At 71.2% G+C, this 57231-nt stretch carries 50 protein-coding genes and 2 tRNA genes (1 of these 52 only partly in view); 39 read left to right on the forward strand and 13 right to left on the reverse strand.

Annotation, left to right across the window (positions count from 1 at the left end; genetic code table 11):
• Nucleotides 1-39: 39 nt before the first annotated feature.
• On the forward strand, nt 40-675 hold the full coding sequence (locus ACIP5O_RS05345) for a DsbA family protein (protein ID WP_401288831.1): 636 nt from the start codon (nt 40-42) through the stop codon (nt 673-675).
• Between the two features lie 143 nt (nt 676-818).
• Here the strand turns inward: ACIP5O_RS05345 and ACIP5O_RS05350 are convergent, their stop codons facing one another.
• From ACIP5O_RS05350 to ACIP5O_RS05360, 3 genes are all read right to left on the reverse strand, one after another.
• On the reverse strand, nt 819-1463 hold the full coding sequence (locus ACIP5O_RS05350) for a superoxide dismutase (protein WP_401288833.1): 645 nt from the start codon (nt 1461-1463) through the stop codon (nt 819-821).
• A 189-nt stretch (nt 1464-1652) separates the two neighbouring features.
• Nucleotides 1653-3065: an amino acid permease gene (locus tag ACIP5O_RS05355; RefSeq protein WP_401288836.1), complete on the reverse strand. Its 1413-nt coding sequence runs from the start codon at nt 3063-3065 to the stop codon at nt 1653-1655.
• Between the two features lie 171 nt (nt 3066-3236).
• Nucleotides 3237-4622 carry an amino acid permease gene (locus ACIP5O_RS05360; protein WP_401288838.1) on the reverse strand — a complete coding sequence of 462 codons (1386 nt, stop codon included), beginning with the start codon at nt 4620-4622 and terminating at the stop codon, nt 3237-3239.
• 262 nt (nt 4623-4884) lie between these two features.
• On the opposite strand from ACIP5O_RS05360, the gene ACIP5O_RS05365 reads away from it, so the two are divergent.
• On the forward strand, nt 4885-5478 hold the full coding sequence (locus ACIP5O_RS05365) for a biotin transporter BioY (protein ID WP_401288841.1): 594 nt from the start codon (nt 4885-4887) through the stop codon (nt 5476-5478).
• 72 nt (nt 5479-5550) lie between these two features.
• On the opposite strand, the gene ACIP5O_RS05370 is transcribed toward ACIP5O_RS05365, so the two are convergent.
• Nucleotides 5551-6108, reverse strand: a complete 558-nt coding sequence (locus ACIP5O_RS05370) for a hypothetical protein (protein ID WP_401288843.1) — start codon at nt 6106-6108, stop codon at nt 5551-5553.
• Between the two features lie 26 nt (nt 6109-6134).
• Nucleotides 6135-7568 carry an amino acid permease gene (locus ACIP5O_RS05375; protein WP_401288844.1) on the reverse strand — a complete coding sequence of 478 codons (1434 nt, stop codon included), beginning with the start codon at nt 7566-7568 and terminating at the stop codon, nt 6135-6137.
• 196 nt (nt 7569-7764) lie between these two features.
• Between ACIP5O_RS05375 and ACIP5O_RS05380 the strand changes: the two genes are divergently transcribed.
• Both ACIP5O_RS05380 and ACIP5O_RS05385 read left to right on the forward strand, forming a co-directional pair.
• Entirely contained in the window at nt 7765-8259 is a 495-nt protein-coding gene (locus ACIP5O_RS05380; protein ID WP_401288846.1) for a ribose-5-phosphate isomerase, read from the forward strand.
• Nucleotides 8259-9068, forward strand: a complete 810-nt coding sequence (locus ACIP5O_RS05385; protein WP_401288849.1) for an Fpg/Nei family DNA glycosylase — start codon at nt 8259-8261, stop codon at nt 9066-9068. The genes ACIP5O_RS05380 and ACIP5O_RS05385 overlap by 1 nt, the downstream gene beginning before the upstream one ends.
• 202 nt (nt 9069-9270) lie before the next feature.
• Here the strand turns inward: ACIP5O_RS05385 and ACIP5O_RS05390 are convergent, their stop codons facing one another.
• Nucleotides 9271-10503 carry a GNAT family N-acetyltransferase gene (locus ACIP5O_RS05390; RefSeq protein WP_401288851.1) on the reverse strand — a complete coding sequence of 411 codons (1233 nt, stop codon included), beginning with the start codon at nt 10501-10503 and terminating at the stop codon, nt 9271-9273.
• A gap of 118 nt (nt 10504-10621) precedes the next feature.
• On the opposite strand from ACIP5O_RS05390, the gene ACIP5O_RS05395 reads away from it, so the two are divergent.
• The gene (locus tag ACIP5O_RS05395; protein WP_401288852.1) at nt 10622-11767 is read left to right on the forward strand and encodes a PP2C family protein-serine/threonine phosphatase; all 1146 of its coding nucleotides are present in this window, start codon (nt 10622-10624) and stop codon (nt 11765-11767) included.
• A 153-nt stretch (nt 11768-11920) separates the two neighbouring features.
• The gene (locus tag ACIP5O_RS05400; RefSeq protein WP_062755669.1) at nt 11921-12115 is read left to right on the forward strand and encodes a hypothetical protein; all 195 of its coding nucleotides are present in this window, start codon (nt 11921-11923) and stop codon (nt 12113-12115) included.
• A gap of 1072 nt (nt 12116-13187) precedes the next feature.
• Here the strand turns inward: ACIP5O_RS05400 and ACIP5O_RS05405 are convergent.
• On the reverse strand, nt 13188-13745 hold the full coding sequence (locus ACIP5O_RS05405) for an AAA family ATPase (protein WP_401288854.1): 558 nt from the start codon (nt 13743-13745) through the stop codon (nt 13188-13190).
• Nucleotides 13742-14500, reverse strand: a complete 759-nt coding sequence (locus tag ACIP5O_RS05410; RefSeq protein ID WP_401288856.1) for a GntR family transcriptional regulator — start codon at nt 14498-14500, stop codon at nt 13742-13744. The genes ACIP5O_RS05405 and ACIP5O_RS05410 overlap by 4 nt, the downstream gene beginning before the upstream one ends.
• Before the next feature lie 315 nt (nt 14501-14815).
• On the opposite strand from ACIP5O_RS05410, the gene ACIP5O_RS05415 reads away from it, so the two are divergent.
• The 4 genes from ACIP5O_RS05415 to ACIP5O_RS05430 are packed head-to-tail and all read left to right on the forward strand — an operon-like array spanning nt 14816 to nt 17962.
• The gene (locus tag ACIP5O_RS05415; RefSeq protein ID WP_401288858.1) at nt 14816-15199 is read left to right on the forward strand and encodes a hypothetical protein; all 384 of its coding nucleotides are present in this window, start codon (nt 14816-14818) and stop codon (nt 15197-15199) included.
• The gene (gene repSA / locus ACIP5O_RS05420; protein ID WP_401288860.1) at nt 15196-16614 is read left to right on the forward strand and encodes a replication initiator protein RepSA; all 1419 of its coding nucleotides are present in this window, start codon (nt 15196-15198) and stop codon (nt 16612-16614) included. Before ACIP5O_RS05415 ends, repSA begins: the two co-directional genes overlap by 4 nt.
• 2 nt (nt 16615-16616) lie before the next feature.
• Nucleotides 16617-16817: an excisionase family DNA-binding protein gene (locus tag ACIP5O_RS05425; protein WP_401288862.1), complete on the forward strand. Its 201-nt coding sequence runs from the start codon at nt 16617-16619 to the stop codon at nt 16815-16817.
• Nucleotides 16817-17962, forward strand: a complete 1146-nt coding sequence (locus tag ACIP5O_RS05430; RefSeq protein ID WP_401288864.1) for a tyrosine-type recombinase/integrase — start codon at nt 16817-16819, stop codon at nt 17960-17962. Before ACIP5O_RS05425 ends, ACIP5O_RS05430 begins: the two co-directional genes overlap by 1 nt.
• Before the next feature lie 65 nt (nt 17963-18027).
• On the opposite strand, the gene ACIP5O_RS05435 is transcribed toward ACIP5O_RS05430, so the two are convergent.
• Nucleotides 18028-18101 (reverse strand) — tRNA-Gly (locus ACIP5O_RS05435).
• Between the two features lie 132 nt (nt 18102-18233).
• On the opposite strand from ACIP5O_RS05435, the gene ACIP5O_RS05440 reads away from it, so the two are divergent.
• From ACIP5O_RS05440 to clpX, 5 genes are all read left to right on the forward strand, one after another.
• Nucleotides 18234-18310, forward strand: a tRNA-Pro gene (locus ACIP5O_RS05440).
• A gap of 170 nt (nt 18311-18480) precedes the next feature.
• Entirely contained in the window at nt 18481-19872 is a 1392-nt protein-coding gene (gene tig, locus ACIP5O_RS05445; RefSeq protein WP_401288867.1) for a trigger factor, read from the forward strand.
• Between the two features lie 270 nt (nt 19873-20142).
• Entirely contained in the window at nt 20143-20760 is a 618-nt protein-coding gene (locus ACIP5O_RS05450; RefSeq protein ID WP_356541127.1) for an ATP-dependent Clp protease proteolytic subunit, read from the forward strand.
• 61 nt (nt 20761-20821) lie between these two features.
• Nucleotides 20822-21481, forward strand: coding sequence for an ATP-dependent Clp protease proteolytic subunit (locus ACIP5O_RS05455; RefSeq protein ID WP_356541198.1), 660 nt, complete (start codon nt 20822-20824; stop codon nt 21479-21481).
• Between the two features lie 173 nt (nt 21482-21654).
• Nucleotides 21655-22938 (forward strand): ATP-dependent Clp protease ATP-binding subunit ClpX, encoded by a 1284-nt coding sequence (clpX, locus tag ACIP5O_RS05460; RefSeq protein WP_030210686.1) that lies wholly within the window; start codon nt 21655-21657, stop codon nt 22936-22938.
• A gap of 77 nt (nt 22939-23015) precedes the next feature.
• Here clpX and ACIP5O_RS05465 read toward each other — a convergent pair whose 3' ends face one another.
• Nucleotides 23016-23969: a hypothetical protein gene (locus tag ACIP5O_RS05465; RefSeq protein WP_401288871.1), complete on the reverse strand. Its 954-nt coding sequence runs from the start codon at nt 23967-23969 to the stop codon at nt 23016-23018.
• A gap of 138 nt (nt 23970-24107) precedes the next feature.
• Between ACIP5O_RS05465 and ACIP5O_RS05470 the strand changes: the two genes are divergently transcribed.
• The 18 genes from ACIP5O_RS05470 to ACIP5O_RS05555 all read left to right on the forward strand — a co-directional run bounded on the left by ACIP5O_RS05470 (nt 24108) and on the right by ACIP5O_RS05555 (nt 42940).
• Nucleotides 24108-26729, forward strand: coding sequence for a valine--tRNA ligase (locus ACIP5O_RS05470; protein ID WP_401288874.1), 2622 nt, complete (start codon nt 24108-24110; stop codon nt 26727-26729).
• A 120-nt stretch (nt 26730-26849) separates the two neighbouring features.
• The gene (locus ACIP5O_RS05475; RefSeq protein WP_401288876.1) at nt 26850-27995 is read left to right on the forward strand and encodes a sensor histidine kinase; all 1146 of its coding nucleotides are present in this window, start codon (nt 26850-26852) and stop codon (nt 27993-27995) included.
• A 52-nt stretch (nt 27996-28047) separates the two neighbouring features.
• A complete protein-coding gene (locus ACIP5O_RS05480) occupies nt 28048-29565 on the forward strand; it encodes a bifunctional folylpolyglutamate synthase/dihydrofolate synthase (protein ID WP_401288878.1) in 1518 nt (505 codons plus the stop codon).
• A 5-nt stretch (nt 29566-29570) separates the two neighbouring features.
• Nucleotides 29571-29936, forward strand: a complete 366-nt coding sequence (locus ACIP5O_RS05485) for a DUF4233 domain-containing protein (protein ID WP_401288880.1) — start codon at nt 29571-29573, stop codon at nt 29934-29936.
• A gap of 66 nt (nt 29937-30002) precedes the next feature.
• The gene (ndk, locus tag ACIP5O_RS05490; protein WP_121830245.1) at nt 30003-30416 is read left to right on the forward strand and encodes a nucleoside-diphosphate kinase; all 414 of its coding nucleotides are present in this window, start codon (nt 30003-30005) and stop codon (nt 30414-30416) included.
• Nucleotides 30417-30681: 265 nt separating this feature from the next.
• Nucleotides 30682-31701, forward strand: a complete 1020-nt coding sequence (locus ACIP5O_RS05495) for a rod shape-determining protein (protein WP_125656626.1) — start codon at nt 30682-30684, stop codon at nt 31699-31701.
• 136 nt (nt 31702-31837) lie between these two features.
• Entirely contained in the window at nt 31838-32848 is a 1011-nt protein-coding gene (gene mreC, locus ACIP5O_RS05500) for a rod shape-determining protein MreC (protein ID WP_401288883.1), read from the forward strand.
• A complete protein-coding gene (mreD, locus tag ACIP5O_RS05505; protein WP_401288886.1) occupies nt 32845-33513 on the forward strand; it encodes a rod shape-determining protein MreD in 669 nt (222 codons plus the stop codon). The genes mreC and mreD overlap by 4 nt, the downstream gene beginning before the upstream one ends.
• Nucleotides 33514-33532: 19 nt before the next feature.
• Nucleotides 33533-35794 carry a penicillin-binding protein 2 gene (gene mrdA, locus ACIP5O_RS05510; RefSeq protein WP_401288890.1) on the forward strand — a complete coding sequence of 754 codons (2262 nt, stop codon included), beginning with the start codon at nt 33533-33535 and terminating at the stop codon, nt 35792-35794.
• A gap of 4 nt (nt 35795-35798) precedes the next feature.
• A complete protein-coding gene (gene rodA, locus ACIP5O_RS05515; protein ID WP_401288893.1) occupies nt 35799-36998 on the forward strand; it encodes a rod shape-determining protein RodA in 1200 nt (399 codons plus the stop codon).
• A 60-nt stretch (nt 36999-37058) separates the two neighbouring features.
• Entirely contained in the window at nt 37059-38564 is a 1506-nt protein-coding gene (locus ACIP5O_RS05520) for a CHAD domain-containing protein (protein WP_401288896.1), read from the forward strand.
• Nucleotides 38565-38650: 86 nt separating this feature from the next.
• Complete coding sequence (locus ACIP5O_RS05525) at nt 38651-40579, forward strand: TIGR03960 family B12-binding radical SAM protein (protein ID WP_401288899.1); 1929 nt, start codon at nt 38651-38653, stop codon at nt 40577-40579.
• Between the two features lie 2 nt (nt 40580-40581).
• Nucleotides 40582-40770 (forward strand): hypothetical protein, encoded by a 189-nt coding sequence (locus tag ACIP5O_RS05530; protein WP_401288902.1) that lies wholly within the window; start codon nt 40582-40584, stop codon nt 40768-40770.
• 167 nt (nt 40771-40937) lie between these two features.
• Complete coding sequence (locus tag ACIP5O_RS05535) at nt 40938-41147, forward strand: hypothetical protein (protein WP_062705460.1); 210 nt, start codon at nt 40938-40940, stop codon at nt 41145-41147.
• On the forward strand, nt 41131-41628 hold the full coding sequence (locus ACIP5O_RS05540; RefSeq protein ID WP_401288906.1) for a DUF6879 family protein: 498 nt from the start codon (nt 41131-41133) through the stop codon (nt 41626-41628). The genes ACIP5O_RS05535 and ACIP5O_RS05540 overlap by 17 nt, the downstream gene beginning before the upstream one ends.
• Entirely contained in the window at nt 41625-42455 is an 831-nt protein-coding gene (locus tag ACIP5O_RS05545; RefSeq protein WP_401288909.1) for a helix-turn-helix domain-containing protein, read from the forward strand. The genes ACIP5O_RS05540 and ACIP5O_RS05545 overlap by 4 nt, the downstream gene beginning before the upstream one ends.
• Nucleotides 42456-42548: 93 nt before the next feature.
• Nucleotides 42549-42737 carry a hypothetical protein gene (locus tag ACIP5O_RS05550; protein ID WP_401288912.1) on the forward strand — a complete coding sequence of 63 codons (189 nt, stop codon included), beginning with the start codon at nt 42549-42551 and terminating at the stop codon, nt 42735-42737.
• Nucleotides 42737-42940, forward strand: coding sequence for a hypothetical protein (locus tag ACIP5O_RS05555; protein WP_401288915.1), 204 nt, complete (start codon nt 42737-42739; stop codon nt 42938-42940). Before ACIP5O_RS05550 ends, ACIP5O_RS05555 begins: the two co-directional genes overlap by 1 nt.
• A gap of 180 nt (nt 42941-43120) precedes the next feature.
• Here the strand turns inward: ACIP5O_RS05555 and ACIP5O_RS05560 are convergent, their stop codons facing one another.
• Complete coding sequence (locus tag ACIP5O_RS05560) at nt 43121-43705, reverse strand: recombinase family protein (RefSeq protein WP_401288918.1); 585 nt, start codon at nt 43703-43705, stop codon at nt 43121-43123.
• A gap of 1320 nt (nt 43706-45025) precedes the next feature.
• Nucleotides 45026-46600, reverse strand: a complete 1575-nt coding sequence (locus ACIP5O_RS05565) for a recombinase family protein (RefSeq protein WP_401288921.1) — start codon at nt 46598-46600, stop codon at nt 45026-45028.
• Nucleotides 46601-46788: 188 nt separating this feature from the next.
• Here ACIP5O_RS05565 and ACIP5O_RS05570 point away from each other — a divergent pair, with 188 nt between their 5' ends.
• The 6 genes from ACIP5O_RS05570 to obgE all read left to right on the forward strand — a co-directional run bounded on the left by ACIP5O_RS05570 (nt 46789) and on the right by obgE (nt 55651).
• Complete coding sequence (locus ACIP5O_RS05570; RefSeq protein ID WP_401288924.1) at nt 46789-48135, forward strand: hypothetical protein; 1347 nt, start codon at nt 46789-46791, stop codon at nt 48133-48135.
• A 123-nt stretch (nt 48136-48258) separates the two neighbouring features.
• Complete coding sequence (locus tag ACIP5O_RS05575) at nt 48259-49050, forward strand: TIGR03936 family radical SAM-associated protein (RefSeq protein ID WP_401288927.1); 792 nt, start codon at nt 48259-48261, stop codon at nt 49048-49050.
• Nucleotides 49051-49283: 233 nt separating this feature from the next.
• A complete protein-coding gene (locus ACIP5O_RS05580; RefSeq protein ID WP_401288930.1) occupies nt 49284-53255 on the forward strand; it encodes a ribonuclease E/G in 3972 nt (1323 codons plus the stop codon).
• 260 nt (nt 53256-53515) lie between these two features.
• Entirely contained in the window at nt 53516-53836 is a 321-nt protein-coding gene (gene rplU / locus ACIP5O_RS05585; protein WP_015033583.1) for a 50S ribosomal protein L21, read from the forward strand.
• A 13-nt stretch (nt 53837-53849) separates the two neighbouring features.
• A complete protein-coding gene (gene rpmA / locus ACIP5O_RS05590) occupies nt 53850-54104 on the forward strand; it encodes a 50S ribosomal protein L27 (protein ID WP_010041940.1) in 255 nt (84 codons plus the stop codon).
• A gap of 107 nt (nt 54105-54211) precedes the next feature.
• Nucleotides 54212-55651 (forward strand): GTPase ObgE, encoded by a 1440-nt coding sequence (gene obgE, locus ACIP5O_RS05595; RefSeq protein WP_401288933.1) that lies wholly within the window; start codon nt 54212-54214, stop codon nt 55649-55651.
• Nucleotides 55652-55765: 114 nt separating this feature from the next.
• Here the strand turns inward: obgE and ACIP5O_RS05600 are convergent, their stop codons facing one another.
• On the reverse strand, nt 55766-57231 hold the 3' portion of the coding sequence (locus tag ACIP5O_RS05600; RefSeq protein WP_401288936.1) for a PIG-L family deacetylase. The gene runs 676 nt beyond the window's last position; 1466 of the gene's 2142 nt are visible here — the last part of the coding sequence; its start codon lies beyond the right edge, outside the window; the stop codon is at nt 55766-55768.

Genomic DNA, 57231 nt, shown 5'->3' on the forward strand with positions numbered 1-57231 from the left:
CGCACCGCCTTCCTTCCCGCGGCCGTACCGAGGAGTGACATGTCCGAGAGCAGGACCACCGCAGACTTCTACTTCGACCCGCTGTGCCCCTGGGCCTGGATGACCTCCCGCTGGATCCTGGAGGTGGAGAAGGTGCGCCCGGTCGACGTGCGCTGGAAGGTCATGAGCCTGGCCGTGCTCAACGAGAACCGGCTCGACGAGCTCCCGGAGGAGTACCGGGAGATGCTGGAGACCAAGGCCTGGGGCCCGGTCCGCGTGGTGATCGCCGCCCGTGAGCTGCACGGCGACGAGGTCGTCGGCAAGCTCTACACCGCGCTCGGCACCCGTTTCCACAACAACGGCGAGGGCCCGACCCGCGAGGCGATCGCCGGCGCCCTGAAGGACGTCGGCCTGCCCGAGGACCTGGTGGAGTACGCCGACAAGGACACGTACGACACCGAGCTGCGCGCCTCCCACAAGGAGGGCATCGACAAGGTCGGCCAGGACGTCGGCACCCCGGTCGTCGCGGTGCCGGGCCCGGACGGCGAGGAGGTCGCCTTCTTCGGCCCCGTGGTCACCCCGACCCCGCGCGGCGAGGCGGCGGCCCGGCTGTGGGACGGCACGCTGCTCGTGGCGTCGACGCCGGGCTTCTACGAGATCAAGCGCACCCGGACGGCGGCGCCGAGCTTCGAGTAGTCACCGCCGCGGACACGTCTCCGCAGGCACAGAAGAACCCCCGCGATTCACGTCATCGCGGGGGTTCTTCCTCATTCCGCCCGCAAGTGAAGGTTGAGAAGACGATCACGAGCAGGACGACGGGGGACCGGCGGCGGCCCGGCTCAGAAGGAGATCAGCGGCACCGAGGCCTTGGCGGCGTGGTAGCGCTTGTTCACGTCCTGCCAGTTGACGACCTGCCACATGGCCTCGATGAAGTCGACCTTCTGGTTCTTGTACTGCAGGTAGAAGGCGTGCTCCCAGGCGTCGAAGACCAGGATCGGGACCGAGCCCTGGCCGACGTTGCCCTGGTGGTCGTAGACCTGCTCGACGATCAGGTGGCCGCTGATCGGCTCGTACGCGAGGACGCCCCAGCCGGAGCCCTGGGTGGTCGCGGAGGCCTTGGTGAGCTGGGCCTTGAACTTCGCGAAGGAGCCGAAGGACTCGGTGATCGCGTCCGCGAGGTCACCGACGCCGTCGGCGGCCAGCGGCTCGCCGCCGCCCCCGTCCTTCGGGCTGTTCATGTTGTTCCAGTAGATGGAGTGGAGGATGTGGCCGGAGAGGTGGAACGCGAGGTTCTTCTCCAGCCCGTTGACCGAACCCCACTGGTCCTTGTCGCGGGCTTCCTCCAGCTGCTCCAGGGTGTCGTTCGCGCCCTTGACGTAGGCCGCGTGGTGCTTGTCGTGGTGCAGCTCGATGATCTGCGGATTGATCACCGGCTCCAGCGCCGCGTAGTCGTACGGCAGCTCGGGAAGTGTGTAGATCGGCATGTGCCCGGCCCTTCGACTGCTCCTGCTTATTGCAACCTGTATGCAGGTGCAGGCTAACAGTAGGTGCGCACCGGAGTTGATCAGCCCTTCGTCCTAGGTCCCGTGTCCCGGCCCGTTCTTTCCTCCGGGCACGGGGAGACCCCCGGACCGGGTGCGGTCCGGGGGTCTCCCCGTCGGTGCGGGGCGGGGTCAGGAGGCGCGGTTGCGTGCCGCCTTCTGGCGTACGAGGCCGACGGCGGCGAGCAGCAGGGTCAGGCCGCCCGTCGAGTACAGCTGCACCCGGGTGCCCTCCTCGCGGGCCATCAGGACGAAGACCGCCGCCATGCCGGCCAGCGCCACCCACGTCAGGTACGGGAAGGCCCACATCCGCACGACGAGCTTCTCGGGCGCCTCGCGCTCGGTGCGGCGGCGCAGCACCAGCTGGGAGGCGGCGATGAAGAACCAGACGACCAGGATGACCGCGCCGATGGTGTTGAGCAGCCAGACGAAGACGTCGTCCGGGCGCCAGTAGCTCAGCAGCACGCAGCCGAAGCCGAAGACGGAGGAGACGAGCACGGCCGGACGGGGGACGCCGCCGAAGGTGCGGCCGAGCGCCTTCGGGCCCTGGCCGCGCGCGACGAGCGAGCCGGCCATGCGGGAGGCGCCGTAGATGTTGGCGTTCATCGCTGAGAGCAGGGCGACAAGCACGACCACGTTCATGATCTGGCCGGCGGCCGGGATGCCCAGGTGGTCGAGGGCGGCGACGTACGGGCCCTTCTCGACGACCGTCGCGTCGTCCCACGGCACCAGGGTGACGATGACCGCCATGGAGCCGATGTAGAAGAGCGCGATCCGCCACATCGCCGTGCGGACCGCCTTGGCGACGCCCCGCACCGGGTGCTCCGACTCGGCCGCCGCGATGGTGACCGTCTCCAGGCCGCCGTACGCGAAGACCGAGGCGAGCAGGCCCACGATCAGGCCCTCTGAGCCGTGCGGGAAGAACCCGCCGTCGCCGGTGAGGTTGGCGGTGCCGGGGGCGTCCGTGCCGGGCAGCAGACCGGTGATCGCCAGGACGCCGATGCCCAGGAAGAGGACGATCGCGCCGACCTTGAGGGCGGCGAACCAGAACTCGAACTCGCCGAAGTTCTTCACGGCCGCCAGGTTGGTGACGCAGAAGACCACCATGAAGAGCGCGACCCAGGCCCACTCGGGGCTGCCGGGGAACCAGCCGGTCATGATCTTCGCCGCGCCGATGCCCTCCAGGCCGACGGCGACGCAGAGCAGGAACCAGAAGGCCCAGCCCGAGGTGAAGCCCGCCCAGGAGCCGAAGGCGCGCTCGGCGTGGACGGAGAAGGAGCCCGAGGCCGGGTTCGCGGCCGACATCTCGCCGAGCATCCGCATCACCAGCATCACGAGGATGCCGGAGAGGGCGTAGGCGATGACGATGGAGGGGCCGGCGGCGGCGATGCCGGCGCCGGAGCCGACGAAGAGGCCGGCGCCGATGACGCCGCCGAGGGCGATCATCGAGAGGTGGCGCTGCTTGAGGCCGTGGGAGAGCCCCTCGGCGGGGGTCGCGCCGTCGTCCTCGCGGTCGACGGGCGCGGGCGCGGTGGTCCGGGACATGGGCCGCCCTGTTCACTGGCTGAGACGGGGGAACGGGCCTCAGTCTGGGCGGCCACACCGTTCAGAGGGAACAGATGTCCGCTATACGGTCACGGTCTTCACACAAGGTGAAGGTCTGATTCCACTTCGTGCGCCGCCCTCCGGCCCCTCCCCACCCGGTCCGTACGCGCCTCAGCCCCGTCCCGCCCGCAGCTCCCGCACCCACGCCACGAGCAGCACCGCCCCGGTCGCCCCCGCCGACCACAGCACCTGCGGCCGCGCCCCCTCGTCGCACAGCATCAGGACGAGCACCGCGCCCATCGCCGCGAGCGCCACCCACGTCAGCCAGGGGAAGCCCCACATGCGCAGGGTCAGCGTCTCGGGCGCCTCCCGCTCGATCCGGCGCCGCAGCCGCAGCTCCGAGACCGCGATCAGGCCCCACACGAAGAGCAGGACCGCGCCGACCGCGTTGAGCATGTAGAGGAAGACGGAATCCGGCCACTTCAGATTGAGCAGCACGGAGACGAAGCCGAAGGCCACCGAGGCGAGCACCGCCCGGCGCGGCACCCCTCCGCCCGAGACCTTCAGGAGCCCCTTCGGCGCCTCCCCGCGCTCAGCGAGCGAGAACACCATCCGGGAGGAGCCGTACAGGTTGGCGTTGAGCGCCGAGAGCAGCGCCACGAAGACCACCACGTTCATGATCTGACCCGCCGCCGGCACCCCGATCGCGTCCAGGACCGCCACGTACGGCGACTCGCCCGGCTCCATCGACGTCCACGGCAGCAGGGTCACGATCACCAGCATCGAGCCCACGTAGAAGAGCAGGATCCGCCACACGGCGCTGCGCACCGCCCGCGCCACGTTCCGCGCCGGGTCGTCCGACTCGGCCGCCGCGATCGTGACGACCTCCAGGCCGCCGAAGGCGAAGACGACGGCGAGGACCCCCGACACCACCCCCGACCAGCCGTTGGGCAGGAAGCCGCCCTGCCCGGTGAGGTTCGCGAGCCCCACCGGGTCGGTGTCCGGGAGCCACCCGGCGATCGCGAGGACGCCCAGGACCAGGAAGAGGACGATCGCGCCGACCTTGAGGGCGGCGAACCAGAACTCGAACTCGCCGAAGTTCTTCACCGCCGCGAGGTTGGCGGCGGTGAAGACGACCATGAAGACCAGGACCCAGCCCCACTGCGGGACCCCCGGCACCCAGCCGTGCGCGATCCGGGCCGCGCCCGTCGCCTCCACGGCGAGGACCACGACGAGCAGGAACCAGTACAGCCAGCCCACCGAGAAGCCCGCCCACCGGCCGAGCGCCCGCTCCGCGTGCACCGAGAAGGCGCCCGACGCGGGCATCGCCGCCGACATCTCGCCCAGCATCCGCATCACCAGCATCGCGAGCGCGCCCGCGATCAGGTACGAGAGCACGATGGCCGGCCCGGCGACGGCGATGCCCGCCCCCGAGCCCACGAAGAGGCCCGCGCCGATCACCCCGCCGAGCCCCAGCATCGTCAGGTGACGCTGCTTCAGGCCGTGGGAGAGGGGCTCCGGTTCGGTGAGCGGAGGGGGCGGCGGGGTGTCGCGCATGGTGGGGGGCTCGTGCTCTCGGGAGGCGGTGCTTTATGGAGACCCCACAGTCTCTCCGGTGCCCTCCCCTTGACGCAAAAGGGGCGTCTCCCGGCGAGTTGCCAGTGACAAGGGTCACGTGGCGCGCGGCGGGAAAACCGTCCTTTGTCGAAACCCCATGAAGGGGTCGCCCCCCGCTTTGTCGGCCGCTGACGGTGATCGCACGTTCACTCCTGGCATAGCGTCAACGTGTCCGTCCACCCTCACCCCCGCGGAGTACCCGATGAGCATCGCCGCCGCCCCCGTCCGCTCCCTCCGGCCGGGCACCGTCCTCGCCGACCTGATCCCGGCGAGCCGCGTCCGTGACGTCGCCCTCGTCGTCGGCGGCGCCGCCCTTACCGGCCTCGCCGCGCAGATCTCCGTCCCGGTCCCCGGCTCCCCGGTCCCGGTCTCCGGCCAGACCTTCGCCGCCCTGCTCGTCGGCACCGCCCTCGGCGCCCGCCGCGGCTTCCTCGCCCTCGCGCTGTACGCGGTGGCCGGCGCGGCGGGCGTGCCCTGGTTCGCCCAGGCCACCTCCGGCTACGGCATGCCGTCCTTCGGGTACGTCCTCGGCATGCTCCTGGCCGCCACCGTCGTCGGCGCCCTCGCCCGCCGCGGCGCCGACCGCTCGGTGCTCCGCACGGCCGGCGCGATGGCCCTCGGCTCCGCGGTCGTCTACGCCGTCGGCGTGCCCTACCTGGCCCTCGCCACCGGCATGACCTTCGGCCAGGCCGTCGCCGCCGGCCTCACCCCGTTCCTCATCGGCGACGCCCTCAAGGCCGCCCTCGCCATGGGCGCCCTCCCGGCCGCCTGGAAGCTCGCCGGCCGCAAGGGCTGAGCCCCGCACGGCACGCGAGAGGGCCCCGGCGCGCTCCGCCGGGGCCCTTTCACGTACGCGCGCGTGCACGCCTCACACGTAGTCGAAGTACCGGTCCGTCCACCGCAGGGGCACGGCCTCCTCGTCCTCTTCCTCGTCCTCCTCGGAGGAGGCGAAGAACGGCGAGTCCTCGCCGAGGGTCTCCGCGAACGCGGCCCACGCCCTGTCCCCGTAGAGGTCCACGACCCCGTCGTACTCCTCCTGGAGCAGTTCGACGGGCACGTGGACGCAGTCCAGCGCGGCGCAGACCCCGTCGAGCCGGTCGAGGGCCTCCGCGCCCGGCGTCTCCCGGCGGGCCGGCGCGGGGCCGGCGAGGGTCCAGGCGGCGACGAAGGGCCCGTAGTTGCTCATCAGCACCTCGAGCGGCCCTTCCGTCCCCGCGTCCTCCGCCGGGACCACGACCGCGCCGTAGGAGGAGACGTCCTGTCCGTACCCGGGCCGGGCGGCGGGGCCGAAGCGCTCGCGCGCGGCGTCGAGGAGCCGCCCGAAGCGCTCCTCGGCGGCCGCCCGGTCGTGGTCGGCGGGGGCGTCCCCGTGGAAGGAGGCGTCGTGCCGGCGCAGAAGCGCTCTGATCCGGTCGTACGGCAGCATGCCGCCACCCTTCCGGGCGCCGTGCGTCAGCGGCGAGCGGATTTTCCGACCCGCTCGCGGACCAGCGCCACCGCGACCACGAGCGCGGCCACGAGCAGCGAGAGCACGACCTGCTCCCGGGCGCTGCCGCCGTCGTAGAGCATGTAGCCGAGGACGAAGACGATCATGCCGATCGTCGCCCAGGTCAGGTACGGGAAGAGCCACATCCGCACGACCAGCTTCTCCGGCGACTCGCGCAGGATGATGCCGCGCATCCGGAGCTGGGTCACGCAGATGACCAGCCAGACGAAGAGCGCCACCGCGCCGGAGGAGTTCAGCAGGAAGGCGAAGACGGTGTCCGGCCACTTGTAGTTGAAGAAGACCGCGACGAAGCCGAAGACGACCGAGCCGAGGATCGCCGTCCGCGGCACGCCCCGCGCGCTGGTGCGGGCGAAGGCCTTCGGGGCGTCACCGCGCTGCCCGAGCGAGAAGGCCATCCGGGAGGCCGTGTAGAGGCCCGAGTTCAGGCAGGACAGGACGGCCGTCAGGACGATCACGTTCATGACCTGGCCGGCGTGCGGGATGCCGATGGAGTCGAGGGCGGCGACGTACGAGCCCTTCTCGACGATCGACTTGTCGTTCCACGGCAGCAGGGTCAGGACCACGAAGATCGAGCCCAGGTAGAAGACGCCGATCCGCCAGATCACGCTGTTGGTGGCCTTGGTGACCGCGCGCTGCGGGTCCTCCGACTCGCCGGCGGCCAGGGTGACGATCTCGCTGCCCATGAAGGAGAAGACGACCATCAGCACACCGGTGAGGATCGCGCCCGCGCCCATCGGGAAGAAGCCCCCGGCGTCGGTGAGGTGCGCGAACCCGGCGCCCGGGTTGTCCGAGCCGGGCAGCACGCCGAAGACCGCGAGCAGGCCGACGACGACGAAGGCGCCGATGGCGACGACCTTGATGCCGGCGAACCAGAACTCGAACTCGCCGTAGGAGGCGACCGAGGCGAGGTTGGTGGCGGTGAGCACCACCATCACGATGAGCGCCCAGCCCCACTGCGGTACGGCCGGGATCCAGCCCTCCAGGATCTTGGCGCCCGCGGTCGCCTCGACGGCCAGCACGACCACCCAGAAGAACCAGTACAGCCAGCCGATGCTGAAGCCGGCCCAGCGGCCGAGGGCCTGGTCCGCGTAGGCCGAGAAGGAGCCGGACGAGGGCCGCGCGGCGGCCATCTCGCCCAGCATCCGCATCACGAAGACGACCATGGCGCCGACGAGGGCGTAGGAGAGCAGGATCGCGGGGCCGGCCGCGGCGATGCCGGAGCCGGAGCCGACGAAGAGGCCGGCGCCGATGACGCCGCCGATGGCGATCATCGAGAGGTGGCGGTTCTTGAGACCGGCCTTGAGACCGTCGGAGGTGTCGGGCGTGCCGGTGGTGCCGGCCGTGCCGTCGTCCTTCGTCAGGGTCGGTTGCGTGTTCATGGACGCTTCCTCGTGTGTGGGGGTCGCTCGGGTCGCGAGCCCGGGCATTCAACCCCGGGGAGGGGGCTGATCGGAAGCCCCTGTTCCGGATCGTTGTACGGACGGCCGCGCGAGAGGCGAAGGTCCGTACCAGGCCGGACGAAGGTCCCGACCCCGCTGCCCACTACCCCGCTCGGGACGTGCCACACTCGGCACCATGCGCGTCTACATCGGTTCCGACCACGCCGGCTACGAACTCAAGAACCACCTCGTCGAGTGGCTGAAGGCCCACGGCCACGAGCCCGTCGACTGCGGTCCCCACGTCTACGACGCCCTCGACGACTACCCGCCGTTCTGCCTGCGCGCCGCCGAGAAGACGGCCGCGGACCCGGATGGCCTCGGCATCGTCATCGGCGGCTCCGGCAACGGCGAGCAGATCGCCGCGAACAAGGTGAAGGGGGTGCGCGCCGCCCTCGCCTGGAGCGAGCAGACCGCCGCCCTCGGCCGCGAGCACAACAACGCCAACGTGATCTCCGTCGGCGGCCGGATGCACACGCGGGAAGAGGCGACCAAGTTCGTCGAGATCTTCCTCGACACCCCGTACTCCGGTGACGAGCGTCACACCCGCCGGATCGACATGCTCACCGCCTACGAGAACACCGGCGAGCTCCCCCCGATCCCGGCCCACCACCCGCAGGAGCCGACCGCCTGATGCCCGAGGGGCACACCATCCACCGGCTGGCCGCCGACCACCGCGAGCGGTTCGGCGGCCGGCCCGTGCGCGTCTCCAGCCCGCAGGGCAGGTTCGCCGACTCGGCCGCCCTGCTCGACGGCACCGTCCTGGAGACCACCGAGGCCCACGGCAAGCACCTCTTCCTGGGCTTCGCCGGCCGGGGCTGGGTCCACGTCCACCTCGGCCTCTTCGGCAGGGTGACCTTCGGCGACGCCCCCGCCCCGCCGCCCACCGACACGGTCCGGCTGCGGCTCGCGAACCCCGAGGCGTACGTCGACCTGCGCGGCCCCACCGCCTGCGCCCTGATCACGGACGCCGAGAAGCGGGCGATACACGACCGGCTCGGCCCCGACCCGCTGCGCGACGGCGACGACCCGGACCGGGCCTGGAGCCGCATCTCGAAGTCCCGCACCACCGTCGCCGCCCTCCTCATGGACCAGAAGGTCGTCGCCGGCGTCGGCAACGTCTACCGCGCCGAGGTCCTCTTCCGGCACGGCATCGACCCGTACCGCGCCGGCAAGGACCTCACCAAGGGGGAGTGGGACGCGATCTGGGCCGACCTGGTGCTGCTCATGCGCGAGGGCGTACGGCTCAACCGCATCGACACCGTACGGCCCGAGCACACCCCCGAGGCCATGGGCCGCCCGCCGCGCGTCGACGACCACGGCGGCGAGGTGTACGTCTACCGGCGCGCCCGGATGGCCTGCCACGTCTGCGGCACCGACGTCCGCACGGCGGACCTGGCCGCCCGCAACCTCTTCTGGTGCCCGGGCTGCCAGACCCGCTAGGGGGACTCCCCCAGGGGGTGTCTTGTCGATCAGGCCGGGCTCGCGGCGTCCGGCACCGCTCCCCCGTAGCCCTTCGGGCACGGGGGCACCCCCAGCCGCGTTGTCGTCACTCGCCAGGGCTCCGCCCTGCCTCCCTCCTCCGCCTTGCGATGCACGGCACCGGACACCGCTCCCTGATCCGGCCCGACCGACAAGACACCCCCTAGAACCCGTGCGGCAGCCACGGTGCGACCGGGGAGCCGAACGCCACCGACGCCTCCACCAGCGCGCCCTCCCGCAGCTCCCGCACCCGCCCGGCCGCCGCCAGGGACGTCAGCGGGACGCCGCCCAGGTACGCCGCCCCCAACTCCCGCACCGAGAGCGACAGGTCAGCCGGGTCCGAGGTCCGGACGCAGGTCGCGCCCTTCGCGTCCCCGGTCAGCCGCCAACGCCCCTCGTTCCACGGGCAGAACGCGTCCTCGACCTCCAACACCACGTCCACCGGCGCCTGGTACGTCCGCGCCTCCAGGGCCGGACCCACCTCCACCAGACGCACGTGCAGCGCGTCCCGCAGCGTCGGCGCGCACCGCCGCACGTCGTCCACCAGGTGCTGCCAGCCGTCGTCCACCGGCCGGCCGTCGACCATCCGCACCGACGCCGTCAGGTCCACCGAGCACAGGAACCGCCACAGCGCCGCCTCCGCCGCCGGGTCGAGCCCCATCAGCCCGTGCACGTGCACCGAGCCGTCGGCCCCCGTGGCCGACCAGTCCGGCTTGACCGCGTAGTGCGCGAACCCCACGACCTCCCCGTCCCGCTCCGCGAGCACGCACAGCAGCGGCGACGCCCCGCCCCGCTCGGCCGGGGGATCGATCAGCGGCAGCCGCTCCCAGCCCGGCCGCCGGGCGAGCATCCCCGGACGCGAGGGCACCAGGCGCGCGTACACCGCCTCGCACGCCGCCGAGGACTCCACCGGGTCCGCCTGGCGCAGCGCCACCCCGTCCGTGCCCTCCGGCACCGCGAGCCGCACCCGGTTCGTGTCGATCACCGCCCGCGTCGAGTACGTCGCGATCCCGTAGCCGAACCGCCCGTAGATCCCCGGCTCCGACGCCGTGAGCACCGCGAGGAACTCGCCCGCCGCCCGCAGGTCGTCCAGCTGCCGCCGCATCATCGAGGTCAGGATCCCGCGCCGCCGGTGCGTCCCCGCCACGCTCACCATCGTCACCCCGGCCGCCGGCACCGAAGCCCCGCCCGGCACCGTGAGCCGGAAGGAGAACGACCCCGCCGTCCCCACGCACAGCTCGCCGTCCCAGGCACCCAGGGAACGGTCGAACTCGGTCAGGTCCCGCCACAACCGTCGCTCCTCGGGGGACTCGGCCACCCCTCCGAAGGCCAGTTCGAGCACCCCGTACCAGCGATCCCATTCGAGCGGGTCGAGAACCCGCAGCTCAGTAGTCATATGCCAAGTCATATGCCATCGATATCAGCGGCCCGCGCCCGGGGCGACCCGATTTCGCGCACCTTGTCACCGGGGTACCCCTGCACGACGCCGGGCGGGATGGATAGGGTCCAGGCCAATGGGACACCGAGGCGGAGCGCACGCGTACGTGGCCCGGACACGCAGGCGCGTGCGCCGGGCCCGCGTCGCGCTGCGCAGATCCGGCGTCGACTACTTCCGCGGCGACGGCGCCGACTGGATCGCGCTCGCCGGGCTCCTCCTGATGGTCCCGGCCATCGCCCTCGGCACCCTGGTCGACCCCGTCTGGTGCGCGCCCACCGCGCTCGCCCTGCCCATCGTGGCCGGCGGCCTGCTGCTGCGCCCCGCCAGCCTGCTCGGTCTGTACGCGGCGGCCGCCGGCGCCCTCATCGTCGAGTCCGTCGTCCTCGGCCCGTACACCCAGGGCCCCGCCCGGGTCACCCCCGGCACCGTCCTCGTCGTCGCCGCCTGCGGCCTCTTCGGCCTCCTCATCGCCCAGTTCCGGGCCCGCGTCGGCGTGCCCTGGCGGCGCGGCGGCACCATGCTCTTCGACCTGCGCGAACGCATCCGGGTCCAGAGCGCCCTGCCCCGGCTCCCGCAGGGCTGGCACCGCGAGATGGCCCTGCGCCCGGCCGGCGGCCAGTCCTTCTCCGGGGACTTCGTCGTCGCCGCCCGCACCCACGGCGGACGCACCCTGGAGGTCGTCCTCACCGACGTCTCCGGCAAGGGCATGGACGCGGCCTCCCGCTCCCTGCTGCTCTCCGGCGCCTTCGGCGGCCTCCTCGGCTCGCTCCCGCCGCACGGCTTCCTGCCCGCGGCCAACGGCTACCTGCTGCGCCAGAACTGGGACGAGGGCTTCGCCACCTCGATCCACCTCGTCCTGGACCTGGAGTCCGGCGACTACGAGCTCTACTCGGCCGGCCACCTGCCCGCCCTCCAACTCCACGCGGGCAGCGGCCGCTGGGAGGAGAAGGACGCCGAAGGACCCCTCCTCGGCGTCTACGACGGCGCCGAGTTCCACCCGGTCAAGGGCTCCCTGCGCCCCGGCGACGTCCTGATGCTCTTCACCGACGGCCTCGTCGAGGCCGCCGACCGGGACATCGCCGAGGGCATCGACCGGCTCACCGGCGAGGCCGACCGCTGCGTCACCGACGGCTTCGACGGCGTCGCCTGGGACCTCATCGAGGCCGTCGCCAAGGACGTCAACGACGACCGGGCCCTGCTCCTGATCTCCCGCCGCGCCTGACGGACCGTCGGTCCGGGCGTGATCTTCTCCACGGCGATTCGCCACCGGGCAGCGAGGGCATGGGGGTTGGTGGCACGATGGTGACAGCGGGGGGCGGCCGGGAAACGGGCTCCCTGGTGGGCAAGGCGGGACCGACCGAGGGTGTGATCAGTTGTGGCCATTTCGCTGTCTGTGGTGTTGCTCCTGGCAATCATCATGGTGGTGCTGATCCGCGGGGGAAACCTCAAGGCGGGCCCGGCCATCGTGGCGGTCCTCTTCGGCTTCTTCCTCGCCTCCACCGGCATGGCCGACGACATCCAGCGCTTCCTGGACTCGATAACGCAGACCGTGGCGTCCATCAAGTTCTGAGGACGCCCCCGGGAAACGACACGGGGCCCGGACCGCGAGAAGCGGCCCGGGCCCCGAGGGCGTGGAGCGGGTGACGGGAATCGAACCCGCGTAGCTAGTTTGGAAGACCTCGTACGTGGAGTGCGCGTAGCCAGCAAGGATGCTGACCTGGCGCTTCCTCAGGATCGAGCTGTGGCTCCCCGCTACTCCCCGCTCGTTCCCTCTGGTTCGGGCACGCTTCGGGCACGTCCGCCAGAGATCCGCAGAACGCTACACCAAGCTGAATCAGACCTGCTGTAGCAGTAAGGCGGCAAGGCTTGTCAGCGCCGCAACGAGGCTGGCCAGAGCGGCAATGAGGGTCGCCGGGCTGTCCTTCCGCGCCACCTGTGCTGGCTCCTCGATTCCGTTTGGTGTAGTGTTCCGGGTAACCCATAAGGTATTGCGTACGCAATGCTTTATAGGTTCAGGTCGCTCTTGCTTCGGCATGATCTCTCCACTGATCGAGTGACCGAATGACCCGCCGGTATAGGTTCCTAGGCCAAGAACCGGGGGGTTATTCGTGTTTGCTGACAGGTTTTACTTGCGGGCACCCTACCAGGCGGCTGGACGAATCACGTTCCGATCGGACCACTGCCCCAGCTCCCATCCCGTCTGCCGTCGACCCACACACCGTGGAGCAGGCGCGGTGCCGGGCGTCCAGGTGGAGCGCCCAACTGGACGAACGACCTGGACGCCCGGTGCCGTGTCTGCTCGGCTCTGCCTGGGTCGACGGCAGACGGGATGGGAGCCCCCCACCGCAACACCTCACGGCCGGCACCCGCTCACGGAGCCCCCGCCCATCCTGGTGCTTGTTGCGCCCCCGCCGGAGGCATGTCGGTGACGGGAAGAGAACCGCGGGCGTCGGGGACTCGGACTCATGCCCTTGGGCCTGTCCCGCTTGCAGGGGCGGGCGTCGGCGCAGTGGGGGCGGAGCGGGCCGAAGGCAGGAGCGGCGCCCCGAGCGGAGCCGGAAAGCCCGCCCGGCGGAGCGGAGCGCAGCCGGGTGCTTGATGAGGTAGAGAAACCTGTAACACCTACCCCGGCATCCTCCGGGCTACAGGCGATCCTGCTCCGTCCGAAGAGTCTTCAATACTGACTCAGGGTCGCCATCGTAGACAAGGTGGGGCTCGCTGGGCCCTGGGGGCACGAACCGCTTCCGGTAACGGAGCAGGTCGCTCTCTGCGAAGTAGATCGAGTTGGGATCGTCTTCGTGCTGGGCGTTGCGCTTGCTCACCCGAGCCCAGAGTTCTTCATGGCTGACCTCAAGGTAGACCACCGTCGAGACCGCACCGGCTTCGGCAGCGAAAGCCCTCCAGCGGGCGCGTTCTTCCGGGGTCCAGAATCCATGGTCGACCACCACGTCGTGTCCGGCCCGCAGTTGCTTCCGGAGTTCGACTGAGGTCTCTTCGAGGATCGGCCGCTCAAGGGTCGGGAACGTGCCCCGGGGGAAGTCGACTCCGTACACGCCGTGTCGGCGGAACATCTCCTCGTCTGGGCAGAGCCTGAGGAACCCGCGTGCAGTCAGTGCGCGAGCCAGAGTCGTCTTACCTGAACCAGGTAGTCCCACCATGAGGACGCAGAAGGCCGGACGGGTGGGCTCGGTGCTCGTCACTGGGCGAGTTCCGATTCTGTCTGCCAGGTGCGACCCGGGCCGCCAAGGTCTACGCCGTACTCGACTACGGCGCCTTCGCTGTCTACGAACTTGGCTGTCATCACGACCACTGGCTTCTTGGGGGCCTTCGCGGGATCCAGCTCCAGGAGCTCGGCGTCCTCTCGCGTGAGCAGACGTGCCGAGGCGGTGTCGAACCGGTGCCTGATCGGTCGGCCGGTGGCCTGCGCGATAAGTTGCAGTGACGTTCCCCCTGTCAGCCTTTCGCTGCTCGTGAGCTGGGGGATCAGTTCGCCGTACTGGGCGGGGATCCACGACGTGGAGTGCGCGACGATGCCGTGCCGGTCGCGGTACACCCGGCTTCGCCGGATCACGTTGGACCCGGGCTTGATGTCGAGGGCTTCGGCTACATCTGCGGGCGCCGGCACCACCGAAGCTTGGTGGGAGTCGGACCGTTCGCCGGTTCCCCAACTGGACCCGGTGACAAGCCCTCGGTCCTGGCGCTGGGCTCCCGACGACATGGGGGCAGGGCGGTCAAGCACCTCGGTTCCGATTCCGTGGATGCCCCTGACGAGACCCTCGTTGCGCAGCTTGCGCAGAGCCTTCTCAGCGGTGGCGGTGCTGACGCTCCACTCCTGGGAGAGCGTTTTGATGCTCGGCAGAAGTGAGCCCGGCTGAAGGTCTCCGGACGTGATCAGTGCCGCGTAGTGGGCGGCAATCTGCGCGTAGGGCGCTCGATTGTCGGCCTGGTCCGCCATTGGCTAGCTCCTTCTCGTCTCTACTTCCCTAGCGTACCCCTTGACACCCTAGGGTGCCCTAGGGAACCTTAGGGATGTGTTCGCTGTCACGGACAGCGAGGCACGGCACCAACCACTTCTTGCCCAGGGGCGGCGCTCAACCGCCAAGAAGAACCACCGCCCCTGGCTCCCACGAAGGGAAGTTCCATGATGCCTGCTCTGTCCTCCTCCGCGTTACTGTCCTGGTCCGAGATGGACGCGCCGCGTCGTGATCAGTGCCCGGGGTGCCGGGTCACGGTGCCTGCCTGGCAGCGGTCCTGCGTGGACGGTCTGAGCGTGCTGACGCACGACGGGAACGTGATCTGCCCGAAGGACCCGACGCTCGGCTACCAGCCGGTCAGCTCCGGTAGCGCCTCGGTGATCTCGGCCGTGCCGGACGTGTGCAAGGACTGCGACGGGACGCTTCTGGGCTCCGACGACGGCTCGATGACCGGCACCGCCGGGGAACTGGTGCCCTGCGGCTGCGTCGTCTTCGACGGGCTGCGCTGCTCGTGCGAGGTGACCGGCTGGCCCCTGAACGACTCCTTCACCGGCTGGATCGAGCTGACCCGCGCCGAACTGCGCGACGCCCCGCACGACGCCCCGGTCTACCGGCCCTGCCCGCACCACCACACCACCGCCCGCGCCGCCTCGCAGTCCTTGCGGACGGTGGCGGCGTGACGGTCTTCCCCGTCGCCCCGGAGGCCGTGGCCCACGTCGCGGCCTCCCTGGGCACCGACCCCCTCGCCCTGGCCGACCTCCTGCGGGTCGCGAACACCCCCGGCTTCGAGCGGTGGCGTGAGCAGGTGCGGCGTACCGGTGGCTGCTCGGACCCGATCCACCTGTCCGGCACCACCGTCACCCGCGACCGCGCCACCGGCGATGTCCTGTACTCCTACTCGACGGCCGATGAGCCGGGGGGCCGGTTACGGGTCGCCTGCGGCAACCGCCGGGCCTCCCGCTGCCCCTCCTGCGCCTGGACGTACGCGGGGGACACCTACCACCTGATCCGGGCCGGGATCACCGGGGATGAGCGCAAGAGCGTCCCCGCCACCGTCCGGGACCACCCGAGGGTCTTCGCCACCCTCACCGCCCCGTCCTTCGGGCCGGTCCATAACCGCCCTGCCTCCGGCCGCTGCCGCTGCGGCACCGCCCACCCGGAGAACTCGCCCCTCCTGGGCACCGCCCTCGACCCGGCCACCTACGACTACGCGGGCGCGGTGCTGTGGAACAACCACGCCGGGCACCTGTGGCAGCGCTTCACGATCTACCTGCGCCGCGAGATCGCCGCCCGCGCCGGGATCACCCAGGCCGCGTTGAAGGAGTCGTGCCGGGTGTCCTTCGGCAAGGTCGCCGAGTTCCAGAAACGCGGCGCGATCCACTTCCACGCGGTCGTTCGCCTCGACGGCCCCGACGGACCCGAGACCAGCCCGCCCGCGTGGGCCTCGGTTGGCCTGCTGGACGACGCGATCCGCGCCGCTGCCGCCCGGGTCGCCGTCACGCTCCCGCCCGCCGGCACCCACCCCGAACGGACCCTGCGCTGGGGCACGCAGATGGACGTGCAGCCGATCGGCGCGTTCGGCCAGGAGGAGCTGACCGAACAGGCCGTCGCCTCCTACGTCGCCAAGTACGCCACCAAGGCCGCCGAGACCACCGGCACCGTCGACCGCCGCATCGGTGAACCGGCGGAGCTGGCCCACCTCGACGTGCCCGACCACACCCGGCGCCTGATCGAAGCCTGCTGGACCCTCGACGGCGACTATCCCGGCCGGATGCTGGCGCGCTGGTCGCACATGCTCGGCTTCCGCGGCCACTTCTCCACCAAATCCCGCGCCTACTCCACCACCCTCGGCGCCCTGCGCCAGACCCGCGCCGACTACCGCGCCGCCCAGGAACGCAGGGAACGCGGCCTGCCGGACCCGGACGATGCGGAGGGCTCCACCCTCGTGATCGCCCACTGGACCTACGCCGGACACGGCCACACACCCGGCGAGTCCTGGCTCGCCGCCAGCATCGCCCGCGACATCCGCACCAACCGCGAACTCGTCCGCGAGATCCGGACCGAACTCGAAGCCACCGAACTGGGGGAGTGGTGAGCATGGACCGACTGCTGAGCGTGAACGAGGTAGCTGAACTCCTCGGCACCACCATCCGCTTCCCCCGGCGCCTCATCGAAGAGCGCCGCATCGTCTTCGTGAAGGTCGGCCGCCACGTCCGCATCCCCGAGAGCGCGGTCACCGCCTTCGTCGCCGCGAACACCGTCCAGCCGGTCACCCGCCGCCTGAGGAGCGTGGCCTGATGCCGGGCAGGAAGCGATCCTTCGGGCGAGTCCGCAAGCTGCCCTCGGGGCGTTACCAGGCTCGCTACCCGTCTCCTGATGGCATCGACCGTCCCGCGCCGCACACCTTCCGTACGAAGCGGGAGGCTGACGACTGGCTGGCGGAGCGTCAGGCCGAGCTGCGTGCCGGAGACTGGACGGACCCGGACGCAGCCAAGGTGCCTTTCGGGGTGTACGCGGCTACCTGGATCACTGAGCGGGGTATCAGCTCCTCGACCGCCGACCTGTACCGGTCGCTCCTGCGGAATCACCTCGCGCCGACCTTCGATGGCGTCGCCCTGGCCGACATCACCCCGGCCATGGTCCGTGCCTGGCGGGTGGCTCGACTGGAAGTGGGCGCCGGAGCGTCGTCGGTAGCCAAGGCGTACGCCCTGCTGCGCGCGGTGCTCATGACGGCAGTCGAGGACCGGCTCATCCGCCGGAATCCCTGCCGCATCAAGGGTGCTTCCGTGGCCTCGACGCCCGAGCGGCCCACGGCAACCATTCGGGAGGTCTACGACCTCGCCGGAGCCGTTCAGCCCCGGTACCGGGCTCTCGTCCTCCTGGCGGCCTTCACGGGTCTTCGGTGGGGAGAGCTGATCGGGCTCCACCGCCGGGATCTCGACCTCGACGCCGGGACACTTCGAGTGCGCCGGAACGTCGCGGAGCTCCACAGCGGCGAACGGCTAGTGAAGCAGCCCAAGAGTTCGGCCGGCATGCGCACCGTCGCCATTCCGGCTGTGATCGTGCCGGATCTCGTCTCCCACCTGACGGTGTTCGCGGAGGCCGGTCCGGACGGCCGGGTCTTCATCGGTGCCAAGAGGGCGACTCCTCGCCGGAACCACTTCAACAAGCTCTGGCACAAGGCGTGCGATCAGGTCGGCATCAAGGGGCTGCACTTCCACGATCTCCGGCACACGGGGAACACCCTCGCGGCCGCGACCGGTGCCAGCACCCGTGAACTGATGACGAGGATGGGCCACAGCACCGCGCGGGCCGCGCTGATCTATCAGCACGCGACGGCCGAGCGAGAGCGGCTGATCGGCCAGGCCGTGAGCGCGGTCGTCGAACGGGCCCGGAAGCAAGATCCCGAACCGAACGGGCACGCAGCGGGCACGGAGGGCTGAACCAAGATCGGAAAAGCGTCAGGGCCAGGACGGAGGATGATCCTCTGACCTGGCCCTGAATCGCATGGAGCGGGTGACGGGAATCGAACCCGCGTAGCTAGTTTGGAAGACTAGTGCTCTACCATTGAGCTACACCCGCACAGCATCGCGCCGCAGGTCACGAGGACCGCGGCACGAAGAGCATGGTACCGGGTCCGCGGCCTCCTTCGCACACCCCGTGAAACGGGGGCGCCGCACAGTCCTCGTGCATGTACCCTACGTGTCGCACCGACGGGGTGTGGCGCAGCTTGGTAGCGCGTCCGCTTTGGGAGCGGAAGGCCGTGGGTTCAAATCCCGCCACCCCGACCACGACGACCACGCACCCGTCCCGGGCGTTCTTGATCATGTTGTGGGCGTCCTCCCGCTTGCGGTTACTATGCAAGCTGCGTGCCCGTGTGTCTCTCTGACCGGGCCGATCGGCCGGACCCGCCCCGCGCGGACCGGCTGAATCCAGGAATCAGCCACAAGGAGACCGAACCGTGAAGAGCGCCGTGGAGACCCTGAACCCGACCCGGGTTCGGCTCACTGTCGAGGTGCCCTTCGAGGAGCTCAAGGACAGCCTCGACGCGGCGTACAAGAAGATCAACCAGCAGGTCACGGTCAAGGGCTTCCGCAAGGGCAAGATCCCGGCTCGCGTGATCGACCAGCGGTTCGGCCGCGGCGCCGTGCTGGAAGAGGCCGTCAACGACGCGCTCCCGAAGTTCTACACCGAGGCCGTCAACGAGGCCGAGGTCAACCCGCTCGGCCAGCCCGAGGTCGACATCACCGAGCTGAAGGACGGCGAGCTGCTGGCCTTCACCGCCGAGGTCGACATCCGCCCGACGATCGAGATCCCGGACTACTCCGGCATCGAGGTCACCGTCGACGCGGTCGAGGTCACCGACGAGGACGTCGAGAAGTCCGTGGAGCAGCTCCGCGAGCGCTTCGCCTCGACCTCCCCGGTCGAGCGCGCCGCCCAGGACGGCGACGTCGTCACCATCGACCTGGAGGCCAAGGTCGACGGCGAGGTCCTGCCCGACGGCGTCGCGAGCGACGTCTCGTACACCATCGGCTCCGGCGAGCTGCTCGACGGCATCGACGAGGCCGTCAAGGGCCTGGAGGCCGGCGGCGAGGCCACCTTCACCTCGCAGCTGAAGGGCGGCTCCGCCGAGGGCAAGGACGCGGAGGTCACCGTCAAGGTCACCGCCGTCGCCGCCCGCGAGCTCCCCGAGCTGGACGACGAGTTCGCCCAGCTGGCGTCGGAGTTCGACACCCTCGACGAGCTCAAGGCCGACAGCCGCAAGCGCCTCGAGAACATGAAGCAGTTCGACCAGGCCACCCAGGCCCAGGAGCGCGTCCTCGACGAGCTCCTCAAGCTGGTCGAGGTCCCGATGCCCGAGAAGCTCCTCGAGGACGAGATCAACACCCGCAAGCACAACCTGGAGCACCACCAGCTCGGCCAGATGGGCCTCGACCTCGGCAAGTACCTGGAGATCCAGGGCAAGACCGAGGAGGAGTTCCTGGCCGAGACCAAGGAGCAGGCCGAGAAGGGCATCAAGACCCAGTTCATCCTCGACGAGCTGGTCAACCGGGAGAAGCTCGACGTCTCCCGCGAGGAGCTCACCGAGCACCTGTTCCGCCGCGCCGCCTCCTCCGGCATGAGCCCCGACCAGTTCGCCCAGGCCGTGGCCCAGGGCGGCCAGGTGCCGATGCTCGTCGGCGAGGTCGCCCGCGGCAAGGCCCTCGCGGTCGTCGTCGAGGCCGCCAAGGTCGTCGACACCAACGGTGAGGTCGTCGACCTCTCCGACGACGAGGACGAGGCCGCCGAGGGCGCCGAGACCGCCGTCGGGGCGGCCGAGGGCGCCGAGGCCGAGGCCTCCGAGGACAAGTAGGTCCGGAAGCGGCGCGGAGGCTCCGGCCCCCGCCCCGCACCCCTCCACGGGCCCGTGCGCACGGCTGTGCGCACGGGCCCGTGGGCGTACCGGGACCCCGCCGCGCGCGCCCCGCCACCTTGCGCTCCCAGCGAACAGTTCGGGAACCGGGATGGCGTTGTCCCACCTGCGCGTTAGGGTCCATGAATACGGGGGCAGTGCCTTCTGGCAGAGCCTTCCGAACGAAACGCTGAGACGGCCCGGGGCCGTCGGAGACGAGCAGGTGGATACGTGACGAATCTGAAGCCTTACGCCGCGGGTGAGCCGTCCATCGGTGGCGGCCTCGGCGACCATGTCTACAACCGGCTGCTCGGCGAGCGCATCATCTTCCTCGGCCAGCAGGTCGACGACGAGATCGCCAACAAGATCACCGCACAGATGCTCCTCCTGGCCGCCGAGCCGGACAAGGACATCTACCTCTACATCAACAGCCCCGGTGGCTCGGTGACGGCCGGCATGGCCGTCTACGACACCATGCAGTACATCCCGAACGACATCGTCACCATCGGCATGGGCATGGCGGCCTCCATGGGCCAGTTCCTGCTCACCGGCGGCACCCACGGCAAGCGCTTCGCGCTGCCGAACACCGACATCCTGATGCACCAGGGCTCCGCCGGCATCGGCGGCACCGCATCGGACATCAAGATCCAGGCCGAGTACCTCCTGCGCACCAAGAAGCGCATGGCCGAGATCACCGCGCACCACTCCGGCCAGACCGTCGAGGCGATCATCCGCGACGGCGACCGCGACCGCTGGTTCACCGCGGAGGAGGCCAAGGACTACGGCCTCATCGACGAGATCATCTCTGCCGCCTCGGGCGTTCCGGGCGGCGGCGGCACGGGCGCCTGAGCCCGTCGGCCCGCTCCAGAGCCCCAGCCCACCGAACGTCACCAGGACGGTGAACACCCAGATGCAGAACAACCTCTCCCCGAGCGGCCTCTACACCGGCGCGCCGATGGACAACCGCTACGTCGTGCCGCGCTTCGTGGAGCGCACCTCGCAGGGCGTGCGCGAGTACGACCCGTACGCGAAGCTGTTCGAGGAGCGCGTGATCTTCCTCGGCGTCCAGATCGACGACGCCTCCGCCAACGACGTCATGGCGCAGCTCCTGTGCCTGGAGTCGATGGACCCGGACCGCGACATCTCGATCTACATCAACAGCCCCGGCGGCTCCTTCACCGCGCTGACGGCGATCTACGACACGATGCAGTTCGTGAAGCCCGACATCCAGACGGTCTGCATGGGCCAGGCGGCCTCCGCCGCGGCCGTGCTGCTCGCCGCCGGCACCCCCGGCAAGCGGATGGCCCTGCCGAACGCCCGCGTGCTGATCCACCAGCCCTCCGGCGGCACCGGCCGCGAGCAGCTCTCCGACCTGGAGATCGCGGCCAACGAGATCCTGCGGATGCGCAGCCAGCTCGAGCAGATGCTGGCCACCCACTCCTCGACCCCGATCGAGAAGATCCGCGACGACATCGAGCGCGACAAGATCCTGACCGCCGAGGACGCCCTCGCGTACGGACTGGTCGACCAGATCGTCTCGACCCGCAAGAGCACGGCCGCCACGGTCTGACGCTCGACCTTCCCCTGGCACGGTGGACACGGCCCGGCGGGCTCGTGGCCGAATCGCGACCGTGTGAACCGTGCCAAGGGGGGCCCGAACGGGGGGCCCGGCAAGGTACCGTCGAATATGAGGCACCAGGAGTCGCTGAACCACGCGGCTCCCAGGCGAAGGGGAAGCACCTCGTGGCACGCATCGGTGATGGCGGCGACCTGCTCAAGTGCTCGTTCTGCGGAAAGAGCCAGAAGCAGGTGAAGAAGCTCATCGCAGGACCCGGTGTGTACATCTGCGACGAGTGCATCGACCTCTGCAACGAGATCATCGAGGAAGAACTCGCGGAGACGAGCGAGGTGCGCTGGGAGGAACTCCCCAAGCCCCGCGAGATCTACGAGTTCCTCGAGGGGTACGTCGTCGGGCAGGAGCCCGCGAAGAAGGCCCTCTCGGTCGCGGTCTACAACCACTACAAGCGCGTCCAGGCCGGCGAGAACGGCGGCGCGCAGGGCCGTGACGACGCCATCGAACTGGCGAAGTCCAACATTCTGCTGCTCGGCCCCACGGGCTCCGGGAAGACGCTGCTCGCGCAGACCCTGGCCCGCATGCTCAACGTCCCGTTCGCCATCGCCGACGCGACGGCGCTCACGGAGGCCGGCTACGTCGGCGAGGACGTCGAGAACATCCTCCTCAAGCTGATCCAGGCGGCCGACTACGACGTCAAGAAGGCCGAGACCGGGATCATCTACATCGACGAGATCGACAAGGTCGCCCGCAAGAGCGAGAACCCGTCGATCACGCGCGACGTCTCCGGCGAGGGCGTGCAGCAGGCCCTCCTGAAGATCCTGGAGGGCACCACCGCCTCCGTCCCGCCGCAGGGCGGCCGGAAGCACCCCCACCAGGAGTTCATCCAGATCGACACGACGAACGTGCTCTTCATCGTGGGCGGCGCCTTCGCCGGCCTGGAGAAGATCATCGAGTCGCGGGCGGGCGCCAAGGGCATCGGCTTCGGGGCGACCATCCGCTCCAAGCGCGAGATCGAGGCGAGCGACCAGTTCCAGGAGGTCATGCCGGAGGACCTGGTGAAGTTCGGGATGATCCCCGAGTTCATCGGCCGTCTCCCCGTCCTCACCTCCGTCCACAACCTGGACCGCGAGGCGCTCCTCCAGATCCTGGTCGAGCCGCGCAACGCGCTGGTGAAGCAGTACCAGCGCCTCTTCGAACTCGACGGCGTGGAGCTGGACTTCGACCGCCCGGCCCTGGAGGCCATCGCCGACCAGGCGATCCTGCGCGGCACCGGCGCGCGCGGCCTGCGCGCCATCATGGAGGAGGTCCTCCAGTCGGTGATGTACGAGGTCCCGTCCCGCAAGGACGTGGCCCGGGTCGTCATCACGGCCGACGTGGTCCGCGACAACGTCAACCCGACGCTGGTGCCGAGGATCGTGAAGAACGACGGCAGGCACGAGAAGTCGGCCTGACGGCCGTACGCACACGGAGAGGGGCGCCCCACCGGTTCGGTGGGGCGCCCCTCTCCGCGTGTGCTGCGCGCGTCGTGTCAGAGCTTGACGCGAACCTCCTTGCGGAGCTTGGCGGCGATCTCGGCGGTCCCGTCCACGGTGCCGGCCTTGCCCGTCATCAGCTCGGCGAGGTTGAAGTGCATCACGTAGCCGATCGTGCTGTGGTCGCCCCAGACGCACACGGGCATGGTCACTTCCTTGGGACCGACGCCCCCGGATTCGGTGTCCGGCTTGTAGTTCATCTCCTGACACTTCATCACGGCGCCGTCGAGGCCCGCGGGCGTGACCGTCGTGGGGCTGCCGATGAGCCGGCCCTTGTCCTTGTCCGTGCCCTTCTCGGACTTGGCCTTCATGGCGGCGAAGACGTTGTCGACCGTCTTCTCGGGGTCGTCGATCTCGCCGTACGTGCCGCCGAACGCCATCATCTTGCCGGCGAGCGGGTTGGTCTTGTCCTCGACCTGCCATGTGCCGTCGACTTCCTGGGGGTTCTTGACCCCCAGCGCCGCGGAGTCCTCGACGAGGTCGTTGTCGTCCGACTTCTTGCCGTTGTCGGGCGCCTTCTTGTACTCGCCGAGCACCGTCTCCGGGGTGATCAGCTTGTGCGGCCCGTCGTCCGCGACCGAGGAACCGCCGCCGCCGATCACGAAGTACGCGCCCACGGCGATCGCCGCGACCACGGCCACGCCGCCGACGATCCAGCCCGCCTTGGACTTCTTCGGGGCCGGCGGGGGCGGCGGGAAGCCGCCGGGGCCCTGGGGCATGCCGTACGGGGGCTGCTGGCCGTACGGGCCGTGCTGCGGCTGGGGCGGGTAGCCGTACGGCTGCTGCTGCGGCGGGACGCCCTGGGGAGCCTGCTGGGGGTACCCGTAGCCGGGCTGGGCACCGTACGGGCCCGGCTGCTGCGGCGGCTGGCCGTAGGGGCCCGGCTGACCGTAGGGCCCGGGCTGCTGGGGCGGCTGACCGCCGTACGGACCCGGCTGGTTGTAGCTCATCGACAGGTTCCCCTCACAGGATGTTTATGCCTGCCGGACATCCTGGCCGAACCGCCGGACACCCGGTGCGGCGGGGGCCACACCGTTACCGAACCAAAGCGTTTCAGGACGGGGTGGCGACACCCCTAAACTGGCCCCGTGACCGAGAACACTCAGCAGCAGACAGCGCCCACCACCGAACTGCCGACCCAGTACGCGCCGGCCGAGGTAGAGGGGCCGCTGTACGAGCGCTGGGTGGAGCGCGGGTACTTCGAGGCGGACGCGAAGAGCGAGAAGCCGCCGTACACGATCGTCATCCCGCCGCCGAACGTCACGGGATCGCTCCACCTGGGCCACGCCTTCGAGCACACGCTGATCGACGCCCTCACCCGCCGCAAGCGGATGCAGGGCTACGAGACGCTGTGGCAGCCCGGCATGGACCACGCCGGCATCGCCACCCAGAACGTCGTCGAGCGCGAGCTCGCCAAGGAGGGCAAGTCCCGCCACGACCTGGGCCGCGAGGCGTTCGTCGAGCGCGTCTGGCAGTGGAAGGCCGAGTCCGGTGGCCAGATCTCCGGCCAGATGAAGCGCCTGGGCGACGGCGTCGCCTGGTCCCGCGAGCGCTTCACCATGGACGAGGGCCTGTCCCAGGCCGTCCAGACCATCTTCAAGAAGCTCTACGACGACGAGCTGATCTACCGCGCCGAGCGCATCATCAACTGGTGTCCGCGCTGTCTGACGGCCATCTCGGACATCGAGGTCGAGTACCAGGACGACGACGGCGAGCTCGTCTCCATCCGGTACGGCGAGGGCGAGGACTCCCTGGTCGTCGCCACCACCCGGGCCGAGACGATGCTCGGCGACACGGCCGTCGCCGTCCACCCCGACGACGAGCGGTACAAGCACCTGGTCGGCAAGCAGATCAAGCTGCCGCTGACCGACCGTACGATCCCGGTCGTCGCCGACACCCACGTCGACCCCGAGTTCGGCACCGGCGCCGTCAAGGTGACCCCGGCGCACGACCCGAACGACTTCGAGATCGGCCAGCGCCACGACCTGCCGAACCTCGCCGTCATGGACGAGCGTGCGGTCATCACCGCCCACGGCCCCTTCCAGGGCCTGGACCGCCTGGAGGCCCGCTCCGCGATCGTCGCCGCGCTGCGCGCCGAGAGCCGGATCGTCGCCGAGAAGCGTCCGTACGTCCACTCCGTCGGCCACTGCTCGCGGTGCAAGACCACCATCGAGCCGCGCCTGTCGATGCAGTGGTGGGTCAAGGTCGGCCCGCTGGCGAAGGCCGCCGGTGACGCGGTCCGCGACGGCAAGGTCAAGATCCACCCGCAGGAGATGGAGAAGCGGTACTTCGACTGGGTCGACAACCTGCACGACTGGTGCATCTCGCGCCAGCTCTGGTGGGGCCACCGCATCCCCGTCTGGTACGGCCCGAACGGCGAGGTCGTCTGCGTCGGACCCGACGAGCAGCCGCCGGCCGGTGAGGGCTGGCACCAGGACACGGACGTCCTGGACACCTGGTTCTCCTCCGGCCTGTGGCCGTTCTCCACGCTCGGCTGGCCCGAGCAGACCGAGTCGCTCGCGAAGTTCTATCCGAACTCCGTCCTGGTCACCGGCTACGACATCCTCTTCTTCTGGGTCGCCCGGATGATGATGTTCGGCCTGTACGCGATGGACGGCACCCCGCCGTTCCACACCATCGCCCTGCACGGCATGGTCCGTGACCAGAACGGCAAGAAGATGTCGAAGTCCTTCGGCAACGTGGTCAACCCGCTGGACTGGATGGACGAGTACGGCTCCGACGCCGTCCGGTTCACCCTGGCCAACGGCGCCAACCCGGGCGTCGACGTCCCGATCGGCGAGGACTGGGTCAAGGCGTCCCGGAACTTCGCCAACAAGATCTGGAACGCGACCCGCTTCGCGCTCATGAACGGCGCGACGATCGAGGGTCCGCTGCCGGACGCCTCGGAGATGTCGGCGACCGACCGCTGGATCCTGTCCCGCCTCAACGCGACGGTCGCGCAGGTCGACGCGTACTACGAGGACTACCAGTTCGCGAAGCTCAGCGACGCGCTCTACCACTTCGCGTGGGACGAGGTCTTCGACTGGTACGTCGAGCTGTCGAAGACGACGTTCTTCGCGGGCGGCGAGCAGGCCCGGGTCTCCGGCCGGGTCCTCGGCGAGGTCCTGGACGTCATGCTGCGGCTGCTGCACCCGATCGTCCCGTTCGTCACCGAGGCCCTCTGGACCACGCTGACCGGGCGCGAGTCCGTCGTGATCGCCGACTGGCCGAAGGACTCGGGCTTCCGGGACGCGGCCGCCGAGGCGGAGATCGAGAACCTCCAGCAGGTCGTCACCGAGGTCCGCCGCTTCCGCGCCGACCAGGGCCTCCAGCCCGGCCAGAAGGTCCCGGCCCGACTGGAGCTCGGCGGCACCGCGCTCGCCGCGCACGAGGCCGCGATCCGTCAGCTCCTGCGCCTCCAGCCGGAGGGCGAGGGCTTCTCCGCCACCGCCTCCCTGCCGGTCGCCGGGGCCACCGTCGCGCTCGACCTGTCGGGCACGATCGACGTGGAGGCGGAGCGCAAGCGCCTCACGAAGGACCTCGCGGCGGCCGAGAAGGAGAAGGCCCAGGCGAACGGCAAGCTCGGCAACGAGGCGTTCCTGGCGAAGGCGCCGGACAATGTGGTCGAGAAGATCCGCACCCGCCTCGCCAAGGCGGACGAGGACATCGCCCGCATCCAGGCCCAGCTCGCGAACCTGCCGCAGGCCTAGTCGCGCGAGTCGCTTGCGGAGGGCCCGGAACCGAGCGGTCGGTTCCGGGCCCTTCCCGTACGGGTGGGCCGAGTGCCCGGCCCCGCAGGGACGGGCCCGCGACCCTGGATGATGGAGGGCATGCTCCGTCTCCCCGCCGTCCCCGCGCTGCGCCGTCGCGCGGAACGGTGGGCGGGCTCGCCCCGCGCCCTCGACGTCGTCGCCGCGCTCAGCGCCTTCGGCCTCATGGTCCTGGACGTGCCGGGCCTCGCCCGCGAGGACAACTCCCTCACCGGCGTCACCGCCACCCTGGTCCTGGCCGCCGGCGCGGCGACCCTCGTCGTCCGGCGCCGGCTGCCCTGGATCCCGTACCTCGTGGCGCTCGGCCTGATGGGCTGGCTGCACGAGCTCACCATGATCCAGTTCGCGCTGTACTCGATCGGCCGGTTCCGGGGCCGGCGGGCCGCCGTCCTCGCGACCGCGCTGTACGTCGCCGTCGCGTACGCCCTCTTCCAGACCCCCGGCCGGCCCCTCCACGGCTACACCCTGAGCGACTTCCTGAGCGTCGTCGTCCCGATCGGGGCCCTCGCGGCGGGCGTCGGCATCGCCGCGTACCGCCACGACCTCGTCCGCGCCCTGGAGGCCGAGCGCCGCGGGGCCGCCGCCCGGCAGGCCGTCCAGGAGGAGCGGATCTCCGTCGGCCGGGACGTCCACGACCTGGTCGGCCGCGAGCTGACCGTCCTCGCGGTGCGGGCCGAGGTCCTCGCCGTACGGGCTGGGGACGGGGCCCACCGGCGGGACTTCGAGGAGCTCGCGGACACCGCCCGGCGCGCCCACCGGATGCTCAACGAGACGATCGTGCGGCGCGCCGACCGGGACCCGGTCGCCTCCGGCCTCGACGGGCTCGCCGCCCTCGCCCGGGAGAGCGGGCGGATGGGCAGCCCCGTGCGGCTGACGGTCGCCGAGGAGGCGAAGGCGCTGTCGCCGCTCCGGCAGACGGCCGTCCACCGGGTCGTCCAGGAGTGCCTGACGAACGCGGCCAAGCACGCGCCCGGCCTGCCCGTGACGGTCGTCATCGCGGTGGAGGGGGCCGACCTGCGGATCGAGGTGCGCAACCCGCTGCCGTCCGCGCCGCCGGACCGGGCCCCCGTCTCGACCGGCACCGGCCTGCTCTCCATGACGGAACGGGTCACCAGCATGGGCGGCACGCTGGGGGCGGGACCGGAGGAGGGGGAGTACGTGGTGAGGGCGACGCTTCCGGCGGGCCTCGGCCACTTCGGCCACTGAGCGATGAGCGGGCCGTCCGCGTCGCGCCGGAGCCGCTCCGTAGACTGGCCCCGTGAGTGAGCCCCGCGATCCGTCCGACACGCCCGACACGCCCGACGCCTTCGACGAGATCGTCGACAACGAGACCACACGCGATCCCGACCTCGCGGTGATCGAGGCCGGCAGCCGCACCCTGCGCGCCCAGGCCGGACCGCCCCAGGGCGACCCCGTGCCGAGCCGCCCCGAGGACCCGGAGCTCGACGAGGCGCTGCGCGAGGTCGAGACCGAGCTGTCCACCCGCTGGGGCGAGACCAAGCTGGAGCCCTCGGTCACCCGGATCGCGGCCCTGATGGACGTCCTCGGCGAGCCGCAGCGCGCGTACCCCACGATCCACATCACCGGCACCAACGGCAAGACGTCGACGGCCCGCATGATCGAGGCCCTGCTCGGCGCCTTCGAGCTGCGCACCGGCCGGTACACCTCGCCGCACGTGCAGACCATCACCGAGCGGATCAGCCTCGACGGCGCCCCGATCTCCGCCGAGCGGTTCATCGAGACGTACCGGGACATCGCGCCGTACGTGGAGCTGGTCGACGCCCGCGAGGAGTACCGGCTCTCCTTCTTCGAGGTCCTCACCGGCATGGCGTACGCGGCCTTCGCCGACGCCCCGGTCGACGCGGCCGTGATCGAGGTCGGGATGGGCGGCACCTGGGACGCCACGAACGTCATCGACGCCTCCGTCGCCGTCGTCACCCCCATCGACCTCGACCACACCGACCGGCTCGGCGACACCACCGCCGCCATCGCGGGCGAGAAGTCCGGGATCATCAAGCCGGGCGCGACCGTCATCCTGGCCCAGCAGCCCGTCGACGCGGCCCAGGTCCTCCTGAAGAAGGCCGTCGAGGCGGACGCCACCGTGGCCCGCGAGGGCATGGAGTTCGGCGTCACCTCCCGCGAGGTCGCGGTCGGCGGCCAGCTCCTCACCCTGCGCGGCCTGGGCGGCGAGTACGACGGCGTCTTCCTGCCGCTGCACGGCGCCTACCAGGCGCACAACGCGGCCGTGGCCCTCGCCGCCGTCGAGGCCTTCTTCGGGATCGGCGCGCAGCACGCCCGCACCCTGGACGTGGACACGGTCCGCCAGGCGTTCGCGCGGGTCGCCTCGCCCGGCCGCCTGGAGATCGTCCGCTCCTCCCCGACGGTGATCCTGGACGCCGCGCACAACCCGCACGGCGCGCGGGCGACCGCCGAGGGCATCAGCGAGGCCTTCGGCTTCTCCCGGCTCGTCGGCGTGCTCTCCACGAGCGCCGACAAGGACGCCAGGGGGGTCCTGGAGGCCTTCGAGCCGATCCTCGCGGAGGTCGTGATCACCACGAACTCCAACCCGCGGGCCACCGACGTGGACGCGCTCGCCGCGATCGCGGTCGAGGTCTTCGGCGAGGACCGGGTCGTCGTCGAGCCGCGGCTCCCCGACGCCATCGAGGCGGCCATCACCCTCGCGGAGGAAGAGGCCGAGTACGGCGGCGCGGGTGTCCTCGTGACCGGTTCGATCTTCACGGTCGGCGACGCCCGGCTGCTGCTCAAGAGGGGCTGAAACCCATGCGCACGCTCTGTTCCTCGACGCTCGTCGGCGAGTTCTTCGTGATCGGCTTCGCCGGGCTGGTCGCCATGAAGGACGACACGCTGGCGATGTCCACCGTCTGGTGGGTCTGCGGGACCGCCATGGTCCTCTCGGTGCTGCTGTGCGGGATGATCACCCGGCCCGGCGGCGTCCAGCTCGGCTGGGCGCTCCAGATCGGCCTGATCGCCAGCGGCTTCTTCGTCCCGGTCATGTTCTTCCTCGGGGCGGCCTTCGCCGCCCTGTGGTGGGCCTCGGTGCACTACGGCCGGAAGGTCGACGAGGTCAAGGCCCGCTGGGCCGCCGCGCAGACCGCCCAGGGCCCGGCAGAGCCTGACGCTGCGTAATCGGGGCACGTGCGGGCCCTGTAGCCTCGGAGGCCCGCACACCGCTTTTCCCGAAGGAGTTCCCCCGTGAGCCAGCGCACGCTCGTCCTGCTCAAGCCCGACGCCGTCCGCCGCGGCCTGGTCGGCGAGATCATCGGCCGCATCGAGCGCAAGGCCGGCTGGACCCTCGCGGCCCTGGAGCTGCGCGAGCTGGACCAGGAGACGCTGGAGCAGCACTACGGCGAGCACAAGGGCAAGCCCTTCTACGAGCCGCTGATGGGCTTCATGTCCTCCGGCCCCGTCGTCGCGCTCGTCGTCGAGGGCGAGCGGGTCATCGAGGGCGTCCGGCAGCTCGCCGGCCCGACCGACCCGATCGCCGCCGCGCCGGGCTCCATCCGGGGCGACTTCGGCACCATCGTCCGCGAGAACCTGATCCACGCCTCGGACTCCGAGGAGTCGGCCCTCCGCGAGCTGAAGATCTTCTTCCCGGGGCTGGTCTGATCCGGACCCGGACCGGACCCCGTTCGGACTCCGTCCGACACCGGTTCCGTCTGACCGGGCGTCAGCCGAACGCACCATCACGGTGGGGCGACCGAAGGAATTCGGTCGCCCCCAGGCATATGAACGACAATCCCGGGAACGGATCGCCGCATCCTGCCGTCACCTGTACAGAGGTGGACCGCCGCGCGGCATCCGGGCGGGCAGCACTACGATGGAAAACTCCACGCCGCACCACTCTCAGCCATGGGAAATCAAGGGGAACTCAATGTCGTTCATCGGCCGTGACATGGCTGTCGACCTCGGGACCGCCAACACGCTGGTGTACGTCAGGGGTCGAGGCATCGTTCTGAACGAGCCGTCCGTCGTCGCCATCAACACCAACACCGGCGGCATCCTCGCGGTCGGCGCCGAGGCGAAGAAGATGATCGGCCGGACCCCCGGCAACATCGTCGCCGTCCGCCCGCTCAAGGACGGCGTGATCGCCGACTTCGAGATCACCGAGCGGATGCTCCGCTACTTCATCCTCAAGATCCACAAGCGCCGCTACCTGGCCCGCCCCCGGGTCGTCGTCTGCGTCCCCTCCGGCATCACCGGAGTGGAGCGCCGCGCCGTCATCGAGGCCTCGACCCAGGCCGGCGCCCGCCAGGTGCACATCATCGAGGAGCCCATGGCGGCGGCCATCGGCTCGGGCCTCCCCGTCCACGAGGCCACCGGCAACATGGTCGTGGACATCGGCGGCGGCACCACCGAGGTCGCCGTCATCTCCCTCGGCGGAATCGTCACGGCACAGTCCATCCGGGTCGCCGGCGACGAGCTGGACAACGCGATCATCCAGCACATCAAGAAGGAGTACTCGCTCCTCCTCGGCGAGCGCACGGCCGAACAGATCAAGATCACCATCGGCTCCGCCTACGACCTGGAGAAGGACGAGCACACCGAGATCCGCGGCCGCGACCTCGTCTCCGGTCTGCCCAAGACCGTGGTCATCTCCGCCGCCGAGGTCCGCAAGGCCATCGAGGAGCCGGTCAACGCGATCGTCGACGCGGTGAAGACCACCCTCGACAAGTGCCCGCCGGAGCTCTCCGGTGACGTCATGGACCGCGGCATCGTCCTCACCGGTGGCGGCGCCCTGCTGCGCGGCCTCGACGAGCGCCTCCGCCGCGAGACCGGCATGCCGATCCACATCGCCGAGGACCCGCTGGACTCGGTGGCGCTCGGCTCCGGCAAGTGCGTGGAGGAGTTCGAGGCCCTCCAGCAGGTCCTCGACGCGCAGCCGCGCCGCTAGCACCACGGGACGGGTCGGTGCGGTACAACTACCGCACCGACCTCCCCCGTACACCCGCTTCGCACCACCACTCGCACCACTCGCACCACGGAACAACGGAACAGACGAACCACGAGGAAAGGCACGGCCGCCGCACGTGAGGGACACACGAGAGAGCCGGCTGCTCCTGGTACTGCTGATCGCCATCGCGTTCGCACTGATCACGGTGGACATCCGCGGCGGCCAGGAGTCACCCGTCGACGGCGCCCGGCAGGCCGCGGCGGCGGTCTTCGGACCGGTCGAGAACGGTGTGGCCGCCGCCGTCGACCCCGTCGGCAACGCCATAGGGGCGGTACGGGACTCCGGCGAGCGCCACACCCGGCTCGCCGCCCTGGAGAAGGAGAACGCCGAACTCAAGGCGAAGCTCGGCAGCGACGACCGCAACCGCAACCGGCTGAACGAGCTCGACACCCTGCTCAAGACCGCCGGAGCCGGCCAGTACGGCATCAAGGGCGCCCAGGTCATCGCCATAGGAGCGGCCCAGGGCTTCTCCTGGACCGTCACCATCGACGTCGGCGCCCACGACGGCATCCAGCGGGACATGACCGTCCTCAACGGCGCCGGACTCGTCGGCCGCGTCACCACCGTCGGCCCCTCCACCTCCACCGTCCTCCTCGCCAACGACCCCGACTTCACCGTCGGCACCCGCATGGAGAAGAGCGACGAACTCGGCTTCGCCACCGGCCAGGGCGACAGCCCGCTGCGCGTCCAGCTCCTCAACGGCAAGGCCAAGGTCGAGCCCGGCGACCGGCTCGTCACCTTCGGCTCGCGCGCCGACAAGCCCTTCGTGCCCGGCGTCCCGGTCGGCGAGATCGTCCGCGTCGACCCCGCCGGCGGCGGCCTGACGCGCAACGTCTACGTCCGCCCGTACGCCGGCTTCACCAAGCTGGACATCGTCGGCGTCGTCGTCCAGGCCCCGCGCTCCGACCCGCGCGACGCCGTCCTGCCGCAGAAGCCCAAGCCCGCGCCGACCGTCACCGTCACGGTCACGCCGAAACCGACGGGCAGCGGGCAGCCGGAAGGCGAACAGGCCCGGAGCGAGAACCAGAACGGCCAGAACCAGACCGGCCAGAACCAGGGCCAGGACCAGGGGGACGCGACACCGTGAAGATCAACCGGATCCTCCTCTCCGCCGCCCTGATCGTGGTGGCCCTGGTCGTCCAGGTCTCCGTCCTCGCCCGCCTCCAGCTCCCCGGCGCCGTCCCCGACCTCGTCCTCCTCACCGTCGTCGGCCTCGCCCTCGTCCACGGACACGTCAGCGGCGCCCTCATCGGCTTCACCGCCGGCCTCCTCGCCGACTTCGCCCCGCCCGCCGACCACGCCGCCGGCCGCTACGCCCTCGTGCTCTGCCTCGTCGGCTACCTCGTCGGCCTGGCCCGCCCGGAGAACGGCCGGCTGACCTCCGCGACCGGCCCCATGGCCGTCGTCGCCGCCGCGGCCGTCGGCTCCACCCTCCTCTACGCGGGCGTCGGCGCCCTCGTCGGCGACACCGCCGCCCGCCATGTCGGCCTGACCTCCCTGCTGTTCACCGCGACCCTGTACGACCTGCTCCTCGCGCCCTTCACGGTGCCGCTCATCATGGCCCTGGCCCGCCGCGCCGAGAACGACCCGCTCGCCGACGCCGGCGGGGGAGCCGGCACCGACGTCGCCTCCGGCTGGCTCTCCTCCGGCACCGGCCTCAGGATCGGCGCCCAGCGCGGCGGCCTGCGCGTGAAGGCCGCCCGGAGCCGCGCCTCAAGGGCCGGACGCATCAAGGGAGTCAAGCGACTGTGACCGAGGGGGCCAAGGCAGCATGAGCAACATCCCCGAGACCGGCCGGACCTCCCGGGTCCAGATCCGGCTCGTCGTCATCCAGATCCTCGTCTTCTCGATGCTGCTCACCCTGGGCGGCCGGCTCTGGTACCTCCAGATCCGCAACGGCAAGGAGTACACGGACGAGGCCAAGAACAACCACGTCCAGCAGGTCGTCCAGCCCGCCGTCCGCGGCTCCCTCCTCGACGCCCGGGGCGTCCCGCTCGCCGACAACGAGACCCGGCTCGTGGTCTCCGCCTCGCGCACCGAGCTGATGAAGATGAAGGACAAGGGCAGGGCCGTCCTCACCCGGCTCGCCGACGTCCTCGACATGAAGCCCGAGGACGTCGTCAACAAGGTCCGGCTCTGCGACTCCAAGACGCCCAAGCCCTGCTGGAACGGCTCGCCCTACCAGCCGATCCCCGTCACCGACGAGGCCACCACCCAGCAGGCCCTCCAGATCCGCGAACGCGCCGAGGACTTCCCCGGCATCACCGCCGAGCCCACCGCCGTCCGCCGCTACCCGGCCCCCGGCAAGGCCCGCACCTCCCAGGTCCTCGGCTACCTCTCGCCCGTCACCGACGCCGAGATCGAGAAGGCCAAGGACACCGACTCGCCGTTCCTCCGCTCCGACCAGATCGGCCGCTCCGGCCTGGAGCGCACGTACGACAAGGCGCTGCGCGGCAAGGCCGGCGTCACCCGCTACGAGGTCGACAACCTCGGCCGCGTCATCGGCCAGGCCAAGAACGACCCGCCGGTCCCCGGCTCCAACGTCGTCACCTCCATCGACGCCCGCGTCCAGGCGGTCGCCGAATGGGAGCTGCACAACGCGATGGTGGAGGCCCGCAAGACCTTCGACAAGAACACCAACGAGAACTACAAGGCCGACGCCGGCGCCGTCGTCGTCATGGAGAACAAGACCGGCCGGATCGTCGCCATGGCCTCCCAGCCCGACTACGACCCCAACGCCTGGGTCGGCGGCATCTCCGCCAAGGACTACGCGGCCCTCACCGGCAAGAAGTCCAACTTCCCGCTCCTCAACCGGGCCATCCAGGGCCAGGCCGCCCCCGGCTCCATCTTCAAGGTCATCCCGACCACCGCCGCGGTCAACGCCGGATACGACTTCAACGGGCGCTACCCCTGCCCCTCCTCGTACTCCATCGGCAACCAGGTCTTCAAGAACTTCGAGTCCCAGGGCCACGGCTCCATCACCCTCGGCCAGGCCCTCGAGGTCTCCTGCGACACCGTCTACTACGCCCTCTCCCACCAGCAGTGGCAGAAGGACGGCGGCATGAAGCCGAAGAAGGACGCCAAGGACTGGTTCTACAAGACCGCCCACCAGTTCGGCCTCGGCGCCGAGACCGGCATCGACCTCCCCAACGAGGTCACCGGCCGCGTCCCCGACCGCAAGTGGAAGCAGGACTTCTGGGCGGCCAACAAGGACTACTGGTGCAAGGTCGGCAAGAAGGGCGGCAGCTACGTCCAGCAGCTCTCCTACGAGAACTGCCTCGAAGGCAACCTGATGCGCGCCGGTGACTCCGTCAACTACTCCATCGGCCAGGGCGACACCCTCGTCACCCCCATCCAGATGGCCACCATCTACGCCGCCATCGCCAACGGCGGCACCCTCTGGAACCCCACCGTAGGCAAGGCGATCATCAGCCCCGACGGCAAGAAGGTCACCGAGATCGAGCCCAAGTCCCACGGCAGGCTCCCCATGGACGCCAAGACGCAGGCCTTGATAGAGGGCGCCCTCGCGGGAGTCGCCACCCGCGGCACCGCCGCCTGGAGGTTCGGCGGCTGGCCGCAGGACAAGATCCCGATGCACGCCAAGACGGGCACCGCCGAGGTCTACGGCAAGCAGACGACCTCCTGGTTCGCCACGTACACCAAGGACTACGCGATCATCATGACGATCGCCCAGGGCGGTACGGGCTCCGGCGCCTCCGGCCCCGCCGTGCGCAACATCTACGACGCGATCTACGGCCTCGACGACGCCGGCAACCAGGACCTCAAGCGGGCCCTGCTGCCGCGGCCGCAGAAGGACCTCCCGAAGATCCAGCCCGACGGCTCCATCGACGCGCCGAAGGTCAAGCCGTACGACCCCGAGGTCGGGAAGGTCGACCCGAACGCGCCCCCGAAGACCCCGGACCCGGACGGCACGCAGCCCGACCCGACACAGCCCGACCCGAACCAGGCCGACCCGACACAGCCGGACCAGCAGGAACTCGCGGGCCCGCCCGCCGCCTGGCGGAGGGACTGAACCGATGAGCACACCCCACGGCTTCTCCGTCTCGCGGTACGCCCCCGAGCGCGGCACCCTCGCCCGGCTCACCGCCCGCGACTCCGTGCTGCGCCGGCTCGACTGGCCGATGCTCCTGTCGGCCCTCGCGCTCTCCTTCATCGGGGCGCTGCTCGTGTGGTCCGCCACCCGGGGCCGCACCGAGCTCAACCAGGGCGACCCGTACTACTTCCTCTTCCGGCACGTCCTCAACACCGGCATCGGCCTCGTCCTGATGATCGGCACGGTCTGGCTCGGCCACCGCACCCTGCGCGGCGCCGTGCCGGTCCTCTACGGCATCTCGATCCTGCTGATCCTCGCCGTCCTCACCCCGCTCGGCGCCACCATCAACGGCGCCCACGCGTGGATCGTGATCGGCGGCGGCTTCTCCCTCCAGCCCAGCGAGTTCGTGAAGATCACGATCATCCTGATCATGGCGATGCTGCTCGCCGCCAAGGTCGACGCCGGGGACCAGCTCCACCCCGACCACGGCACCGTCGCCAAGGCCCTGGTCCTGGCCGCCCTCCCCATGGGCATCGTCATGCTGATGCCCGACCTCGGCTCGGTCATGGTGATGGCGGTCATCGTCCTCGGCGTGCTGCTCGCCTCCGGCGCGTCCAACCGCTGGGTCCTCGGCCTGATCGGCGCGGGCGTCCTCGGCGCGGTCCTCGTCACCGCGCTCGGCATGCTCGACGAGTACCAGATCAACCGCTTCGCGGCCTTCGCCAACCCCGACCTCGACCCGGCCGGCGTCGGCTACAACACCAACCAGGCCCGCATCGCCATCGGCTCCGGCGGCGCGCTCGGCGCCGGGCTCTTCAAGGGCTCCCAGACCACCGGCCAGTTCGTGCCCGAACAGCAGACCGACTTCGTGTTCACGGTCGCGGGGGAGGAGCTGGGCTTCGTCGGCGCCGGCCTCATCCTCGTCCTCCTCGGGATCGTCCTCTGGCGCGCCTGCCGGATCGCCCGCGAGACCACCGAGCTCTACGGCACGGTCGTCGCGGCCGGCATCATCGCCTGGTTCGCCTTCCAGTCCTTCGAGAACATCGGCATGACCCTCGGCATCATGCCGGTCGCGGGCCTGCCCCTGCCGTTCGTCTCCTACGGCGGCTCGTCCATGTTCGCGGTGTGGGTGGCCATCGGACTCCTCCAGTCGATCCGCGTCCAGCGCCCGATGACGGCCTGAAACCGGCCTTTCCGCCCCTTCGCCCGCGTACACCGGCCCCTCGGCGGTTAGAAGCGGGGTATGGCCGAGACGAAGCGCGAGATCGAGCGGAAGTACGAAGCCGCGGCGGGAGCCGACGTCCCGGACCTCACCCGGGTCCGGGACGTCGCGACCGTCGTCGACGAGGGCGTCACGGAACTCGACGCCGTCTACCACGACACCCCCGACCTGCGCCTGGCCGCCGACTCGATCACCCTGCGCCGCCGCACCGGCGGCCCGGACGCCGGCTGGCACCTGAAGTTCCCCGTCGCCGCCGGCGTCCGCGACGAGATCAGGGCCCCGCTCTCCGACACCCTCCCGCCCGACCTCGCGGCCCTCCTGCGCTCCCGCGTCCGCGGCGGCGAGGTCGTCCCCGTCGTCCGCCTCCGCTCCGCCCGCGACGTCCGCCGCCTCCTCGACGCCGACGGCGACCTCCTCGCCGAACTCTCCGTCGACACCGTCCACGCCCGGCGCCTCCCCGGCGGACCCCGGGCCTCCTGGACCGAGATCGAGGTCGAGGCCGCCGACGACGCCGACCCCCGCATCCTCGACGCCGTCGAGAAGCGCCTGGGGAAGGCCGGCATCCGCCCCTCCCAAGCCCCCTCCAAACTGGCCAGGGCCCTCGCGGAGACGACCCCGGAGAGCGGGCGTCCCCACGAGCGCCCCGACGCCCCGCCCGGCGAACCCGGCACCGCCGGAGCCGCCGTCCTCGCCTACGTACGCGAACAGGCCGGGGCGATCGTCGCGCTCGACCCCGCCGTCCGCCGCGACCTGCCCGACGCCGTCCACCAGCTCCGCGTCGCCTGCCGCCGCCTGCGCAGCGCCCTCAAGACGTACCGCTCCGTCCTCGACCGCAACGCCACCGGCCCCCTCGGCGACGAACTCAAGTGGCTCGCGGGCGAGCTGGGCGTCGCCCGCGACCAGGAGGTCCTCGCCGCACGGCTGCGCGCCCACCTCGCCGACGTGCCCCGCACCCTGCGCCTCGGCCCCGTCAAGGCCCGGCTGCGGATCTGGGACACCGCCCGCACCGGGGACGCCCGTCACCGGGCCGTCGCCGCCCTCGACTCCGACCGGTACCTCGCCCTCCTCGACCGCCTCGACGCCCTGCTCGCCGACCCGCCCCTGCGCAAGGCCGCCGGCCGCGACGCCGCGAAGGTCCTCGCCCGCGCCGTCCGCAAGGACCACGCCCGGCTCGCCGCCCGCGTCGACCACGCGCTCTCCCTCGCCCCCGGCCACGAGCGCGACCTCGCCCTCCACGAGGCCCGCAAGGCCGCCAAGCGCGCCCGCTACGCCGGCGACGCGGCCCGCCCCACCCTCGGCAAGCCCGCGAAGAAGTTCTCCCGAAGGGTGAAGAAGGTCCAGTCCCTGCTGGGCGAGCACCAGGACGGCGTGGTCACCCGCGCCACCCTCCGCGACCTCGCCACTCAGGCCCACGCTGCCGGCGAGACCGCCTTCACCTGGGGACTCCTGTACGGCAGGGAGGAGGCGGCGGCGGACGCGGCCGAGCGCGCGCTGCCGGAGGTCTGGGCGCGGGCCGTTTCCCTCTGAGTCCGGGGATTCCGGGGCGGCTCGGGGCCGCCGGGCACCGGGGTACGCTTGAGAGTCGCCCCCCTGCCCGCTCACGAAGGTTCGAGATGTCTGCTGCCGAGTCTGTCTTCCCGCAGCTCGAAGCCCTGCTCCCGCACGTGCAGAAGCCGATCCAGTACGTCGGCGGAGAGCTGAACTCCACGGTCAAGCCCTGGGACGAGTGCGACGTCCGCTGGGCGCTGATGTACCCGGACGCGTACGAGGTCGGTCTGCCCAACCAGGGCGTCATGATCCTCTACGAGGTGCTGAACGAGCGCGAGGGCGTCCTCGCCGAGCGCACCTACAGCGTGTGGCCGGACCTCGAAGAGCTGATGCGCGAGCACAAGGTCCCGCAGTTCACGGTCGACAGCCACCGCCCGGTGGGCGCCTTCGACGTGTTCGGCCTGTCCTTCTCCACGGAGCTGGGCTACACCAACATGCTCACCGCGCTCGACCTCGCGGGCATCCCGCTGGAGGCCAAGGACCGCACCGTCGACCACCCCATCGTGCTCGCCGGCGGCCACGCCGCCTTCAACCCCGAGCCGATCGCGGACTTCATCGACGCGGCGGTCATCGGCGACGGCGAGCAGGCCGTCCTCGACATGACCGGGATCATCCGCGCCTGGAAGGCGGAGGGCAGGCCGGGCGGCCGCGAAGAGGTCCTCTTCCGCCTCGCGAGGACCGGGAACGTCTACGTCCCGCGCTTCTACGACGTCGAGTACCTTTCCGACGGCCGCATCGGCCGCGTCGTGCCCAACCGGTCCGGCGTGCCGTGGCGCGTCTCCAAGCACACTGTCATGGACCTCGACGAGTGGCCCTACCCCAAGCAGCCCCTCGTCCCGCTCGCGGAGACCGTCCACGAGCGCATGTCCGTCGAGATCTTCCGCGGCTGCACCCGCGGCTGCCGCTTCTGCCAGGCCGGCATGATCACGCGCCCCGTGCGGGAGCGAAGCATCACCGGCATCGGCGAGATGGTCGAGAAGGGCCTCAAGGCGACGGGCTTCGAGGAGGTCGGCCTCCTCTCCCTCTCCTCGGCGGACCACACCGAGATCGGCGACATCGCCAAGGGCCTCGCGGACCGCTACACCGAGGACAAGGTGGGCCTGTCCCTCCCCTCGACCCGCGTGGACGCCTTCAACGTCGACCTGGCCAACGAGCTGACCAGGAACGGACGCCGCTCCGGCCTCACCTTCGCCCCCGAGGGCGGCTCCGAGCGCATGCGCAAGGTCATCAACAAGATGGTCTCGGAGGAGGACCTCATCCGGACCGTCTCCACCGCGTACGGCAACGGCTGGCGCCAGGTGAAGCTGTACTTCATGTGCGGCCTGCCGACGGAGACCGACGAGGACGTCCTCCAGATCGCCGACATGGCGATGAACGTGATCGCCGAGGGCCGCAAGGTCTCCGGCCAGAACGACATCCGCTGCACCGTCTCCATCGGCGGCTTCGTGCCCAAGCCGCACACCCCCTTCCAGTGGGCCCCGCAGCTCTCGGCCGAGGAGACGGACGAGCGCCTGCGCAAGCTCCGCGACAAGATCCGCGGCGACAAGAAGTACGGGCGCTCGATCGGCTTCCGCTACCACGACGGCAAGCCCGGCATCGTCGAGGGCCTCCTCTCGCGCGGCGACCGGCGCCTCGGCGCCGTCATCCGCGCCGTGTACGAGGACGGCGGCCGCTTCGACGGCTGGCGCGAGCACTTCTCGTACGACCGCTGGATGGCCTGCGCCGAGAAGACGCTCCCCGAGTACGGCGTGGACGTCGCCTGGTACACCACCCGCGAGCGCACCTACGAGGAGGTCCTGCCCTGGGACCACCTGGACTCCGGTCTCGACAAGGACTGGCTCTGGGAGGACTGGCAGGACGCCCTCGACGAGACCGAGGTCGAGGACTGCCGCTGGACGCCGTGCTTCGACTGCGGCGTGTGCCCGCAGATGGACACGGCCATACAAATCGGCCCCACCGGCAAGAAGCTGCTCCCGCTCACGGTCAAGAAGTAGCCGTGGCCAGCGGCGACGCCATCCAGCGGATGGCTGAGGCGCTTGCCGGCATCTCCGAGGCGGACCGCTCCGAAGCCCTCCGTGGCCTCGGAACGAAGGAGCGCGAGCAGGCTTCCCGCCTTGAGCGGCGCACGCCGCTTCCCGGCCCTCGTCGTGACCCGGGCATCGTCTCGGCGGTTGAGTGGGTGTAGGCGTAGAGAGGCGCTCGGACGATCGTGTCCGGCGCCTCTCGGTGCTCCTGGGGGTCCTGTTTATGCGACAACGCGCATAGTCGCGTTTCCGCATGGACGGAGCGCCGGCCTCGCTCGTACGGTCGGTGGCGACCGGCCCGCAGAGGGGTCGTAAGAGGGGGTTCAGCATGGCGCGCGAAGAACTCACACGGCTCACCGGCAACACCAACGGCGGCAACTGCGGACAGGGTGACTGCCCGAACGTCTACCGCACCGCCTCCGGCTCCTTCGTCGTCCAGGGCGACGTGTCCACCGCCTTCACCCCGCCTGCCGGGGAAGGGCTCGTGGAGATCCCCGAGGAAGTCCTGAGGGAGGCCGTCCGTGCTCTTGGATGGTGAAGCCTGGGCGGACAAGTTCGAGACGTTCCAGACCGAAGCCTGGCGGCTGGAGACCTTGCCGCAGTACCTCGTACCGCAGGAAGCGGAAGAGTTCGCCGCCTTCAAGGCGGGGGTCCGTTTCCCCGGACCGTACGAGGACTCCTGGACGGCCATGGTCCGCACCCGCAGTGTGGGCCGCGTCCACATCGTCACCCGGCCCCTCACGGACTACCTGCGGTTCGAGTTCGAGCGGTACTACCAGCACCAGGCCCCGGCCGGGGAAGACATCCGCATCCTCGACATCACCGACCGGCCGAACCCGCTCCCCGACGTCCAGGACTTCTGGATGTTCGACCGCTCCACGGTCGTGCTCATGCACTACCACCCGGACGGTAGGCAGATCAGCCGTGAACTGTACGAGGGCGACCCCGCTCCATTCATCGAGTACCAGCGGATCGCCGTAGAGGCGTCTGTGCCCTTCCTGGAGTACATCCGTACGTGAGTGTCGAACCCGAGGATCTGGGCCAGTCGGGCGAGGAACTGGCGGCTCTGCTGAAGGCCGTACGCAAGCGGTCCGGGCTCACCGGAACCCGGATCGCTGCCCGCTGCACCATGTCCCAGTCCAAGATCAGCCGGATCGAGAACGGCAAGGTGCGACCGTCCCTCATGGACGTGGAACAGTTCCTCCGTGCCTGCGACGCGCCCTCGGCGCTCGTCGCGCAGGTCATGGCGTTGGCCAGGCTGGCGAACACGGAGTGGCAGGGCACCCGGGGCATGCGCCGCAAGGGGCTGGACAAGAAGCAGCTTGAGCTCACCGGCCTCGAAGCGTCCTCGACCGAGTTCCGGTTCTTCCTGCTTTCGATGATCACGGGGCTCCTCTCGACGCCCGAGTACATCCGAGCCAGCCTGGCCCACATCCCCGGCGACCACTCCAAGACGATCGCCAAGAAGCTGGAGCGGCAACAGGTCCTCTACGACCGCTCGAAGCGGTTCACGTTCCTCCTCACCGAGCAGGCCGTCCGCTGGCCTCTCGTCGGCCGCGACGCCCTCGCGGTCCAGACCGACCACCTGGCCTCGCTCACGCACCTCCCGAACGTCCGCCTCGGCGTCATCCTCCTGACCACGTCGACTGGCCCGGCACCGCTCAACACGTTCACGATCTACGACGACCGCATAGCCACCGTGGAGCTGTCGTCAGGGGTCATGGTCTTCCGTGATCCCCGGGACGTGATGGGCCACCTCGAAGAGTTCGGGCGCCTGGAGACGCGGGCCCTGTTCGGCCAGGAAGCACGCACCTTCCTGGGGGAGTGTGCTGACGCCCTCCGGTGATCTTTAGTCCAGGACGCGCATGATCCGCCTACAGCGCCGCCGGTCCGTGAAGGATTCCGCACCGAACGCCAGGCGACAGCGAAAGGTGCGGACATGGCGACGGCACTGGACCGGGTGACGGACGAGTACGGGACCTACGCCCCGAAGGGCTCGACCTGCCTCGTCTGCAAGCAGGAGATCAAACGCCTGGAGCGCGTCCGGCGTGGCTACCTGCGCCCCGAGGGCGACGGGTCGGGCGACATGGCGCCGGTCTACCACCACAGCCCGAAGTGCCCGTCCTGATGGTCACGCGGCAGGACATCGGGCATCTCGTCCAGGACGGACACGGCCGCGCCGGAGTGCTGACGGACGTGATCCCGGACTACGAGGACCCCGCGAAGATGCCCGCCGACCGCAGGAAGCAGCGCATGGCGTTCGTGCGCCCCGAGGGCGGCGGCGTGGAGTGGCTGGCCCTCCCGAACGACTTCAGCCGCTTACAGCCCTGAGACTCCCGCCCCCGCCGTACGGACACCGACACGCGCGGCGGGTGCGGGTCACCAACACGCCAGCGAAGGGAGATCTGTGCTGGCCGCGTCGTTGCGGCTGTCAGACGGCGTCGTGCATCTACGTACGACAACGGCCCCCGCGTAGAGCCGAGGGCCCGCCTGAACTCCTGCGCGCCTGCCTCAGGCGCTCTCTCCGAGGTGCCGGTACAGCGTGGCTCGGGAGATCCCGAGGGCCTTGGCGATCGCGCTGACGCTGTCCCCCTTGGCCTTCCTGGCGCGGGCCACGGTGAGAACGTCCTCGCTCACCACGGACGGCCGGCCGCCGGTACGGCCCTGCGCCTTGGCCGCTTCCAGCCCGGCCCGCGTGCGGTCCTTGATGAGCGACCGCTCGAACTCCGCCATGGCCGCGATGATCTGGAAGAACAGGCGGCCGTCGGCCGACGTGGTGTCGACGGAGGAGAGCGCACCGTCGAGCACGCGGAAACCTATGCCGCGCTCGCGCAGGCCGTCGACGATGGACACAAGGTCGATGAGCGACCGGCCGAGCCGGTCAAGCTTCCACACGCACAGGACGTCGCCCGGTCGGGCGTAGTCCAGTGCGGCCGTCAGTTCCGGCCGGTTGGTGTTCTTGCCGCTGGCCTTGTCCTCGAAGATACGGGTGCACCCTGCACCCGTCAGTGCGTCGCGCTGAAGCTGCGCTTCCTGGTCGTCGGTGGAGACGCGGGCGTATCCGATGAGCCGGCCGGTGGTCGTGTTCGTCGTCATGACACAGACTGTCTCGGAACTCGTCTCAAAAGGTCAAGTCCGAGGCGCGGGTTTCGAGACGGGTTTTGAACAGGACTGCGCCCCCGCGAGGGGCGCTCTACCTCTCGTCTCACAAACCTTGGTTTTCGAGACGGCTGCACTCGGTCACGCTGCGCCATGCTCGACGGCCAGCGGCGCAGAGTGCGGCAACGTCAAGGCGGTGGGGTGTGGCCCCCTGAAGGGTTCTTGCTCGACCGCCATGTCTTAGCAGCCAAGTTTCCGCCACGGTTTCAGGGTCCGTCCGCCCTGACACGGACTGCCACGGCGGGAGCGTATGACCTGGTCACAGCCTTGCCCTGCCCCTACTAGCGGCGACGGAAGCCTGCAAGGAACAGGGCCTTACGGCTGTGGCTGTGGGGCGCGGCAGCGCCCCCTTGGTTTTACTGGCTTGCTCCTGTCGGCCCCTTCCGGGGCCGCACTGCACTGGGCCAAATAGATAAGAGAGCACGCGAACGTTTCCGCAGGTCAAACGCTACGTCGCTACACGCCAGACGTGTTCTGAGTACACGCCCGGCATGTAGTCAGCGGTCCTGATGGAGACGGCAGGGGACCGGCGCACCCTTGCCCTTCTGGAACAGGTGAGGCGGAAGCACAAGGCAGGCGGCCCCCGATCGGGGCGACACAAGGTCCAACTCCTTGGCACGGGCCACCGCGTTGCGAGTGCTCTGGTCGGACAGCGGCTTACCCTCCCTGCCCAGCAGTGCGGCCAAGCGGCCGGGCTCGAAGCCTGCGTGTCCCTGCCTGTCCGCCCATCCGATGGCGGCGAAGTGCACGCGGTAGGCGAGAGGGTGTCCTGGGTTCCGCGCCATGTGCCGGTACTCGTGCTGTGAGACTGCGCCCCACGAGCGGTCATGGCCGAAGCTGATAGCCACCGGTCGCGCCCCCTTCCTGCGGGGCGTGGCCGCAGTCGTGCGTCTCTCCCTCGACGAGGGGTGAGGTGCAGACCTCGCAGGTCCAGACGACTTCGATCGTGATGTTCAAGGGCTGGCGACTCCTGGCGCTGGCCGAGGGCAGCACGGAGCCGCGCCTCAGCGTTGGGTGGAAGTCGCGCAGTACCGTCCTGCGCTTCGGGATGTCCTCGACGTCCCTGCGAGCCCCTCGGGATCGCGGCCCCTCACGGAGTGGCCAGCTCTACCGCCGCTGAACGGCGGGAGCCACGGTGTCCACTCCCAGAAGGAGCGGGAGAGTCTTCCTATCCGGAGCCCGGGCCGGCCGTCAAGCCGGAACACCTTCGGGCGTGGCTGGCCGAGCCGCCCGGAGACCTCCGTCCCTATTCCCTCGTCAGAGCCTTGCGGCGAAGTCGTCGCCCTTGATGACCAGGCGTTCGCGGACGTCGCGCGGGATCTTCAGTCGCAGGTGTACGGACGGGGCGCGTACCCCCTTCACCTTCGTACGGGTCACCTCGCATGTGACGCCCACCCGGCGCAGATCCTCGGCCATGGCCTCCATGCCGCCCGCCTCCCATGCCTCCCGGAAGGTCTTGCCGTTGTGGACGAGGACCCAACGGTCTTGCGTGGTCTCGGGATCGATGGCGTTCAGCTCTTCCGTGAGCTTGTCGAGCGTCTTCTCCGCTCGCTCGCGAGTGAACCGCGTCTTCGAGAAGCGGCCTTCTGGTTCGAGTTCCGCCATGTAGTAGGAGATGGCGTCTTCGAGCCGTTTCACTTCGGCGCGTGCCTCGGCTCCCTTGGCGTACTCCCGGACTTGGACGGGGAAGTCACCGAGGACGCGTAGCACATCGCCTACGAGGACGTCATACACGTCCTGCGGGTTGGGCGCGCCGAGCCCGCCGCCCTTGCACTTGCCACAGCGCAGGTACGTGTAGCTCCGGCCGTTGCTCATGTTCTTCTGCACGGTCATGTTGGTCGAGCAGTCGACGCAGATCAGTACGCCGAGGAACTGCGTGGCTCCGCCCGCCTGCCGGGTGGGCTGGTTCTTGCCCCGGCGATCGAGTGCCGCTTGAAGGGTCTCGAACTCCTCCTCGGTGAAAATCGGAGGGCCGACTCGTATCCGCTTCCCGTCGTTGCCGAGGACGAGCCTGCTCCGTCGCTTCCCGCCCTGCTTGTCCTCCTCGACCCGGTAGCCCATGAGTGCGGGGTTACGAAGGCGTCGGAGAAGAGTCGACGTGGTGAGTCCTGCCGACATGAGGCCGGAGCGGACCAGGCAGAGGGCCATGCGTCGGGCAGAGACGCCCCGGAGTGCCATGCGTCGGGCCCAGTGCAGTGCTTTGTGCGCGCTCGGCTCGATGGCGAGTGCCGGCTTGCCGTCCACCTTCGTCGTGACGTAGCCGTACGTCGGCTTGCCGACGAGCCACGAGTCCTGCGTGCGGGCGTAGTCCCACAGCGACGTCACGCGGGTCGACGTGTTCGCTGCCTCGATCTCGGCGATGCCGCCGATGAGTGTGACCATGATCCGGCCCACGGTCGTGCTGAGGTCGATCGCGTCGTTCTTCGACACGAGGTTCTTCCCGTACCGCTCGCACCACTCGATCACCGTGGACAGGTCCGTCATGCGACGGATGAAGCGGTCGAGCTTCCAGAAGAGCAGAGCATCGAACTCCGGGGCCCGGTTGTTGAGCCACTCTCCGAGTTCCTTCCGCTTCCACGGCGGAACCTTCGTCGCCGACACGTTGAGATCGGAGGCGACGCCGACGACGCGATACCCCTTCTCTCTGGCCAGGAGACGTAGGTCGAGTTCCTGTCGTACCGGTGAGGTGGTGTCCTCTGTAAGTACGGACAGGCGGACGGAGAGAAGCGCGCGCGGAGCGTCCTCGGGGAGCAGAGCCTCCGCCCGCTTCAGGTCCTCCAGGAGGGCCAGGTCCGAGGCGGTCCACTCGCTCTCGATGTCGTACGTCTTCATGGTTGCGGAGCGTACAGGTTGGATGTGGAGCTGTCTTACTACGCCCGCAGATGGACACGCAGATCCAGATCGGCCCCACCGGCAAGAAGCTGCTGCCGCTGACGGTCGTGAAGTAGGAGCAGGGGCATCCGGGCGACGGCCCGGCGCGAGGGGTGAACCCTCCGCCGGGCCGTCGCGTCATGTTCGGCATGAGCATGGAACACCCGACCTCGCCCGCGCTGATCCGGATCCCCGTCCGGATCGTCGTGCTCGTGGCCGTCCTGCCGGTCCGCATGGCCTGGGACGTCCTCGCTGCCGGGGGCCGCCTCCTCGACCGCGCCCTGCTCCGCCCCGCGGGCCGCGCCCTGGAGTGGTTCCTCGAACGCGCGGTGGCCCTCCCGGCGCGGTGGCTGTACCGGTCGGTCCTCACGCCCGCGGGCCGGGGCCTGGCGTGGCTGCTCAGGGCGGTGTTCGTGTGGCCGTGGGCGGGGCTGTGGCGGTACGTGGTCGTGCCCGTCGCCCGGTACGGGATCGCCGTCCCGGCCGCGTGGCTGTACCGCACGCTCCTGCGCCCGGCCGGGCACGGCCTGCTCCGGGCCCTCACGGCGGTGGGGGAGGGGATCGGGTGGTTCCTCCCCCGCCTGGGCCTGGCACTGTTCGTGTGGCCGTGGGTCGGGCTGTGGCGGTACGTCGTGGTGCCCGTCGCCCGGTACGGGATCGCCGTCCCCGCCGTCCGGCTGTACCGCCGGGTCCTCTCCCCGCTCGGCACCGGCTGCTTCTTCCTCCTGGAGAAGCTGCTCCTCGTCCCCCTCGCCGCGCTCTTCCGGTACGTCCTGATCCCCCTGCTCCGGTACGGGATCGCCGTCCCCGCCGTCTGGTTCGACCGGCACGTGCTCGTCCCGCTGGGGCGGGGCCTGGGCCGGTTCTTCCGGCAGGTCGGACGGGGGCTCGGGTGGTTCCTCCCCCGGCTGGGCCTGGCGCTGTTCGTGTGGCCGTGGGTCGGGCTGTGGCGGTACGCGGTCGCGCCCGTCGCCCGGTACGGGATCGCCGCCCCCGCCCTCTGGCTCTGGAACCGGGTCCTCGTGCCCGTCGCCCGGGAGGTGCGGGACGCGCTCGTCCTGTGCTGGCGGGCCGCCGGATTCGTGTCGCGGGCCGTCGGCCGGGGACTGAAGTGGCTCGCGCGGAACCTGGTGGCGCGGCCCCTGGTCCGGGTGTGGTGGGGGCTCCGGTGGTGCGGCCGCAACCTCGTCGTGCGGCCCGTCGCCCGGGTCTGGGCGTCCGTCGTGCGGCCGGCCGGGCGCTGGGTCCGTGACGAGGTCTGGGCCCCCGCCCGCAGGACCGCCGTCGAGGCGGGACGCGCCGCGCGGGAGGTGCTCGCCTCGGCCCGCGCCACCGTCCGGGAGGCCCGCCGGGACGCGTGGCGCGCCCTCGTCGGCGCGGCCCGGCCGGTCGAGCCCCGGGAACCGGCGGCGGCCCGTGCGCGTACTCTGGGTAGTACAACGAACGTCTCCGGCGCGGTGCCCGCCCCCGAGATCTCCCTGCGGAAGCGGGGGTGAACCGGGCGGACCCCCCGAGACGACCCGTACAGCTCGTGGACGGCGCACGCCCGTGCCGCCCCGCAACGAGGAGAAGAACCACTGGGCAAGCGACAGCCCGAAGGCCCGCCGCCCGCACCGGCGGTGCAGCGCATCCGACTGCGCTACACCAAGCGCGGCCGCCTCCGGTTCACCAGCCACCGTGACTTCCAGCGCGCCTTCGAGCGCGCCCTGCGCCGTGCCGAGGTGCCCATGGCGTACTCGGCCGGCTTCACCCCCCACCCCAAGGTGTCGTACGCCAACGCCGCCCCGACGGGCACGGGCTCCGAGGCCGAGTACCTGGAGATCGCCCTCACCGAGGCGCGCGACCCGGCGACCCTGCGGGCCCTGCTCGACGAGTCCCTCCCGGCCGGCCTCGACGTCACCGACGCCGTCGAGGCCCGCACCCCGGGCCTCGCCGACCGGCTCACCGCCTCCGTCTGGGAGCTGCGCCTCGAAGGCGTCGCCCCCGAGGCGGCGGAGAAGGCCGTCGAGGCGTTTCTCGCGGCCGAGACCGTGGAAGTACAGCGCAAGACGAAGAACGGCGTCCGCACCTTCGACACCCGTTCCGCGGTCACCGAGCTGACGGCCGTCCGTTCCCCGGGCGAACCCCGGGAAGATGGGCCGCTGGACAGCGCCTGTGCGATACTGCGGCTGGTTGTTCGGCACGTGACACCTGCCGTACGACCCGACGACGTCCTGTCCGGTCTCCGAGCCGTGGCCGACCTGGCGCCGCCGGTCCCCGCCGCGGTGACCAGGCTGGCGCAGGGGCTCTTCGACGAGGAGTCCGGCACGGTGACCGACCCGCTCGCGCCCGACCGCGAGGCAGTCACGGCCGCTTCACCCACGGCCGCCGCGACCGCCCCGGCGACGGCGCCGGGTACGGGCACCGCGTAGGGAGCGGTCGTCGCAGCGCAGCCCTGGTACTCGGGAGCCACCTGGGTCGGGCCGCGCACTGACCAGAAGACTTTCGCCAGGCCGTCCGCACAGGGCGTACGGAACCGGCGAGCCAGACATACAGCTCCCGTGCGGCGCCCGCGCCCCGGACGGCGGCACCTCGCCCCAGGCGTGACCGTGCCGCCGGACCGGAACCAGGCGCGGCGCCCGGGAGCGTGACGGGAGAACCCCGCATGCCCGAGTCCAACGAAGACACCAACGCCCCCGGTGACAAGCTGCCGCCGCGCCGCAGGCGCCGCGCCGCCTCCCGCCCCGCCGGTCCGCCGGTGACGGGCGAGGCCGCCGAGATCACCGGCACCACCGAGACCCCGGCCGCCGACACGCCCGAGCCCGCCGCCACCGCGCCGGTCACCGAGGCCGCTCCCGAGGCCACCCCGGCCGAGACCGGGGCCGCGCCCGCGCCGCGCACCCGCCGCCGCGCCACCCGCAAGGCGACCGCCCCGGCCGCGGAGACGGCGGAGACCGTCGCTCCCGCCGCCGAGCAGCCGGTCGCGGAGGCCGCGCCCGAGGCCGTCGAGGAGGCCCCCGAGGCCGCTCCGGCGCGCCCGGCCCGCCGCCGCGCCACGCGCAAGGCCACCGCTCCGGCGGCCTCCCCGGCCCCGGCCGACGAGACCGCCGCGCCCGAGACCGCCGCGCCGGTGAGCGCCGCTCCCGCCGCCGAGCAGCCGGTCGCGGAGGCCGCGCCCGAGGCCGTCGAGGAGACCCCCGAGGCCGCCCCGCCGGCCCGTACCCGCCGCCGTGCCACCCGCAAGGCCACCGCCCCGGCCGGCGCGCCCGCCGTCGAGGAGACCGCGGCGCCCGCCGCCGAGCCGGTCGCCGAGACCGCGCCCGAGGCCCCCCCGGTCGAGACCGGGGCCGCGCCCGCGCCGCGCACCCGCCGCCGTGCCACCCGCAAGGCCACCTCCCCCGAGGTGAGCACCGCGTCCGCTCCGGCCGCCGAGGCGCCCGCCGCCGGCGAGTCGCTGCCCGAGGCCGCCGTCGCGCAGATCGCCGCCGACGAGGCCGAGGTCACCGCCGCCGAGACCGCCGCCACGCGCGGCCGCGGCCGCCGCCGCGTCACCTCGCCGCAGTTCACCTCCGAGCCGGCCCCGGCCCGCGAGCCGCGCCGCGCCGCGCGCCCCGCCGTCGCCGTCTTCCAGGCCCCGGTCTTCGCCGAGCCGATGTTCCAGACCCCGGAGACGGCCGCCGCGGCCGCCGCCGCCGTGCCCGCGGAGCCGGAGGCCGAGGAGGTCGACGAGACGGAGGAGACCGTCGAGACGGTCGAGGCCGTGGAGACCCCCGAGCCCGCCGAGCGGACCGAGACCGGCTCCCGTCGCCGTCGCCGCCGCCGCGGCGAGCCCGTCGCCGTCGAGCCCGTCCCGGCCACCGTCGCCGACGAGCCCGAGGTCGAGGCCGCCGCCGACGCGCTCGAAGAGGCCGAGGAGACCGACGAGACGGACGAGTACGAGGACCGTCCCTCCCGCCGCCGTCGCCGGGGCGGCCGCCGTCGCCGTCGCGGCGAGCTCGCCGAGGTCGAGGAGACCGAGGAGGGCGAGGAGCCGCACGCCGAGGACGAGTCCGAGGAGACCGAGGACGGCGAGGAGGAGACCGAGGACGCCGAGGGCCTCGCCGGCGGCTCCAGCAGCTCCCGTCGCCGCCGCCGTCGCCGCCGTCGCAGCGGGGACGCCTCCGCCGACGCCGAGGCGGGCGACGAGGACGGCGTCCGCACGGTCGTCAAGGTCCGCGAGCCCCGCCCGGCCCGCGAGAAGGCCGAGCCCGGCACCGGCGCCGACGAGGTCCAGTCCATCAAGGGCTCGACCCGCCTGGAGGCCAAGAAGCAGCGCCGCCGCGAGGGCCGCGAGCAGGGCCGCCGCCGCGTCCCGATCATCACCGAGGCCGAGTTCCTCGCCCGCCGCGAGGCCGTCGAGCGCGTCATGGTCGTCCGCCAGAACGGCGAGCGCACCCAGATCGGCGTCCTCGAGGACGACGTGCTCGTCGAGCACTACGTCAACAAGGAGCAGGCCACCTCGTACGTCGGCAACGTCTACCTGGGCAAGGTCCAGAACGTCCTGCCGTCCATGGAGGCCGCCTTCGTCGACATCGGCAAGGGCCGCAACGCCGTCCTGTACGCCGGCGAGGTCAACTTCGAGGCGCTCGGCATGGGCCACGGCCCGCGCCGCATCGAGACCGCCCTCAAGTCCGGCCAGTCGGTCCTCGTGCAGGTCACCAAGGACCCGATCGGCCACAAGGGCGCCCGTCTGACCAGCCAGGTCTCCCTGCCGGGCCGCTACCTCGTGTACGTGCCCGAGGGCTCGATGACCGGCATCAGCCGCAAGCTCCCGGACACCGAGCGCGCGCGCCTGAAGACCATCCTCAAGAAGATCGTCCCCGAGGACGCGGGCGTCATCGTGCGCACCGCCGCCGAGGGCGCGAGCGAGGACGAGCTGCGCCGCGACGTCGAGCGCCTCCAGGCGCAGTGGGAGGACATCCAGAAGAAGGCGAAGAGCGGCAACGCCCCGACGCTGCTCTACGGCGAGCCGGACATGACCGTCCGGGTCGTCCGCGACATCTTCAACGAGGACTTCTCCAAGGTCATCGTCAGCGGCGACGACGCGTGGGAGACCATCCACGGGTACGTCGGCCACGTCGCCCCGGACCTGACCGACCGCCTGTCCAAGTGGACGAGCGAGGTCGACGTCTTCGCGACGTACCGGATCGACGAGCAGCTCATGAAGGCGCTCGACCGCAAGGTCTGGCTGCCGTCCGGCGGCTCGCTGGTGATCGACAAGACCGAGGCGATGATCGTCGTCGACGTCAACACCGGCAAGTTCACCGGCCAGGGCGGCAACCTGGAGGAGACCGTCACCAGGAACAACCTGGAGGCGGCCGAGGAGATCGTGCGGCAGCTGCGCCTGCGCGACCTGGGCGGCATCGTCGTCATCGACTTCATCGACATGGTCCTGGAGTCCAACCGCGACCTGGTGCTGCGCCGCCTCCTGGAGTGCCTGGGCCGGGACCGGACCAAGCACCAGGTGGCCGAGGTCACCTCGCTCGGCCTGGTGCAGATGACCCGCAAGCGGGTCGGCCAGGGCCTCCTGGAGTCCTTCTCCGAGACCTGCGTCCACTGCAACGGGCGCGGCGTCATCGTCCACATGGAGCAGCCGACCACCTCCGGCGGCGGTGGCGGCGGCAAGCGCGCGAAGAAGCGCGGGCGCGGCGGCGACGGGCACGCCCACGAGCACGAGCACGCCGAGGCCGTGGAGACCGGCGCCGAGGACGCGGCCCACGAGGCCGAGACCGAGGCCGAGGTCGCGGCGGAGCTGGCCGCCCCGGTGGCCGTGCCGGTGCCGATCGCCCCGGACGAGGAGCTGTACGGCTCCGTCGCCGAGGCGGAGGCGGCCGCCACGCGCGGCCGTGGCCGCCGTCGCGCGACCCGCAGGGTGACCGCCCCGGTCGCCTCGACGCCCGTCGCCCCGACGCCGGTCGCCCCGGCTCCCGTCGTGGAGACCGAGACCGAGATCGAGCCCGAGGCCGTCGTGGCCGAGCCGGTGACCGAGCCGGCCGCCGGCCCGGAGGCCGTCGAGCCCGCGCCCGCTCCCGCGGCGGAGACCGCTTCGGAGGCCGTGGCCGAGGCCGTGGCCGAGGAGCCCGCCGCCCCGGCCCCGCGCGGCCGCCGCCGCGCCACCCGCCGGGTGACCTCCCCGGTCGTCTCGACCACGGAGCCGGCCGAGCCGGTCACCGTCGTGGAGACCGCGACCGAGACCGTCGTGGAACCGGAGCCGGAGCCCGAGGTCGTCGTGGCCGAGGAGTCCGCCCCGGAGCCGGCCGCCGAGCCCGTCGTCGAGGAGGCCCCCGCGGCCGCCCCGCCGCGCGCCCGCCGCCGGGTGGTCCGCAAGGCCACCGCCCCCGCCGGTTCGCCCGCGGGCGCCGAGGAGGCCGCCGTCGTCGTGGTCGCCGCGGCCCCCGCCGCCGAGGAGCCCGAGGCCGAGCCCGCCCCCGCCAAGAAGACGGCGGCGCGCAAGACCACGGCGAAGAAGGCCACGGCCAAGAAGGCCGCCACCAAGAAGACGGCGGCGACCAAGAAGACCGCGGCGAAGAAGACGACCGCCAAGAAGACCACGGCCAAGAAGGCGGCCGAGAAGACCGCCTCCCCGGCCCAGGACTGACCGGCGGGCACGGGCCGCCCCCCTCCGTACGCGACGTGCGGGGAGGGGCGGCCCGCGCCGTCCCGGGCGGATTTGACCCCCCGCGTCGGCCGCCCGTAACCTAGACCGTCGGTGCGTCTGTCGACGCGCCGCGCCTCTGAGCACCTCCCTCCCGCTCGTCGGGAGAGGCCGCTCGTCCGATTCCGGAACGCCGCGGACCCCCGGGTCCGTGCGAGCGGCTGGCTTCAGAGGTTTCGATCCCGAGTGAGAGAGAGATCCGCGTGTACGCCATCGTGCGCAGCGGTGGTCGCCAGCACAAGGTTGCTGTCGGCGACATCGTTGAGGTTGACAAGATTTCCACTGCCAAGGTTGGCGACACGGTCGAGCTCTCGACCCTGCTCGTTGTCGACGGCGACGCCGTGACCAGCGACCCGTGGGTCCTGGCCGGCATCAAGGTCACGGCCGAGGTCGTGGACCACCACAAGGGCGCCAAGATCGACATCCTGCGCTACAAGAACAAGACCGGCTACCGCCGTCGCCAGGGTCACCGTCAGCAGTACACGGCGATCAAGGTCACCGGTATCCCCGCGGCTGCGAAGTAAGAGGGACTGAGACATGGCACACAAGAAGGGCGCATCGTCCACCCGGAACGGGCGCGACTCCAATGCCCAGCGGCTCGGCGTGAAGCGCTTCGGCGGTCAGGTCGTCAACGCGGGTGAGATCCTGGTCCGCCAGCGTGGCACCCACTTCCACCCCGGCGCGGGCGTCGGCCGTGGCGGCGACGACACGCTGTTCGCCCTGCAGGCCGGTTCGGTGCAGTTCGGCACCCACCGTGGCCGCAAGGTCGTGAACATCGTTCCGGTCGCCTGATCGGATCTTTCGCGGAGGCGGACCTCACTTCCCGGCACGGGAAGCGGGTCCGCCTTTCGCGTGTTACCAGATAGACATTCCATACGTAACACCCTGGAGGCACCACCATGACCACCTTCGTGGACCGCGTCGAGCTGCACGTCGCCGCGGGTAACGGAGGCCACGGCTGCGCCTCCGTCCATCGGGAGAAGTTCAAGCCGCTCGGCGGGCCCGACGGCGGCAACGGCGGTCGCGGCGGCGACGTGACCCTGGTCGTCGACCAGTCGGTCACCACCCTCCTCGAGTACCACCACTCCCCGCACCGCAAGGCCACCAACGGCCAGCCCGGCGCCGGCGACAACCGCTCCGGCAAGGACGGCCAGGACCTGGTCCTGACCGTGCCCGACGGCACCGTCGTCCTCGACAAGCAGGGCAACGTCCTCGCGGACCTGGTCGGCCAGGGCACCACCTTCGTCGCGGGCCAGGGCGGCCGCGGCGGCCTCGGCAACGCGGCGCTGTCCTCCGCGCGCCGCAAGGCCCCCGGCTTCGCGCTCCTCGGCGAGCCCGGCGAGGCGCGGGACATCGTCCTGGAGCTCAAGACCGTCGCCGACGTGGCCCTCGTCGGCTACCCGAGCGCCGGCAAGTCCTCGCTGATCTCCGTCCTGTCGGCCGCCAAGCCGAAGATCGCGGACTACCCCTTCACCACCCTCGTCCCGAACCTGGGCGTCGTCACGGCCGGCTCGACCGTCTACACCGTCGCCGACGTCCCCGGCCTGATCCCGGGCGCCAGCCAGGGCCGCGGCCTGGGCCTGGAGTTCCTCCGCCACGTGGAGCGCTGCTCGGTCCTCGTCCACGTCCTGGACACGGCGACCCTGGAGTCCGACCGCGACCCGGTCTCCGACCTCGACGTCATCGAGGAGGAGCTGAGGCAGTACGGCGGCCTCGACGACCGGCCCCGGATCGTCGTCCTCAACAAGATCGACATCCCGGACGGCCAGGACCTCGCGGACATGATCCGCCCGGACCTGGAGGAGCGCGGCTACCAGGTGTACGAGGTCTCCGCCGTGGCCCGCACCGGCCTCAAGGAGCTCTCCTACGCCCTCGCCGGCATCATCGCCGAGGCGCGCGCCGCCAAGCCGAAGGAGGAGGCGACCCGGATCGTCATCCGCCCGAAGGCCGTCGACGACACGGGCTTCACGGTCACGTACGACGAGGCCGAGGAGGTCTACCGGGTGCGCGGCGAGAAGCCGGAGCGCTGGGTCCGCCAGACCGACTTCAACAACGACGAGGCCGTGGGCTACCTGGCCGACCGCCTCAACCGCCTCGGCGTCGAGGACGCGCTGATGAAGGCGGGCGCCCGCGCGGGCGACGGCGTCGCGATCGGCTCCGAGGACAACGCGGTCGTCTTCGACTGGGAGCCCAGCATGATGGCCGGCGCCGAGATGCTCGGCCGCCGCGGCGAGGACCACCGCCTGGAGGCCCCGCGTCCGGCCGCGCAGCGCCGCCGGGACCGGGAGGCCGAGCGCGACGACGCGCAGCGCGAGTACGACGAGTTCGACCCCTTCTAGGCCGACGGGCCGGCCCGGGTTCCGGGCCGGCCGGCCGGGGTTCCGTACGGCGGTACGACGGGAGGGGGTGAGCGGCACGGAGCCGCTCACCCCCTCCCGTTCGCGTGCGGCGGGTCAGCTCGCCCGGACGTCCTCCAGCCGGGTCACGAACGGTCTGGCGTCGAGCCCGACCGCGACCACGGCGGAAGCGCCGTCCGGGGCGGTCACGGCCGCCGGGCTGCCCACGGTGCCGAGGGCCTGCCGGAAGCGTGCGCCGGTCACCCCGCCCCGGGCGATGTCGTACACCAGCTCCTCGCCGGCCGCGGCGGGCACCGCCACGAGCAGGCCGTCGGCGTCCCCTCGCCGTCCGCCGACCAGGGTGACCCGGCCGTAGCCGGACACGGGGGTGTTCGCCACCGTCGTCCAGCGCTTGGGCCGGTCCGCGGCCAGGCGCTCGATCATGACGCGGTCGCTGGTCGCGGGCCGGTAGCCGAGCAGGACGGCCCCGTCCGGCGAGGTGACGGCGGCCGGGGCGTCCCCGGGCCTGGCCACGAAGCGCCGGGAGCCCCTGCCGAGGTCGCCGGAGGGGGAGCGCTGGACCCAGTGCTCCATCCAGGTGTTGGAGGTGGCGAACAGGTGGATGAGGCCCTGGCCGTCCACGGCGGCGGCGAGGCCCTCCTGGACGCGTCCGCCGGGCAGCGTGCGCCAGGCGGGGGACCAGGAGTCGCCCGCCGTGTCGAGGACCCGGGTGCTGATGCCCCGGTCGCCGTTGCGCACGAAGACGTGGACGCGGCCGTCGGAGCCGACCACCGCGGTCGGCGGCCCGGTCAGCCTGCTGCGCCGGGGCTGGACCTCGGGGTTGCCGAGGCCGGTCCAGCCGGCCTCGAAGGCGCCGCCCGGCGTCCGCTGCCGGAGCATGACGATCTCGCGCACGTTGTGCTCCACGGCCCCCTCCAACCGAGAGAAGCGCAGGGCGAAGACCATCAGGCGCCCGTCCGGGGCCTTCACCACGGAGATCGAGGGGGCCAGCGGTCCGCCGCCGAGGTCCTCGGGCGTGCCGGCCTTCCCCGACGGACCGACGGTCCAGCGCGCCAGCCGGGTGCCGAGCACGCCGTACACCGTCAGGGAGCCGTCGGCGCCGGCCACGGCCTGGGGGCCGGCGTTCGGGTAGCGCCGGTGGGTGCTGCGCACCCACCCCTTCTTCGACTTCAGGACCTGGTCGCCGCCGATCGAGTAGTCGCCGCAGCCGGCGGTGTTGCCGCACCGCCAGGAGGGGGCGCCGCCGTAGGCGTTGAGGTAGCGGGTCTTGAGGGCAACGGTCTCCGGGGACAGGTTGTGCGGCCATCGCTGGTTGTAGTAGCCGCGGTACGTCTCGGTCTGGAAGGCCGGGACCCCGGTGCCGCGAGCAGCGCCGTCGGCCCAGGCGGCGAGCGCGCGCCAGGTGAAGAGCGCCGCGGCGGTGTGGTCCGGGTGGTCGGAGTAGCCGGCCTGGTCGCTGCCGCGCGGGTGTCGCCGGTCGTGCACCTGGGCGTCGGGGTCGGGGTCGAGCGTCCGGATCAGGGTGGGACGGTAGCGCCTGAGCAGGGCGACGAGGGCGTCCA

This window comes from Streptomyces sp. NPDC088915 (genome assembly GCF_044749825.1).
Taxonomy (GTDB): Bacteria; Actinomycetota; Actinomycetes; order Streptomycetales; family Streptomycetaceae; genus Streptomyces.

Bases quoted from the DNA above. Each gene is read 5' to 3' on its own strand.
- ACIP5O_RS05560 (WP_401288918.1), bottom strand. From the start codon at position 43,705: ATGACGACGAACACGACCACCGGCCGGCTCATCGGATACGCCCGCGTC.
- ACIP5O_RS05565 (WP_401288921.1), bottom strand. From the start codon at position 46,600: ATGAAGACGTACGACATCGAGAGCGAGTGGACCGCCTCGGACCTGGCC.
- ACIP5O_RS05380 (WP_401288846.1), top strand. From the start codon at position 7,765: ATGCGCGTCTACATCGGTTCCGACCACGCCGGCTACGAACTCAAGAAC.
- ACIP5O_RS05355 (WP_401288836.1), bottom strand. From the start codon at position 3,065: ATGTCCCGGACCACCGCGCCCGCGCCCGTCGACCGCGAGGACGACGGC.
- ACIP5O_RS05455 (WP_356541198.1), top strand. From the start codon at position 20,822: ATGCAGAACAACCTCTCCCCGAGCGGCCTCTACACCGGCGCGCCGATG.
- rodA (WP_401288893.1), top strand. From the start codon at position 35,799: ATGAGCACACCCCACGGCTTCTCCGTCTCGCGGTACGCCCCCGAGCGC.
- ACIP5O_RS05375 (WP_401288844.1), bottom strand. From the start codon at position 7,568: ATGAACACGCAACCGACCCTGACGAAGGACGACGGCACGGCCGGCACC.
- ACIP5O_RS05385 (WP_401288849.1), top strand. From the start codon at position 8,259: ATGCCCGAGGGGCACACCATCCACCGGCTGGCCGCCGACCACCGCGAG.
- ACIP5O_RS05570 (WP_401288924.1), top strand. From the start codon at position 46,789: ATGAGCATGGAACACCCGACCTCGCCCGCGCTGATCCGGATCCCCGTC.
- ACIP5O_RS05525 (WP_401288899.1), top strand. From the start codon at position 38,651: ATGTCTGCTGCCGAGTCTGTCTTCCCGCAGCTCGAAGCCCTGCTCCCG.
- ACIP5O_RS05350 (WP_401288833.1), bottom strand. From the start codon at position 1,463: ATGCCGATCTACACACTTCCCGAGCTGCCGTACGACTACGCGGCGCTG.
- mrdA (WP_401288890.1), top strand. From the start codon at position 33,533: ATGAGCAACATCCCCGAGACCGGCCGGACCTCCCGGGTCCAGATCCGG.
- obgE (WP_401288933.1), top strand. From the start codon at position 54,212: ATGACCACCTTCGTGGACCGCGTCGAGCTGCACGTCGCCGCGGGTAAC.
- ACIP5O_RS05360 (WP_401288838.1), bottom strand. From the start codon at position 4,622: ATGCGCGACACCCCGCCGCCCCCTCCGCTCACCGAACCGGAGCCCCTC.
- ACIP5O_RS05465 (WP_401288871.1), bottom strand. From the start codon at position 23,969: ATGAGCTACAACCAGCCGGGTCCGTACGGCGGTCAGCCGCCCCAGCAG.
- ACIP5O_RS05395 (WP_401288852.1), top strand. From the start codon at position 10,622: ATGGGACACCGAGGCGGAGCGCACGCGTACGTGGCCCGGACACGCAGG.
- ACIP5O_RS05410 (WP_401288856.1), bottom strand. From the start codon at position 14,500: ATGGCGGACCAGGCCGACAATCGAGCGCCCTACGCGCAGATTGCCGCC.
- ACIP5O_RS05430 (WP_401288864.1), top strand. From the start codon at position 16,817: ATGCCGGGCAGGAAGCGATCCTTCGGGCGAGTCCGCAAGCTGCCCTCG.
- ACIP5O_RS05485 (WP_401288880.1), top strand. From the start codon at position 29,571: ATGCGCACGCTCTGTTCCTCGACGCTCGTCGGCGAGTTCTTCGTGATC.
- ACIP5O_RS05535 (WP_062705460.1), top strand. From the start codon at position 40,938: ATGGCGCGCGAAGAACTCACACGGCTCACCGGCAACACCAACGGCGGC.
- rpmA (WP_010041940.1), top strand. From the start codon at position 53,850: ATGGCACACAAGAAGGGCGCATCGTCCACCCGGAACGGGCGCGACTCC.
- ACIP5O_RS05365 (WP_401288841.1), top strand. From the start codon at position 4,885: ATGAGCATCGCCGCCGCCCCCGTCCGCTCCCTCCGGCCGGGCACCGTC.
- ACIP5O_RS05345 (WP_401288831.1), top strand. From the start codon at position 40: ATGTCCGAGAGCAGGACCACCGCAGACTTCTACTTCGACCCGCTGTGC.
- ACIP5O_RS05390 (WP_401288851.1), bottom strand. From the start codon at position 10,503: ATGACTACTGAGCTGCGGGTTCTCGACCCGCTCGAATGGGATCGCTGG.
- ACIP5O_RS05550 (WP_401288912.1), top strand. From the start codon at position 42,549: ATGGCGACGGCACTGGACCGGGTGACGGACGAGTACGGGACCTACGCC.
- ACIP5O_RS05520 (WP_401288896.1), top strand. From the start codon at position 37,059: ATGGCCGAGACGAAGCGCGAGATCGAGCGGAAGTACGAAGCCGCGGCG.
- ACIP5O_RS05580 (WP_401288930.1), top strand. From the start codon at position 49,284: ATGCCCGAGTCCAACGAAGACACCAACGCCCCCGGTGACAAGCTGCCG.
- ACIP5O_RS05495 (WP_125656626.1), top strand. From the start codon at position 30,682: ATGTCGTTCATCGGCCGTGACATGGCTGTCGACCTCGGGACCGCCAAC.
- ACIP5O_RS05425 (WP_401288862.1), top strand. From the start codon at position 16,617: ATGGACCGACTGCTGAGCGTGAACGAGGTAGCTGAACTCCTCGGCACC.
- ACIP5O_RS05475 (WP_401288876.1), top strand. From the start codon at position 26,850: ATGCTCCGTCTCCCCGCCGTCCCCGCGCTGCGCCGTCGCGCGGAACGG.
- ACIP5O_RS05555 (WP_401288915.1), top strand. From the start codon at position 42,737: ATGGTCACGCGGCAGGACATCGGGCATCTCGTCCAGGACGGACACGGC.
- ACIP5O_RS05370 (WP_401288843.1), bottom strand. From the start codon at position 6,108: ATGCTGCCGTACGACCGGATCAGAGCGCTTCTGCGCCGGCACGACGCC.